The following is a 45,751-nucleotide window of genomic DNA, read 5'->3' as shown; positions in this document are numbered from 1 at the left end:
ACCCACGCGACGTCGGGGGCGAGCTCCAAGGCCCGGTCGAAGTCCGCGACAGCCTCGTCGAGAAGCCCGAGAGCCTGGCGGGTCTGGCCACGACTGCCCAGGGCCACGGGGTCGTCACGGTCGAGGTCGATCGAGCGGTCGAAGTCGGCAAGGGCCTCGTCGAGACGGCCCATCAGTTGGTACGTTTCGCCCCGGCAGGTGAGGGCCCAGGCGAACGTGTCGTCGAGGTCGACGGCGCGGTCGAAGTCGGCGAGCGCTTCCTCAAAGCAGCCACTCAGTGCGTGGTTCTCACCTCGGCCGACGATCCAGGCCGGGTTCGCGTTGGCTTCGATGGCGCGCGTGTAGTCGGCGATGGCCTCGTCGTAGCGGCCCACGGCCTGGTGAGTCTCGGCACGGCCGGCAACGGCCCAGGCAAGGGCGCCGTCCAACCCGAGGGCACGGTCGAAGTCGGCCAGGGCCCGATCATGGTCGCCCATGGCCTGGTAGGTCTGGGCACGGCTGGCAACGGCCCAGGCAAGGGCATCGTCCAACCCGAGGGCACGGTCGAAGTCGGCGAGTGCCTCGTCATGGCGAGCCATCAGACGGTGGGTTTCGCCGCGGGCCGAGATGGCGAAGGCGAAGGTGTCGTCGAGTTCGACAGCGCGGTTGAGATCGGCCAGAGCCTCCTCGTAGCGGCCGAGTACCTGGTAGGTCTGGCCGCGATTGGCCAGGGCCAGAGCAGAGTTGCCGTCGAGTTCAAGGGCGCGGTCGAAGTCCGCCAGAGCCTCCTCGTAGCGCCCCAGCAACCGGAGAACCTCCCCATGTCCGGCGACGACCCAGGCAGCGGTGCTGTCGAGCTCGATGGCGCGGTCGTAGTCGGCCAGGGCCTCGTCATAACGCCCCATGGCCACATAGGTCTCGCCGCGGCAGCTGAGCACCCAGGTATCGGCGTTGTTGGCGGCGAGGACCCGGCCGAAGTCGGCGAGGGCCTCGTCGTAGCGCATCATCACCTGGTACGCCTGGCCCCGGCTGGTCGTCACCCAGGGGAGGGTGGAGTTGCCTTCGACGGCGCGGTCGTAGTCGGCGAGAGCCTCGTTGTGACGGCCCAGGGTCAGGTGTGTCTTGCCGCGGCCGACGAGGGCCCAGGCGTCCTTGGGCTCGAGTTCGATGGCACGGTCGAAGTCGGCGAGCGCCTCATCGTGACGGCCCAGGGCCAGACAGGCCTCTCCACGGCTGGAGTGGGTCCAGGAGTCGGCCGGCTCGAGTTCAAGGGCGCGGTCGAGTTCCGTGAGGGCCTCGTCGTTACGGCCCATCTGACGGAGTGTTTCGCCACGGCCGTAGTGAGCGCGGGCCAGGTCGGGGTCGGCCGCCAGTGCCGAGGCGTACTCGGCCAGCGCCTGTTCGTATCGGAGGGCGTTGCGGTGCTCGCGGCCGCGCAGGGTGTGGGCGAGGGCACGATCGGACGGGGTGAGCTCCGGTGCCGTCAGCAGCCTCGTCAGCGTGTTGAAAACGACGGTGCTTTCGTCTGTCTGCGCCGACGAGAACTGCAGGCCGCGCACCCAGTCAATGAGGGGTGCCGCATCGGCGTCCTGGCTTGCCTGCACCAGCATCTGGACCCAGCGCCGCAACAGGGCGGGTCCTTCGTCGCAGGCCTGCATGACGTCGCGGAGGGCGTCGGCCAGGGCCTGGCGAGGATGCGCGCACAGGTGGTGGTAGGTCTCGTTGAGCCGGTGTTCTCGCCAGGCGGTGTCCTCCCAGAACCTGCCGGAGGGGAGGGTCTCCTCCAGCGTCTGGCGCCGTTCCTGGTAGGCGCGGGCCAGGTGCGCGTGCTGTTGCCGCCAGCGGGCGGGCGACTGGGTGCGTTGCAGACGGAGCATCGGAGAGCGGACGACGTCGTGGTACCGGCAGCGACCGGCCTGCCCGGTGACGAACGGCAGACTGCGAAGCCACGCGTACTGGCCGGCGACCGTGTCGGGGACGATGACACGGAAGATGTCCTCGTCCAACTGCAGGGGCAGGGCGCAGGCCCGGGCGGCCGCCTGCTGGTCGGGGTCGGTTATCCACTTGAGGAACCGCTCGACGGCGGTGTCGGAGGGATCGCCGACCTCGTCGGAGTCCTGGGGGCGGTTCTGCGCAAGAGTGGCGACGAGAACCGGAAGCCGGCCGGTGAGGCGGAAGATGACCTGGATGACGTCCTCGTTGGTGATGCCCCGCACAGCCAGCAGCTGGCGGGTCTCGTCCTCGGTGAACACGCCCAGCGGCACCTTCGTCACGAGATCCAGGTGATCTCCCCAGTACCGACGGTCGAGTTCCCCCTGGCCTGCCAGGACGGCCACGACATTGGTGGGCAGCTCCAGGTACTCGTCCCCGACCAGGACATCCCGCAGCCACTCGGTCAGCACGGGGCCGGTCCGCTCGAACACGTCGAAGAACAGCACCACGCGCGGTCGTTGTCCGGCCACCTCGGCGAAGTCTTCGAGGAAGACCGGGGTGAGCACCCGCACCGGCGACATCACCAGATGGACGTCGGAGTGATTGCGGAACTTGGCGGCCAGTGCGGCGCGCACGCGATCAGCGCCCTGCGCCAGTTGCTGCGGGTCCATGGCACCGGCGATCGGGCCCATGCCGGGCAGCAGTCCCAGACCGAAGAGGCTCCCCTGGGCCAGGAGCGTGCCAGTGGTCGACGGGCCGACGGCCGCCGTGTCCGCGGGCTGGCCGTCGCTCGCGGAGTTCTCCGCTTCGTGCCGACGCTGCCGGTAGGCCGCCAGCAGCTTCTCGAACCCCTTCAGGGTCACCCCCTGCCGGGCGAACTGGGCGCTGATCGCCGCCATGGCCTCGACGACGCTGTGCACGTCGTCGTCGATATAGGCGGTCACCGCCCCCGACTCGCGGGCTGCCGCCTCCCACTGGCGAACCAAAGACGTTTTGCCCACGCCGGCATGGCCATGTACATGGAACAGGTACTGGAAGGCGTCACTTTCCGGATCTCGCGCGAGGTTGTCCTGGAATCCGGTCAGCTCTCTGTGCCTGCCGACGAAGCCGCTGTGCCGGCGTCGCCGGTTCACCTCCTGGCGGGACAGCCCCTTCTCCGGCATCCGCACCACCCCCTGGCTCTAGGATGCCGTCAACCGGTACGAGATACACCAGGGCGACAACCGCAGGGGGAAAGCGACCGCGCCCCGGTCGGTGGAAGCCGGACCAGGGGCGCGGAACGGGAAAACCGGAAGCGCTCAGAGGAACGAGTTGATCTCGATCGTCTCGTCGCGGCCCGGGCCCACGCCGATCGCGGAGATCGGGGCGCCGGACATGTCCTCCAGCGCCTTGACGTAGTTCTGGGCGTTCTTCGGGAGGTCCGCGAAGGACTTGGCCTTGGTGATGTCCTCGGACCAGCCCGGCAGGGTCTCGTAGATCGGCTTCGCGTGGTGGAAGTCGGTCTGGGAGTACGGGAGTTCCTCGACGCGCTTGCCGTCGATCTCGTACGCGACACAGACCGGGATCTGCTCCCAGCCGGTGAGGACGTCGAGCTTGGTGAGGAAGAAGTCGGTGAGGCCGTTCACGCGGGTCGCGTAGCGGGCGATGACGGCGTCGAACCAGCCGCAGCGGCGGTCCCGGCCGGTGGTGACGCCCCGCTCGCCGCCGATCCTCCGCAGCGCCTCGCCGTCCGCGTCGAAGAGCTCGGTCGGGAACGGGCCGGCGCCGACGCGGGTCGTGTACGCCTTGAGGATGCCGATGACCCGGCTGATCTTCGTCGGGCCGACCCCGGAGCCGGTGCAGGCGCCGCCGGCCGTCGGGTTGGAGGAGGTGACGAAGGGGTACGTGCCGTGGTCGATGTCGAGCAGCGTGCCCTGGCCGCCCTCGAAGAGCACGACCTTGTCGTCCTCCAGGGCCTGGTTGAGGACCAGGACCGTGTCGGCGACGTACGGAGCGAGCTTCTCCGCGTAGGCCAGCAACTCCTCGACGACCTGCTCGACGGCGATGGCGCGCCGGTTGTAGAGCTTGGTCAGCATCTGGTTCTTGACGTCGAGGGCCGCCTCGACCTTCTGGGTCAGGATCGACTCGTCGTAGAGGTCCTGGACCCGGATGCCGACGCGGTTGATCTTGTCCGCGTAGGTGGGACCGATGCCGCGCCCGGTCGTGCCGATCTTCCGCTTCCCGAGGAAGCGTTCCGTCACCTTGTCGACGGTCACGTTGTACGGCGTGATGATGTGCGCGTTGCCGCTGATGAGGAGCTTGGACGTGTCGACGCCACGCTCGTTCAGACCGCTCAGCTCGGAGAGCAGGACCGACGGGTCGACGACGACTCCGTTGCCGATGACCGGGACACAAGTAGGCGAGAGGATTCCGGAAGGGAGCAGGTGCAGTGCGTACTTCTGGTCGCCGACGACGACCGTGTGACCGGCGTTGTTGCCGCCCTGGTAACGCACCACGTAGTCGACGGATCCGCCTAGCAGGTCCGTCGCCTTTCCCTTGCCTTCGTCACCCCACTGAGCACCGAGCAGCACAAGTGCGGGCACGCGCGTACACCCCTTCCGGGCGGGGCATGTCCAAGGTCAGGGGCGTACGCGTAAGGTTCGTCGCCGCGTACCACCGCGGCCGTCGTTGGCCGCACAACCGTCGGACCCGGATGCCCCGGAATAGACGAAGCCCCTGGCGCAATAGCGCAAGGGGCTCTTGCACAGTGATGCTACCCGAGGAAGCGAGGCACGACCGAGGTGGCGACATTCGCGACGTCCGATCAGCTGCTCGTGATCATCGATCCGGCGGCATGGGAAAGGGACGGTGAATCCGTCCGGATCGCGAAAGACGTGCTCAGCGCGGGTGCGGCCACGAAGGTGTGCATGCCGGACGGCCCCGAGGAATTCGCCCGCGTACTGGCCCGCAGGGGCTCGCGGCGCCCGGTGGTGGTGGGCGACGACGGCGCTCTGGTGCGTGCGGTGACCCTGTTGCACCGGCAGCGGGAGCTGGCCGGATGTGTGCTGTCCATGGTCCCGGTGGGCGGCACGCTGGGCGTCGCGCACGCGCTGGGCGTGCCCGACGGTGCGGTGGCGGCGGCCCGGGCGGTCCTGGACGGGGTGGAACGCCGGCGGGATCTCCTCGTCGACGACAGCGACGGGGTGGTGCTGGGCGCGCTGCGGATCCCGCCGCTGGCGGCCCTTGCCGAGGCTCCGGAACCGGTAGGGGCGCGCGGCTGGCTGCGGCCGTACCAGCACCTCGTACGGTCCCTGGGCGCCCGCCCGGCCCCGGCGGTGCCCCGCCCCGGCCCCGCGCGGCTGCGGATCGAGGTCGACGGCGAGACGGTGGTCGACCTGGACCAGCCGGTGGAGAGGGTGTCCGTGACCCCGGGCGGCCGCGGCGGCCTGGCCGAGGTGGAGGTGCGCCCGCTGTCGGTGGGCGCGGAGGCGACCCCGGTGCGGGCCGCCGGGCGGACGGTGACGGTGGCGGGGTCGGATTTCCGCTACCGGGCGGACGTGACGGTGGCGGGGCCGGTACGACGGCGGACGTGGCGGGTGGTCGAGGGCGCCTGGGGGCTCACGGTGCCGCCGTCCTGAGCGGCGGGACGCGGGCCGTGCCGACCGGCGAGACGCGGGCCGTACCGACCGGCAGGACACGGGCCGTGCCAACCGGCAGGACACGGGCCGTACCGACCGGCAGGACGCGAGCCGTACCGACCGGCAGGACGCGAGCCGTACCGACCGGCAGGACGCGAGCCGTACCGACCGGCAGGACACGGGCCGTACCGACCGGCAGGACACGGGCCGTGCCAACCGGCAGGACACGGGCCGTGCCAACCGGCAGGACACGGGCCGTGCCAACCGGCAGGACACGGGCCGTACCGACCGGCAGGACGCGGGCCGTGCCAACCGGCGGGACGCGGGCCGTGCCAACCGGCGGGACGCGGGCCGTACCGACCGGCAGGACGCGAGCCGTACCGACCGGCAGGACGCGAGCCGTACCGACCGGCAGGACGCGAGCCGTACCGACCGGCAGGACACGGGCCGTACCGGGCCCGCGCTCACCCCTCCAGCGGTGCCGGCCCGTCCGACTCGTCCTTGAGCGCCACCCCGGTCAGGCCCAGCTCCCGCGCCCTGCCCATGAGCGCGGCCAGTTTCGCCGCCGCGGCCTCGTACGGCAGGCCCAGCGGGGGGCGGATGTTGGAGAGGCAGTTGCGGTCGGCGTCCGTCGTCACTCCCGGGACGGGCCGGTAGGTCAGGTACGCGCCGAGGGAGTCCGCCGCGGACATCCCGGGGCGTTCGCCGACCAGGACGACGGCCATCGCGGCGTCCATGGCGTGGGCGATGTCGTCGCCGAGGGCCACGCGGGCCTGTTCGGCCAGGACGACCGGGGCGATCCGCCAGCCCGCCAGCCGGGCCGCCGTCGCCCGGAGCACCGCCGCCGCGTGGTCGTGCACCGCCCGGCTGGAGAGCCCGTCGGCGACGACGAAGACCACGTCCCAGGGGCCGACCGGGAGGTGGGCGCGGTCCGTGGGGTCGAGGCGGCGCCCCAGGTCGGGGCGCTGGAGGTACGTGAGCCGGTCACCCGCCGCGCTGCGGACCCGTACCGTCGGCACACCGGTCAGTTCGGCGGCGATCAGGTCGGGGTCGAACGGCGAGTGCACCGCGTCCCGGGCCGCCGCGTGGGCGGCCTGGAGGCCGAGGCGGTGGCGGGTGGGGAGGGCGGAGCCGGAGCGGCCGAGGCCGATCCTGGCCTGGGTGTGCCGGCGCAGCAGCGGCCACAGTTCGTCGGACGCGACGGTCGTCGGCTCGGTCATGCGACCAGTTCCCTTCCGATGGCCGTCAGCGGATGGCCGCTGACCTCGCGCAGGCCGCCGTTCTCGTCCAGCAGCCCGATCGACGCCAGCCACGCCTCGAACTCGGGCGCCGGGCGCAGGCCCAGCACCTCGCGCAGGTAGAGCGCGTCGTGGTAGGAGGCGGACTGGTAGTTGAGCATGATGTCGTCGCCGCCCGGGGTGCAGATCACGAAGGAGGCGCCGGCCACGCCCAGCATGGTGAGCATCGTCGCGATGTCGTCGTCGTCCGCGTCGGCGTGGTTGGTGTAGCAGATGTCCAGGCCCATGGGCAGGCCGAGGAGTTTGCCGCAGAAGTGGTCCTCCAGGGCGGCGCGCAGGATCTGGCGGCCGTCGTAGAGGTACTCCGGGCCGATGAAGCCGACGACGGTGTTGACGAGCAGCGGGTCGTAGCGGCGGGCCACCGCGTACGCCCGTGCCTCCACCGTCTGCTGGTCGACGCCGTGGTGCGCGTCGGCCGACAGGGCGCTGCCCTGGCCGGTCTCGAAGTACATGACGTTGTCGCCGACCGTGCCCCGGCCGAGCGCCCGTGCCGCCTCGTACGCCTCGTCGAGCAGGCCCAGCGTCACGCCGAAGGAGGCGTTCGCGGCCTGGGTGCCCGCGATGGACTGGAAGACCAGGTCCACCGGGGCGCCGCGTTCCATCAGGTCCACGCTCGTCGTGACATGGCACAGGACGCAGGACTGGGTGGGGATGGCGTAGCGGCTGATCACGCCGTCCAGGAGGTCCAGCAGGTCGCGGACCGCACGGGGGCTGTCGGTGGCCGGGTTGATGCCGATCACCGCGTCGCCGGAGCCGAGCAGGAGGCCGTCGAGGAGGGCGGCGGCGACGCCGGCCGGGTCGTCGGTGGGGTGGTTGGGCTGGAGGCGGGTGGCGATCCGGCCGGGGAGGCCGATGGTGGAGCGGAAGGCGGTGACGACCCGGACCTTGCGGGCGACGGCCACCAGGTCGGCGTTGCCCATCAGCTTGGACACCGCGGCGACCATCTCCGGGGTGAGCCCGGGGGCGACGGCGGCGAGGGCGGCCGCGTCCGCCGCGTCCGAGAGCAGCCACTCGCGGAACTCGCCGACCGTCAGCCCGGCGACCGGCGCGAACGCCACGGGGTCGTGGGTGTCCACGATCAGCCGGGTCACGTCGTCGTCCTCGTACGGGATCACCGGCTCGGCCAGGAACCGGGTGAGCGGCACCTCGGCCAGCGCCCAGCGGGCCGCGACCCGCTCCTGGGCGGAGGCGGCGGCGAGGCCGGCCAGCCGGTCGCCGGAGCGTTCCGGGCTCGCGGCGGCCAGCAGCCGGGCGAGCGAGCCGAACCGGTGGCGGTGGCCGCCGAGGGTGGCGGTGTACGTGCTCATGGCGGCGACCGTACGAGGGGCGTGTTGCCGCCAGATTTCTAAAGGTCTGGTTGACAAACATTTAACGCACCGAGACCCTTGGCCGACTCATTCGGACTACAGAGTTCCCGTCCAGTACCGCACCGGACCACCAGGAGAGGGGCCATCCCGATGGCAGTGGACGAGGGAGTCGCCCCAGCGGCGAACACCAGTGAGGACAAGGCCGTTCACCGGCTCAAGCCCAACGCCATCGGCCTGCTGGGCGTGGTGTTCATGGCCGTCGCGACGGCCGCGCCGATCACCGCGATGACAGGCAACGTGCCCTTCATGGTCTCGTCGGGCAATGGCATCGGCGCCCCGGCCAGCTATCTGGTCGCAATGGTCGTCCTGGCGATCTTTTCCGTCGGCTTCACGTCGATGGCCAAGCACATCACCTCCACCGGCGCCTTCTACGGCTTCATCTCCTACGGCCTCGGCCGCACCGTCGGCCTCGCCTCCGGCCTCCTCGCGACCTTCGCGTACGTCGTCTTCGAACCGGCCCTGATCGGCATCTTCTCGGTCTTCGCCAACACCACGCTCAAGGACCAGACCGGCCTCGACATCCCCTGGTGGGCCTTCGCGATCCTGATGCTCGCCATCAACGCGACCGGCACCTGGTTCGGGGTCTCGGTCGCCGAGAAGCTCCTCGTCGTGCTCCTCGGCACCGAGGTCACCGTCCTCGCGGCGATGGCGATCTCCGTCGCCCTGCACGGCGGCGGCCCGCACGGCTTCACCTTCGGGCCGGTCAACCCCGTCAACGCCTTCAAGGGCACGTCCGCCGGGCTCGGGCTCTTCTTCGCCTTCTGGTCGTGGGTCGGCTTCGAGTCGACGGCGATGTACGGCGAGGAGTCCCGCGACCCGAAGAAGATCATCCCCAAGGCGACGATGATCTCGGTCCTCGGCGTCGGCGTCTTCTACGTCTTCGTCTCCTGGATGGCCATCATCGGCAACGGCGAGACGGAGGCGGTGAAGGCGGCCTCCTCCGCGAACCCGCTCGCCCTCTTCTTCAACCCGACCGAGCACTACGTCGGCCACTGGGCGGTCGTCGTGATGCAGTGGCTGATGATCACCGGCTCGCTGGCCTGCGGCATGGCCTTCCACAACTGCGCCGCCCGCTACATGTACGCGCTGGGCCGCGAGGGCGTCCTCCCGAAGCTCCAGCGCACGATCGGCCGTACGCACGCCGAGCACGGCTCCCCGCACATCGCGGGCCTGGTGCAGACGGTCGTCTCCGCCGTGCTGATCGCCGCCTTCTGGGCCGCGGGCAAGGACCCGTACAACGCCCTCTACGTCCTGCTCGCCATCCTCGGCACCATGGCGATCCTGGTCGTGCAGGCGGTCTGCTCCTTCGCTGTCCTCGCCTACTTCCGCAAGAACCACCCCGAGAGCCGGCACTGGTTCAAGACCTTCACCGCCCCGCTGATCGGCGGGATCGCGATGCTTGCCGTGGTCGTCCTGCTGGTGTCCAACATGGGCGTCGCGGCCGGCGCGGAGTCCGGGTCGCTGCTGCTGAAGGCGACCCCGTGGCTGGTGGCCCTGGTCGCGGCGACCGGCATCGGCTACGCCCAGTACCTCAAGCACCGCGCACCCGAGCGGTACGCGCTGCTGGGACGGACGGTGCTGGAGGAGACCAGGGAGCGGTGACCGGGGAGCGGTAGTGCCGGGCGGGGCGGGCCGAGCCGGTCCGCCCTCCCCGAGGCGGGGTCAGTCCGTGCCGAAGAGGCGGTCGCGGTGCACCCGCCACCGTTCCATCATCTCGACGACCTCCCCGTCCACGAACTCGAAGAACGCGAGCGTCTCGGCCATCCGCCGCCCCGCCGGGGTCTCGGGGCCGAGACTCGCCACGCCCTCCCGCAGCGCGCCCTCCCACCGCTTGATCACGGCCTCCCGGTTGGTGAGCGCCTCGTACCACTGGTTGCTGTGCACCCGGTACCGCTCCCGCCGCGAGCCCGGTTCCCGCTCCCGCGCGACCATGTGCTGCTGGGCGAGGTAGCGCACCCCGCCGGACACCGCCGCCGGGCTGACCTGGAGCTGCTCCCCCAGTTCGGCCGAGGTCAGGGTGCCCGAGTCGGAGGACAGCAGGGCCGCGAAGATCCGGGCCGGCATGCGCTGCATCCCGGCCTCGACGAGCTGCGCCGCGAAGCTCTCCACGAACCTCGAGACCGCCTCCTGGTCGCGCCCCGCCGCATCCGTAGTCATGGTCACCAGCCTATCGGCGCTTCACTTTGTTTCTACGCTTCCTTAACTTCACAATCTTCTGAAGAAAGCGTACGTTCTGAAGCATGACGAAGGCAATCACGGTCGCCGGGCTCCACAAGTCCTTCGGCCGCACCCAGGCCCTGGACGGCCTCGACCTGGACGTCGAGGCCGGTGAGGTGCACGGCTTCCTCGGCCCCAACGGCGCCGGCAAGTCCACGACCATCCGGGTCCTGCTCGGCCTGCTGCGCGCCGACTCGGGCGCCGCGCAGGTCCTGGGCCGCGACCCCTGGACGGACGCAGTGGACGTGCACCGCCGGATCGCCTACGTCCCCGGGGACGTGACCCTGTGGCGCAACCTCTCCGGCGGCGAGGTCATCGACCTCTACGGCCGGTTGCGTCAAGGGGGCCGCGCGAAGCGCGTCAGGCAGGGTGGTGGTGGGCGACGGGCGGGCGGCCTGGACCCCGCCCGCCGCGCGGACCTGATCGACCGGTTCGAGCTGGACCCCACCAAGAAGGGCCGCACGTACAGCAAGGGCAACCGCCAGAAGGTCGCCCTGGTCGCCGCCTTCGCCTCCGACGTGGACCTGCTGATCCTCGACGAACCGACCTCCGGCCTCGACCCCCTCATGGAGGAGGTCTTCCGGCGCTGTGTGGAGGAGGAGCGCGACCGGGGCCGTACGGTCCTGCTCTCCTCGCACATCCTCAGCGAGGTCGAGGAGCTCTGCGACCGGGTCAGCATCATCCGCGCCGGCCGCACCGTCGAGTCCGGTTCGCTCGCCGACCTGCGCCACCTCACCCGCACCAGCGTGACCGCCGAACTCGCCGGTCCCCCCAACGGCCTGGCCCGCCTGCCCGGCGTCCACGACCTCGACGTCCAGGGCCACCGGATCCGCCTCCAGGTCGACACCGACCAGCTCACCGCCGTACTCCGCTCGCTGTCCGAGACCGGCGTGCGCTCCCTCACCTCCACGCCCCCGACCCTGGAGGAGCTCTTCCTGCGCCACTACCAGGACGACACCGAGCGGGTGGCGGCCCGATGACCACCCTCACGGGCACCGGCACCCTGCTGCGCTTCGCCCTGCGCCGGGACCGCGTGACCACCCCGGTGTGGATCGCGGTGAACACGCTGATGGTCCTCTCCATGCCGAACACCCTGAAGGGCCTGTACGGCACGGACGCCGAACGTGCCGACCTGGTACGGCAGGTGGACACCAACGCCTCCTTCCGCGCCCTGATCGGCCCGCTCTTCGACACCTCGCTCGGCGGTCTGACGGCCTGGCGGGTGGGCGTGTACGCCGGGCTGCTCGCGGCCGTCACCAGCCTGCTCGTCGTCGTACGGCACACCCGTGACGAGGAGGAGACCGGCCGCGCGGAACTGCTGGCCTCGGGTGCGGTGGGCCGCCGGGCGTCGCTGACGGCGGCCCTGCTGGCGGCGGCCGTGGCGAACGGGGTACTGGCCCTGCTGGTCGCCGCCGGACTGTCCGGGCAGGGCACGGCCGGGGCGCTGGCCCTGGGGCTCGGCCTCGGCGCCGTCGGCATGGTCTTCGCGACGACGGCGGCGATCGTGGCGCAGCTGACGGAGAGCGCGCGGCTGGCGCGGGGGCTGACGTCGGGGGTCCTGGGCGCGGCGTTCGTGCTGCGCGCGGCGGGCGACTCGGCGACGACTGGGGGCACCTCCCAGGCTTTCGGCACTGGGGGAGGCTCGTCGGTGTGGACCTGGCTCTCCCCCCTCGGCTGGCTGGAGAACCTCCGTCCCTTCGCCGCCGCACGCTGGTGGGTACTGCTCCTCTTCGCGGCGTCGGTGCTGGTACAGGCCGCAGTGGCCTACGTGTTGGCCGGTCGCCGTGACCTGGGCATGAGCTTCTTCCCTGCCCGCCCCGGCCCGGCCACCGGCCGCCTCGGCACCACGGCCGCACTCGCCTGGCGGCTCCAGCGGGGCGGGGTGCTCGGCTGGTCGCTCGGCTTCTTCCTGGCCGGGGTGATCTACGGCGGTCTGACCGAGGGGGCGGCCGACCTGGTCGGCGACAACCAGAACGCCCGCGAGATCTTCGAGCGGATGGGCGGCCAGAGCGGGTTGACCGACGCGTTCGTCGCCTCAATGGTCGGCATGCTGGGTCTGATCGCCGCGCTGTACGTCGTGGCATCCGTCCTCCGCCTGAACGGCGAGGAAACCTCGGGCCGTGCCGAACCCCTGCTGGCCTGCGCGGTGAGCCGACCGCGCTGGGCGGCCGGCCATCTGACGATCGCCTTCGGCGGCTCGGCCCTGATCATGCTGCTGGCCTCGGCGGGCTTCGCGGTCGGCTACGGCAAGGAGGTGGGCCCCATCGTCGGCGCCTGCCTGGTGCAGCTCCCGGCGGTGTGGGTGATCGGCGGCCTGGCGGTGCTCCTGTACGGCGCGGCTCCCCGCCTGGCCCCGGCCGCCTGGGGAGTGGCGGTGGCGGTCCTCCTCATCAGCTGGGTGGGCCCGGCCCTGAACGCCCCGCAACTCGTCCTCGACCTCTCCCCCTTCGGCCACCTCCCGAAGCTGCCGGGCGGGGAGATGGCGTGGACACCGGTGCTGGTCCTGCTGGCTCTGGCCGTGGGGTTGACGGCTGCGGGCCTGACGGGACTACGCCGCCGGGACCTGACGGCCTGACCGGCCGGGCGGGCGGTGGGCGGGCGGTGGGCGGGCGGGCTCCCGACCGGCTGGGCGGCTGGCGGCTCGCGGGTGGCGGGTGCCGGGTGGCGGCTGGCGGCTCGCGGGTGGCGGCAGGCGGCTGGCGGCTCGCGGGTGCCGGGTGCCGGGTGCCGGGTGCCGGGTGGCGGGTGGCGGGTGGCGGGTGGACGGGAACCTCCGGGCGGTCCGCGCACGTCCCTCCCTGGCATGGGACAACGCACACAGGCCGCGGCGGGCTGTCTGACGGCGGCGGTCGGAGCAGGGGCGGGACTCGCGGTGTGGGCGGTCGACGTCCGGTCGCGGCTGTGGCGCTTCGAACAGGCCCCGGACTTCAGCGTCCTCTACGCCGAACTCCCGCCGGCCGTCCTCGGTGGCACCGCCGCAGCGCTCGCCGTCTGGGCCCTGGTCCGGCGCCTCTGACTCCGGAGACAAGTCCATGTACGGCGCAACCGTCGGGCACTCCGCCGAGTCTTCCACCACGTTGCGGGACGGACAGGCCGCCTCCGTATACACGTGTACGACGTGGAGGGGGAGCCCACATGGCACGGCAGCGGGCGGAGCACGGCACTTCGGAGGACGGACGTCGGCGGCGGATGCGCCGGGCCGCCGTGTACGGTGCCGCCACGGCCGTCTGTCTCGCGGCCGCGACCGTCGCGGTCGACAGCGTCAAGGGGGTGTCCCAGGGCATCCCCTGGTGGCTCGTCGTGCCGTTCACCCTGGTGTGCGGCGCGTTCGCCGGGTGGGCGGGGGCGAAGACCGGCCGGGAGAACGCCCTCCGTGCGGAGACGCTCGAACCGGGCGAGCAACTGCTCAGCACCTACACCGTACGGCCGCCGTTCACCCCCGGGCGCGGCCCGACTCCGTACGAGAACCCGCCCTTCCAACTGCTGCTGACCTCCCGCCGCCTTCAGCTCTGGGAGCACTCCAACCTGCTGTGGTCCCATCCCTGGGCCGAACTGCGGCTGACCGTCGACGGGCCGCGCCTGAAGGTCTACCACAGGGGCGAGGAGGCGGGCTTCATGATCCTCGAACCCCCGGGCGCGGTCCGGGAGGTCCAGCTCGCGGCCCGCGGCCTGGGGGCGTCCTGAGGTCGGCTAGGCCACGTCCACCCGGAGCCCCTCCAGCCCCCTGATGACGAAGTTGGGCTTGCGCAGCGGCTCCCCGCCCAGGCTCAGCGTCGGCGCCTTCCCCAACAACGCGGTCATCGAGGCCGCGAGCTCGATACGGGCCAGCGGGGCGCCGATGCAGTAGTGGATACCGGCGGAGAAGGAGATGTGCGGGTTCTCCTTGCGGGTGAGGTCGAGTTCCTCGGGGGCGGCGAAGACCTCGGGGTCGTGGTTGGCGGAGCCGAAGAGCATGGCGACCTCGGAGCCCCTCGGGATCGTGGTCCCGTCGATCTCGATGTCGTCCAGCACCCACCTCTCGAAGAGCTGGAGCGGGGTGTCGTAGCGCATCAGCTCCTCGATCGCGGTGGGGATCAGGGAGTGGTCGGCGCGCAGGGCGGCGAGCTGGGCGGGGTTACGGAAGAGGGCGTACCAGCCGTTGACCGTGGCGTTGACGGTGGCCTCGTGGCCGGCGTTGAGGAGCAGGACGGCGGTGGAGATCATCTCCTGCTCGGTGAGCCGGTCGTCGTCCTCGTCGTGCGCGGCGATGAGCCCGGAGATCAGGTCGTCGCCGGGGTGCTTGCGCCGCTCGGCGATCAGCCCCAGCAGGTAGTCGGAGAACTCGGTGCTCGCGCGCACCGCCCTGGCCGCCGTGTCCTCGGACGGGTTCAGCTCGTACATCCCGCAGATGTCCGCCGACCAGGGCCGCAGCGGGGCCCGGTCCGCCTCCGGGATGCCCAGCATCTCGGCGATGACGGCGACCGGGAGCGGTTCGGCGACGTCGGTGAGCAGGTCGCCGCCGCCCTTCTCGACCAGCGCGTCGACGAGCTCTCCGGCGAGCCGGGCGACGTACGGCCTGAGCTGCTCGACCGTGCGCGGGGTGAAGGCCTTCGACACCAGGCGACGGATGCGGGTGTGGTCCGGCGGTTCGAGGTCGAGCATGCCGTGGTCGTTGAGCGTGTGGAACGGCTCGTGCTCCGGCGGGGGTGCGGTCCGCCCGAAGTCCTCGTGCGTGAACCGGTGCTGGTACGTCCGCCCGAGGCGCCGGTCCCGCAGCAGCGCCGAGACGTCGGCGTGGTGCGGAACCAGCCACTGGTGCGTGGGCTCGAAGTACTGCACCCGGCCCCGGGCGCGGAGCTCGGCGTAGGAGGGGTACGGGTCGGCGAGGAAGTCCGGGTCCCAGGGGTCGAAGGCTGCCATGGACGGACGTTAGACCGACGGTCCCGCTCCTGACCAGGGGTGTCTCAGCAGGGCGGGGCTCGACTACGTGATGGGAAAGTCGAAGTAGGTGTCCGGGTAGGGCTCGCTTCTCAGTGTGTAGTGCCACCATTCGTGGTCGTACCGGTCGAATCCGCAGTCCTCCATGACGGAGCAGAGATATCGACGGTTTCTCGCCTCGGTCGGGGTGATACCGGTCGCTCCGTGGTGGGAGATCGGATCCATCAGATCGTGGTCGCCGCCCATGGGGGCGAGTTCACCGGTGGCCAGGTGGTAGAGCGTCAGGTCGACGGTGCTGCCCCGGCTGTGGCCCGACCGAGCGGCCACATAGCCCATCTCGAACATCTCGGGTCGGTCGAGGTTCGGATAGTGCCGTGGCTTCGTCCGGCCGTCCTCCGGCTGTGCCGCCCAGCGGAGAAAGCAGTCGACGGCGCGTTGCGGGCGGTAACCGTCCCAGAGGAGCAGGCCGAAACCGAGGGAACCGGCCTCTTGCCGGGCTTTTTCCAGGGCCGCGCACAACGCCTTCGTGCCGACGATCCGGTTGGCCGTGTATCCGTCCACCGGTTTTCCGGTGAAGTTGTTCCAGGTGGCGTACTTGGCGTCCCAGCGTATTCCGGGGAGCATCTCGTCCACGAAGACGAAGCCGTCCTTCATCGGGTCTTCCCCGCCAGTGCCGCCGACACGACCCGGTCGATCACCTCGGCGAGCGGCAGTCCGGCGGCCGCCATCATTCTCGGGTAACGGCTGTAGGAGGTCAGGCCGGGCAGGGTGTTGACCTCGTTGAGGACCACGGTTCCGTCGTCCTTGAGGAACAGGTCCACGCGGGACAGCCCGCGGCACCCCAGCGCGCGGTACACGGCCTTCGCCGTCTCCTGGACCAGCGAGCGCGACTGTGCCGGGATGTCGGCGGGCACGACGGGGGTCGAGTTCTCGGAGCCGCTCTCGGGCTCGTGCTCCTGGTGGATCCTGAAGAAGCCGTGGGACAGGGAGATGCGGTCGACCTCTCCCGCGAGGAGATCGGGAGCGTTCCCGAGGACGGCACAGCCGACCTCGCTGCCGACGACGGACCCTTCGATCAGCACCTTGTCGTCGTACTGCCGGGCGGTTTCCACGGCGCTCACCAGCTCGTCCTTGCAGGACACCTTGGTGACGCCGAAGGAGGACCCGGAGCGGGCCGGCTTCACGAAGACGGGATAGGCGAGGTCTCCGGGGTCGGGGATCTCGCCCGCCGTGACGGCCCGGAAATCCGGCGTCGCGACGCCCGCGGCACCGGCGACGGTGTAGGTGAGGGACTTGTCCATGCAAAGGGCGGAGCTCTGGACGTCGCAGCCTGCGTAGGGGATGCCGGAGAGCTCCAGCAGGCCCTGCATCGCGCCGTCCTCGCCGAACCTGCCGTGCAGCACGGGCAGGACGAGGTCCAGGCCGATCTCCTCGTACCGCCCCCGCTCCAGGACGAGCAGTCCGCGGACGCCCCGGTCCGGTGACAGCACGGCCGGCCGGCCACCGCCGTTCTCCCAGTCCGCGCCGGGGCCGTCGCAGAGCCTCCAGGCGCCGGACCGCGTGATCCCGATCCAGAACGGTTCGTATTTCTCGGTGTCGAGGTTTTTCGCGACCTCTCGCGCGGACTTGACGGAGACGGGGTGTTCCTCGGAAGTTCCCCCGAATATGACCCCGATCCTCAGCCTATCCATGCTGCTCCCCGCTTTCGAATTCCAGGCAGTTGACGAGACTGTTCTCGACGGTGTCGCTCAGGGCGTGGTCCGTGTAATAGGCGGTGTGCGGACTGATGAGCACATTCGGCAGCCGGTGCAGTCGCAGCAGCGTCGCGTTCTCGACGGGTCTGTTCCGGCGGTCGGTGTAGAACACGCCTTCCTCCCCTTCGACGACGTCCAGCGCCGCGCCGCCCAGCCGGCCGCTTTCCAGTGCCGGTACGAGGGCCTCGGTGTCGAGGAGCGATCCGCGTCCGGTGTTCACGACGAACGCGCCGTTCTTCATCTGTGCGATGCGTCGGCGGTCCAGGAGATGGTGGGTGTCCGCGTTGAGCGTGGTGTGGAGGGTGACGATGTCGCTCAGCCGCAGGAGTTCGTCGAGCGGTACGTGACCGGCGGCGGCCTCGGGGCGGCTGCCGGAGGCGAGTACGCGGCAGCCGAAACCCCGTAGCCGTTCCATGACCGCCGTACCGATACGTCCTGTTCCGACCACACCGACGGTCAGATCGCGGAGTTCCCTCCCGCGTACGTCGCCCAGCCGGTAGTCGTGCGCGTCGGCACGGCGGATGACGGATCTCGCGTGGCGCACCGCCATCAGCATGAGCATCAGCGTGTAGTCGGCCACGCTGTCGGGTGAATAGGAGACGTTCCCGACGGTGAGGCCGACGCGCTCCGCGTAGGCCACGTCGATGTGGTTGCGCCCGATGCTCCGGGTGGAGATGTACTCCACACCGGCCCGGCCGAGTGCGAGCAGCGTGGGATTCGTGACGCGGGTCTTGTGACCGACGCTGATGCAGCGGTTCCCGACGGCCAGTTCGACGGTGGCCTCGGAGACCGCCGCCTCGGTGATGGTCGGCAGCACACCGAATCGGGGTGCCAGCTCCCGGAACAGGACGGCCTCGTCCCGGCCGCAGCCGTAGACGGTGATTCCCGTGGTGGTCGGGACCGTGGAAGGGGACGACGACGCCTGCGCATACGGGCTCATCGCGCGCGCCGCCGCATGTAGAGGTCGAAGGCCCGGTAGACCAGCGGGCGCAGCGGCAGGTCCCATTCGCCGACGTACCGCACGGCCCGGCCGCCGGTGCCGACCTTGAACTGGATCAGCCCGAGGTGCGGGTCGTCGGCGTCCAGGGTGGGGGTGATGCCGCGCAGGTCGTAGACGTCGCAGCCGGCCGCCAGTGAGTCGCGGATCATCGCCCACTGGCAGGCGTTGGAGCCGCGCACCTCGCGCTTCCCGGTGGCGGAGGCGCCGTAGGAGTAGCAGGCGTGGGTGCCGACGCGGACCAGGACGGCGGCGGCGACCAGGTCGCCCCGGTGGCGGGCCAGGTAGAGCCTGATGCGTTCGGGGTCCTCGGCGGCCAGTTCCGCGAACATGGTCTCGAAGTAGCGCAGCGGCCGGGGGGTGAAGCGGTCGCGCTCGGCGGTGTGGACGTAGAGGTCGTGGAAGGCCTTCAGGTCTTCGCCTGCCGTGGCCTCGCCGGTCGTGACCTCGACGCCCGCCCTGGCCGCCTTTCTGAGGTTGCGGCGCCAGAGCTGGTTCATGCCGCCGAGCAGTTCGCCCTCGGTCCGGCCGGTCAGCGGGAGCTCGTACTTGAACTGCGGATGCCCGACCCCGAAGCCGTCCTCGGGGCTCCGCGGCAGCCAGCCGGTGTCCCTGAGCCGGCCGGCGACGCGGGCGCCGACCGGGTCGGCCCACTGGCCGGTGAGGTCGGTGAGCCGGCCGATGCCCGGGTCGGCGATGCCCTCCTTGACCTGGGCGGCGCTCCAGGTGTGCGTGGGCACCGGCGGGCCGAGCCGGATCGCGAACGCGCCGTGGGCCTTGAGGTGCGCGGCGAGCGGGTCGAGCCAGGCGGTGAGGTCGCCGGTCCAGTCGATGACCGGGCCCTCGGGCAGATAGGCGAGCGTGTAGCGTTCGAGGCGCGGCACCGGGCGGTGCAGGACGAGCCCGGCGCCGACCAGCCGCCGGCCGTCGTACCAGCCGAGGGACTCGCTGCGCCATTCGGTCTTGACGCGGCCCCAGGCCGGGGTCTGGAGGAAGCTGACCGACCGCTGTGTCCGCACGAACGCCAGGTGCTCGGCCGGGCCGATCGGCGCCACGGTCGGTGCCGGCCGCCCGGCCGGTGTGAAGGCGGGTTCGCTGGAGGGCATGGCGCCAGCCAACGCGGCGGGGTGTTGCCGACGCGTATGCGGTTTTCGATATGCCGACGATACGGTCCGGCTCGTAGCCTGACCGTCATGCGCGTGCTGATTGTCGAGGACGAGCCCTACCTGGCAGAGGCCATCCGCACCGGCCTGCGTCTGGAGGCGATCGCCGCCGACATCGCGGGGGACGGCGACACCGCTCTGGAACTGCTGGGCGTCAACTCCTACGACATCGCCGTCCTCGACCGGGACATCCCCGGACCCTCGGGGGACGAGATCGCCGCCCGCATCGTCGCCTCCGGCAGCGGCATGCCGATCCTCATGCTCACCGCGGCCGACCGGATCGACGACAAGGCCTCGGGCTTCGAACTCGGCGCCGACGACTACCTCACGAAACCCTTCGAGCTGCGGGAGCTCGCGCTCAGGCTCCGGGCACTGGACCGCCGGCGGGCCCACAACAGGCCGCCCGTGCGGGAGATCGCGGGTCTGCGGCTGGACACGTTCCGCAGAGAGGTCTACCGGGACGGCCGCTATGTCGCGCTGACCAGGAAGCAGTTCGCGGTGCTGGAGGTCCTGGTCGCCGCCGAGGGCGGTGTCGTCAGCGCCGAGGAACTCCTGGAGCGCGCCTGGGACGAGAACGCCGACCCGTTCACCAACGCCGTCCGGATCACCGTCTCGGCGCTGCGCAAACGGCTCGGGGAACCGTGGCTGATCACCACGGTGCCGGGCGTCGGCTACCGCATCGACACGCCGCCCGAGCGGCCCAAGGGATCCGAGGGACCTGAGGTATCCGAGGGAGAGGACCGTGGATAGGGCCCCCGGGCTGAGCGTGCGGGTCAAACTCACCCTCAGCTACGCCGGATTCCTCATGCTGGCCGGTGTCCTGGTGCTCGCGGCCACCTGGGTGTTCCTGAACAGGGTGCCGCACCCCGGGCTCCTCTTCGAGCCCGACTACCGCTACGCCATCGTGCGCGCCTTCGCCCCGACCGCCGCCGTGGTGCTGGCGTTCCTGCTGGTGTTCGGTCTGGTGGGCGGGTGGATTCTCGCCGACCGCATGCTCGCCCCGCTGACCCGCATCACGGACGCCACCCGCCTGGCCACCGACGGATCGCTCGCGCACCGGATCCGGCTGCCGGGCCGCAGGGACGAGTTCCGCGAACTGGCCGACGCCTTCGACACGATGCTCGCCCGGCTGGAGGCGCACGTCGCCGAACAGCGGAGATTCGCGGCCAACGCCTCGCACGAGCTGCGCACCCCGCTGGCCGTCTCCAAGACCCTGCTCGACGTGGCCCGCTCCGACCCGGCGTGCGACACCGGCGAGGTCATCGACCGCCTGCACGCCGTCAACACCCGGGCGATCGGCCTCACCGAGGCGCTGCTCCTGCTGAGCCGCGCCGACCAGCGGTCCTTCACCCGGGAACACGTCGACCTGTCCCTCCTGGCGGAGGAGGCCACCGAGACGCTCCTGCCCCTCGCGGAGAAGCACGGTGTCACCGTCGAGACCGGCGGCGAGGTCGCGCCCACGACCGGATCACCGGCGCTGCTGCTGCAGCTGACCATGAACCTGGTGCACAACGCGATCGTCCACAACCTGCCCGGCGAGGGCACCGTGTGGGTGCGTACCGGCGTCGGCCCCGCCGGGACCGTGGTGCTCACCGTCGAGAACACCGGCGAGCGGCTCCGCCCGCAGCTGGTCTCGACCCTCACCGAACCGTTCCAGCGGGGCACCGAGCGCGTCCACACCGATCACGCGGGTGTCGGTCTCGGCCTGGCGATCGTGAAGACCATCACCGAGGCCCATGACGGAACACTGGCGCTCGTGCCGCGCCCCGCCGGCGGGATCCGCGTCACCGTGGAACTGCCCGCCGGGCGGGCGGAGCTCGGGACATGAAGCCGCGGCTCGGCGCGGGCTGCGGGTGGCTCTCGGTCTGCTGCCAGTCGCGCTGGCCGAGGACGACCCCGGGGTCGAACATCACGATCGCCGCCGCCAGGACCAGGGCCGCGACCGGGCCGGCCAGCATGACCAGCAGGAAGGCCAGCAGGCTCGTCGAGGACTGGCCGCCGGACTGCATCTGGAACGGGGACGACGACAACGCCCGCCGGGGAAGCGGGTGCGAGGGGACGGGGGTGGGACAACGGGGAGGACGAACAGGATGAAAGGGGAGTTAACGGGCGGCCGAAACAAGTCATTTGGCCGATTCCTTCACCATTCAAACACAACTTGAGCGCACCGTGTCCACACCTGTACCGCTCGCGACCGAACCGCACTATCGACTGTGCTGACGGCATGTGCCCTATCCGGGCGTCACCAGCCGTGCCTCGTACGCGAACACCGCCGCCTGGGTGCGGTCCCTGAGGCCGAGTTTCACCAGGATCCGGCTGACATGGGTCTTGATCGTCGACTCGGCCACCACCAGGCGCTCGGCCATCTCGGCGTTGGAGAGGCCCTGGGCGATCAGGATCAGGACCTCCGTCTCACGGTCGGTGAGGTCGCCGTAGGCCGCGTGCGCCGTGGGCATCAGCCGGGGCGTGCCGGAGAGTTTGGAGAACTCCGTGATCAGGCGCCGGGTGACCGAGGGGGCCAGGAGCGCCTCGCCCGCCGCCACCACCCGCACCCCGTCGGCGAGCTGGCGGGCCGAGGCGTCCTTGAGGAGGAAACCGGAGGCTCCCGCGCGCAGCGCCTGGTAGACGTACTCGTCGAGGTCGAAGGTGGTGAGCACCAGCACCTTCGCCGCGCTGTCGGCGGCCACGATCTCCCGGGTCGCCTCGATGCCGTTCACCTCGGGCATGCGGATGTCCATCAGGACCACATCGGGGGCCAGTTCACGCACCCGGTCCACCGCCTCACGGCCGTTGACCGCCTCGCCGACGACCTCGATGTCCGGCATCGCGTTCAGCAGGACCGAGAAGCCCTCGCGCACCATCATCTGGTCGTCCGCGATCAGTACCCGGATCGTCATGCGTCACCTTCGGTGCGGGCGGCGACGGGAAGGAACACCGTCACCTCGTAGCCTCCCTCGGACGTCGGGGCCGCCGTCATCTCGCCGTTCAGCATCGAGACCCGCTCGCGCATCCCCGTGATGCCGTGACCGGCGCCCGGCGACGGTTTGAGCAGGGCGGGCCTGGGCGGGGCGCCGTTGACTATCCGCAGGCCCAGACCGCCGAGAACATAGCCGATCTCCACCCGGGCCGACGCCCCCGGCGCGTGGCGCAGCGTGTTGCTCAGCGTCTCCTGGACGATCCGGTACGCCGACAGCTCCACGCCCTGCGGGAGTTCGCGGACCGCGCCGGTCACCACCTTCTCCACGGTCAGGCCCGCCTCCCGCACATTGGCGAGCAGGGCGTCCAGATCGGCGAGGGTGGGCTGCGGGGCGTCCGGGGCCTCGTAGTCCTCGGCGCGGACGACGCCCAGCACGCGGCGCAGCTCGGTGAGCGCGGCCACCGCGTTCTCCCGGATGGTGACGAACGCCTTCTCCAGCTCCGGCGGCGGGTTCTCGACGCGGTACGGGGCCGCCTCCGCCTGGATCGCCACCACCGACATGTGATGGGCCACCACATCGTGCAGCTCTCGGGCGATCGTCGTGCGCTCCTCCAGGAGGGTGCGCCTGGAACGCTCCTGCGCGGTCTCCGTCTGCTGGGCGGTCACCGTCTCCTCCGCCTCCCGGCGGATCTGCCGCACGGAGACGGTCAGCAGGACTATCGCGGAGACGACCGTCATCGGGCCGACGTTGTCGCTGTAGTGGCCCCCGCCGAAGGCCGAGACGGCCAGGAAGCCGTAGAGCGCGGTGATCGCCCACATCCAGGCCGCCGTGCGCGGGCGGGTGCGGACGGCGACGACCGTGAGCACCACCAGGTGGGAGATGAAGTTGCCCGACGACCAGGGCCATTCGCCCCAGCCACTGCCCAGCAGGTTGCCGACCCAGGCCGCGACGAGGGACAGCCAGAAGGCGGCGACCGGACGCGCCAGCGTCAGCAGGACGGGGGCCAGCGCGAACAGGCCGGACAGCAGGGCCGTGAACTCCCCCCGCGGGCTGTCCGTGGCGGCGGCCAGGAGCGCCACCCCGCCGGCCGCGGCCACCACGAGGTGCGGGGCCCAGACCGCGTACTCCCGCAGCCGGCCGGGGAACCGGCGGACGAACCGGCTGTCGGCGCTCAGCGGGGGCAACGGGCGGTAGGCGAAGGCGTCGTGGAACAGGTCCTGCCGCAGCCTGCCCAGGGCGTCCAGCGCCGCCCGGAACTCCGGGCTGCGCGGCTTGTACGGCTCGAACGCGTCGTCCGGCTGCTCCGGCGGCATCGGCTGCGTGTGGGTCGTCTCGGTCACGTACACGACCGTAGGCGGAGGCGGGGGTCGCCGTCGTCACCAGTGAGAAGGGTCCTCCGGCATCCTTCTCAGGTACTACGGGGCCGAGCCGGAGGGCCGGACCAGACCCGACTCGTACGCGAACACCGCCGCCTGGGTACGGTCCCGCAGGCCCAGCTTCACCAGGATCCGGCCCACATGCGTCTTCACGGTCTGCTCGGCGACGACCAGCCGCTCGGCGATCTCCGCGTTCGACAGGCCCTGGGCGATCAGCGCGAGGACCTCCGTCTCCCGCTCGGTCAGATCGGCGACGCGGGACTTCAGCGGGGCGCGCACCCCGCCGCCGTCCAGCTGCGAGAACTGGGCGATCAGCCGCCGGGTGACGCCGGGCGCGAGCAGCGCGTCACCGGCCGCCACCACCCGCACCGCCTCCGCCAGTTTGTCCGCCGACGCGTCCTTGAGCAGGAACCCGGACGCACCGGCCCGCAGCGCCTCGTACACGTACTCGTCGAGGTCGAAGGTGGTCAGCACCAGCACCTTGATGTGCGGGCGCTCCCCGACGATGCGGCGGGTGGCCTCGATACCGCCCAGCTCGGGCATGCGGATGTCCATGAGGACGACGTCCGGGGTGAGTTCGGCGACCTGGACCACCGCGTCCAGCCCGTCCACCGCCTGGCCGACCACCTCGATACCGGGCTGGGCGTTGAGCAGCACGGTGAAGCCCTGGCGGACCATCTGCTGGTCGTCGGCGATGACCACCCGGATGGGGCTGCTGCCACTGCTGCTGCTCGTCATGCGCGGTCGTCCTTCGGGTCGGGGCGAGGGGCCGGCTTCGGGTCGGGGCGAGGGGCCGGGGCAAGGGGCCGGCTGTGGGTGGTGCCGGCGCCGGGACCGGCGGCCGGGAGCTCCGCGAAGACCCGGAAGCCGCCGTCCGCCCCGGGTCCCGCCGTCAGTGAGCCACCGAGCATCGCGGTCCGCTCCCGCATGCCGAGCAGTCCGTGCCCGGCGCCCGGCGACGGCGGCGCGGGCCGGGTGGGCCGGGAGTTCGCGACGGACACCAGCAGCCCGTAGGGGATGTACTCGATCTCGACATGGGCGGTGGCGCCCGGCGCGTGCCGCAGGACGTTGCTCAGTGCCTCCTGCACGATCCGGTACGCCGACAGCTCCACGCCCGACTGCATCGGGCGCCGCTCGCCGTTGATCCGGACGGTGACCGTCAGACCGGCCGCCCTGGTGTTCTCGACCAGCGTGTCCAGCCGGTCCAGGGTGGGCTGCGGGCTGTGCGGGCCGGTGCCGGTGTCGTCGGGCGCGTCCTCGTCGGGGCCCTCCGAACGCAGCACGCCCAGCACCCTGCGCAGTTCGGTCAGCGCCTCCAGCGCGTTGTGCCGGATGCCGTCGAGGTTCTCCCGGAGCTCGTCCGAGGGGTTGTCCACAAGGTGTGGAGCGACCTGGGCCTGGATCGAGATGACCGACATGTGGTGGGCGACCACGTCGTGCAGCTCGCGGGCGATCCGGCTGCGCTCCTCCAGGAGGGTGCGCCGGGCCCGCTCCTCCTCGGTGAGCGAGGCCTGCCGGCCGAGTTCCGCGCGCGCCTCGCGGCGGCCGCGCAGCGCCGTGCCGAGCGCCACGACGAACGCCGACAGGACGACGGTCACCACCGAGGTGGACTGGTGCGGGGGCGCGCCCCAGACGCCGTCGAGGACCCAGGTGAGCAGCACGGTCAGGGCCAGTGCCTCGACGGCCGCCCGGGCGCGGACCCGCAGCGCGAGCAGCAGCAGGACCAGCAGGTGCGTGATGATCCCGGCCGTGGTCCAGGGCCAGGTGAAGAGGACCCCCGTCACCATGCCCAGCCGGCCGTGCAGCGCCAGGGCGCCCACCAGCGTGGCCGCCATCGACATCCACCACGCCGGGACGGGCCGCCACATCGCGAGGACCACGGCGCCGCCCTGCGCGAACCCGAGCAGAAAGGAGAGGCCGAGGCCCAGATGCCCGTTGTCCCGGAGCTGCGCGATACCGCCGAGCGTGGTGCCGAACGCCGCCAGGCACAGCACGCCGTGCGGCAGCCAGCGCAGCCATACGGAGGGGGGCAGCGGGTCGAGGCGGGTGGTGCACAGGTCGGCGCGGAGTATCCGCAGCCAGCGCAGCACCCGGCCGGTCCACTCCGCCCGGCGGCTCCCCGTCTCCGTCACAGCGATCAGCCTAGACATGACGGGCTCCCGTCGGTGTCGCCCGATCGGACGAGCCGGACGAGCTCGACGGGCCGGACGTGCGGGACGAGCGGTGGGTGCGGACGACGTGCGAGCGGATCCGGGGGCGGCGCCGGGTGCCGGGGCGCTCGTACGTGTGGAACGCCGCCCAGCAGACGGTGAGCGTCAGGGCGAACACCGGGAGCCAGAGCAGACGGGCCGCCACCCAGCCGAGGTGGTCGGGGGGTGTGTGGAGGCCGGGCAGGTGCCCGAGCAGGAGGCCGGTGGCCGTGGTCGCCATCAGGGCGGTCTGGTGCCAGAGGAAGATCGTCATCGCGGAGAGGTTCACGAAGGCCACCGCCGCCCAGAGCAGGGGGCGGCGCATCGCCCGGCGCAGCCGGGCCCGCAGGAGCAGGGCGAGGCCGCACTGGGCCAGGCCGAAGGTGACGGCGGCCAGGGTGGGCGGGTCGAGGTTGGAGACGGACGCGCCGGGGACGCCGACCATCGAGGCCGGGTAGCCCGCGAAGCCCACGAGCCCGGCCGTCGCCGCCGTACCGCCGACGAGCAGCACCCAGCCCGCGCGCGGGCGGTCCAGTTCGCCGCGGGTCCAGGCGGCGCCGAGGGTGTACGGCACCAGCCAGCCCGCCGCGAGGTTCACCCAGCCGAGGCCGGGCGGGGCGCCGAAGCCGAAACGGAGCAGGTCCACATGGAGGACGACGGCCAGCGGCCACAGCGGGTTGAGCCGGGCGACGAGCGGGGTCGCCGCCGTCAGCGCCGCGAACACCACGAGGAACCAGAGGGGGGACAGGGCGAGTTTGGCGAGGGTGCGCACGGTGGCGAAGTCGGTGCCGGAGAGGAGGAGGGCGGCGGTCGCGACCGTCCACAGGGTGAGGAGGGCGGCCACCGGCTTGAAGAGGCGGGACAGCCGGGTCGTCAGCCAGCGGTGGTACGGGGTGCCCTTCGCCTGGGCGGACGTGTAGCTGCGGGTGGCCACCTGGCCGCCGACCAGGAAGAACACGGCCAGGGTCTGGAACGCCCAGGAGATCGGGGCCAGCCGGGGCAGGTGCTGCAGGGGGCTGCTGGTGTGCAGGTCGCCGCCGTCCGCCACCAGCGCCGTGACCAGCCAGTGGCCGAGGACCACACCGAGGATGGCGAACGCGCGCAGGGCGTCGACGGCACGGTCGCGGTCGGGTGGGGTGGTGGCGTCGAGGTGGCGGGCGAGGTGCCGCGCTCGGTCGGGGAAGTGGCGTACGCGGTGCAGGAAGTGGCTGGTGCGGTGGGAGAAGCGGCTTATGGGCTGCGGGAAGTGGCTGGTGCGGTGAGGGAGGTGAAGGGGCGGTGGCTTACGCACGGGTGACCTCCGTTGTCTCGCCGAGGACGATCCGGGCGAGGTTGGCCAGGGAGGCCGAGCCCGGGGTGAAGTAGTCGCTGTGGCCGCCGGGGCCCGCCGCGAAGACGCGGGCGCCGAAGGAGGGGGAGACGGGGTCGGTGCCGAAGCCGACGGTGGTACCGAAGAGACCGACGCGCAGGTGCGGGACGTCGGCTATCCAGTCGCCGGCGCCCCGGGCCGCCCAGACGCGGGCCGAGGTGTGCAGCGCCGCGGCCGAGTGGGTACCGGTGCCGGGGCTGCCGACGAACGCGATGTCGGTGACGCCTGGACCGGAGAGGGCGGGCGCGGCGCGGGCGCAGACGACCGTGCCGTAGGAGTGGCAGAGGAGGGAGATCGCCGCCGGACCGGGGGCGGTGAGGGCGCGGAGTTCGCGGATGAACTCGCGGAGGTGCGGGGCCGCTTGGCCGGCCCGGCCCGGGGTGAGGACGGTGGTGCTGATGGTGGCGGGGGTCCGGTAGCCGAGCCAGGCGACGACCGCGGTGGGGGTGGTCCGGGGAGCCTCGTGGATGAGGCGCCGGTAGAGGGACTCCGCCGCGGTGTGGAAGCGGGCGTAGGTGTCGAGGGTGGTGTCCGAGCCGGGGACGAGGACGGCGACGCGGGTGGCGTGCGCCAGGTCGCCGAGGACCTCGGTGGCCTGGCCGGTGCCGCGGGCGTCGAAGTGGAGGAAGTGGCGGGTGGGGGACGCGAGGGCGCGGTCGGCGGCGGCGCGGGAGCGGTCGCCGTGGGCGGCGGCCATGCGGGCGGCTTCGGCGGCGTTCTCGCGGTTGGCCGTGTAGGCGGTGGTGAGGCTGGTCGGGGTGAGGGGGGTGGGGAGGACGGCGGGGGGTGGGGCGGGGATCTGGGGGCGGGTGGCCGCGGAGAGGGGGAGGACCACGGCGGCGGTGAGGAGGGCGGCGAGGGCGGTGCGGCGCCACCTTCGAGTGCGGCGAGTTGGGGGTGGGGGTGCCGGGTCAGCGAGGTCGGTGGCGCTGAGGGCCGGAATTTCGCTCGCCCGCGCTTGCGGGGTGCCTCCCCCACTCTCGGCTTCGCTCGAGCGGGGGGACCCCCATCGCCCATCCGTGCCGCCCCAGCGGCACGATTGCCCGCAGCTGCGGAACAGTTCCCCCGTCGTGAACCCCACGGCCGTCCCTCCCCGTTCAGTCCGCCCGGTCGTCGGGCTTGTCTGATCGGGAAGTTACGGAGCGGGGGGCGTCGTCCGCGTCACGCCAGGGAACTCATGTGGGACGTAGCTCTCAGGTACTACGGGTATCTGGGGGCTACCAGGCGAGCTGGGCGATCTCCTCCGCCACCACCGCGCAGGCATCGGCCGCCGGGTCGATGAGCGGGAAGTGGCCGACGTCCTCCAGCAGCGTCAGGCCGACCACCTCGCCCGCCTTCGCCGCCGCGTCCGCGTAGGACTCGGCGACCGCCTGCGGGACGATCAGGTCCGAGCGGCCCTGGACCAGGGTGGTGGCGATGCCGGTCGGGAGGAGGAGCGCGGGGTCGGCGTAGCGCTGGCGGTCGGTGAAGTGGTCGCTGCCGCCGAGGAGTTGGAGCGCCGCGTTGCCGCAGACGTCCAGCTTCTCGGCCATCGCGAAGTCCGCGATCGGGGCCAGGGCGACGACGCCTCGCAGCGGCGCCGGGCCGGAGGTGCGCCACGCGGCGTCCGCCGGGAGGACGTGCCGTGCCGCCGCCCAGAGCGCCAGGTGGCCGCCCGCCGAGTGGCCGGTGAGGACCGTGCGGCGCAGGTCGGCCTGGGGCAACGCCTCGCGGGCCAGGGCCGGCAGGGCGTCCAGGGCCGCGGCCACGTCGTCGAAGGTGTCCGGCCAGCGGCCCGCGACCGGCGCCGCACCGCCCTGCGCGGGCAGCTTCGCGCCGCGCCGGTACTCGACGTTGGCCACCGCGAAGCCGCGCCGGGCCAGGTAGTCGGCGAAGGGGGTGATGTGGGCGCGGTCGTACGGTGCGCGCCACGCGCCGCCGTGCAGGACCGCGACGAGCGGGACCGAGGGTTCGTCGGCGCGCGGCGCGTAGAAGTCGATCACCTGGTCGGGGTGGTCGCCGTACGCGGCCGTGGCGTCGGGCTCGACCTGCGGGTGCGAGAAGGCCGACTCCTCCTCTGCGGCGGCCCGGGCTGCTGCGGCGTCGTCGTCCGGCATGCTCCAACCTCTCAGCGACGATGGGGGCCCCTCCCAGGCTTTCGGCACTGGGGGAGTGTTGGCGGACCAGGTGGGGAATTCGGCCGTTGGCCGGGACGGTATCAGGCCGGTGACGTGCGGCGACACGTGGATGTCACGCACGGTGAGGATTGAACGGTTCTGTACCGTCCCGGCCCCCGCGCTGGGATCACCAAGTCGTCATGTCGCTAGTCGACGACCGCTCCCGCGACCGATCCCGCGGCCTCTCCCGCCACCTCCCCCAGCACCCGCGCCGCCCGCTCGACGTCGGCGAAACCGACGTAGAGCGGAGTGAAGCCGAAGCGGAGGACGTCGGGGTGGCGGAAGTCCCCGACCACGCCCCGCTCGATGAGCCGGCGCATCACGTCCCCGGCGTCGGCACAGCGCAGCGCGATCTGGCTGCCGCGCTCCTCGTGGGCCACCGGGGTCACGCACTCGACGCGGCCCGCGGGCAGGTACGCCTCGACGCACTCCAGGAAGAAGTCCGTCAGGGCCAGGGACTTGGCGCGCACGGCGGCCACCGGCACCCCGTCCCAGACCTCCAGCGCCGCCTCCAGGGCCAGCATGGAGAGGATGTCCGGGGTGCCGACGCGACCGCGCACCGCGCCCTCGGCCGGTTCGTACTCCGGCCGCATCCCGAAGGGCTCCGTGTGCGAGTTCCAGCCGGGGAGCGGGGAGTCGAACCGGTCCTGCAACCCCTGCCGCACATACAGGTACGCGGGTGAACCCGGGCCGCCGTTCAGGTACTTGTAGGTGCAGCCGACCGCCAGGTCGACCCCGTGCTCGTCGAGGCCGACGGGCAGCGCGCCCGCGCTGTGGCACAGGTCCCAGACGGATACGGCGCCGGCCGCGCGGATCGCGCCGGTGAGGGCGGGGAGATCGTGCAGCCGGCCCGTGCGGTAGTCGACGTGGTTGAGCAGGACGGCGGCGGTGCGGTCGCCCAGGGCGGCGGGCGCCTCCGCCGGGGTCACCGGTCGCAGCACGCACCCCGTCATCCGGGCCGCCGAGTCGGCGATGTAGCCGTCGGTGGGGAAGGTGGTCGCGTCGACGAGGATCTCGTCCCGGCCCTCCCCCGCGAGCCGTACCGCGCCCACCAGCGCCTTGAAGACGTTGACGCTGGTGGAGTCGCCGACCACGATCTGCCCGGCCGCCGCGCCGACCAGCGGGGCGATCCGGTCGCCGATCCGCTCCGGCGCGGTCCACCAGCCGCTCTCGTCCCAGGAGCGGATGCGCAGCTCGCCCCACTGCCGGCGGACGACGTCCTCGACCCGGCCGGGGACGTGCGCGGGCAGGGCGCCCAGCGAGTTGCCGTCCAGGTAGACGCCCGCGGCGTCAGCCGCATGATCGGACGCAGTGTCGAGGACGAAACGGGAGCGGAGGGAGGCGAGTTCGTCCGCGCCGTCCAGCTTCTCCGCCTTCAGGGTCAGCTCAGACATGGGACCTCGCCGTCCACAGCTCGGGGAACACGTTCTTGCGGGCGCGCTTCTCCAGCCAGGCGACGCCGGCCGAGCCGCCGGTGCCGGGCTTGGCGCCCATGGCGCGGCGGGTGGCGACCAGGTGGTCGTTGCGCCAGCGCCAGACGAGTTCGGCCACGTCGGTCAGCGCCTCGCCGAGGCGGGCGAGTTCGGTGTCGCCGTCGCCGGAGTAGACGGCGGTCCAGGCGGCCTCGACGGCGTCGGAAGGTGTATAGGGCAGTGAGATGTCACGTTCCACCGCCACCGCGTCCGGGATCGGATACCCCCGCCGCGCCAGCAGCCGCACCACCTCGTCGTACAGGCTCGGCTCCTGCATCGCCTTCTCCAGTTCCGCGTACACCCGCGGTGCCCCGCGGTGCGGGACGAGCATGGACGCGGACTTCTCGCCGAGCAGGAACTCCATCCGCCGGTACATCGCCGACTGGAAGCCGGAGCCCTCGCCGAGGGCGGACCGGTAGGAGTTGAACTGGGCGGGGGTGAGCTGGCCGAGCGGCTTCCAGGAGGCGTTCAGCGCCTCCAGCTCGCGGGTGGAACGCTTCAGCGCGGCGATCGCGGTGGGGATGTCGTCGGCGCGCAGCGCCGCCCCGGCGGTCTCCCACTCGTGGACGATGACGGTGAACCACAGCTCCATGACCTGGGTGGTGACCAGGAAGACCATCTCTCCGGGGTCGTCGGAGAGGGTGTGCTGGAGGTGGGTGAGCACGTCGGCCTTGACGTAGTCCTCGTACGGTGTCGTGCCGGCGAAGTCGAGATGCGGGGTCTCGGGCTCCGAAGCCGCGTAGGGCTGAGCCTGGTGGGACATCGCTGTCTCCTGTTGTACTCCGGGTAGCGGTCCGCCCCTGCCGATGCCGACACGGGGGCCCCGGTCCCCACCGGCATCTTCCGCAACGTAACCCGGATACGGCAAGGCCCGCCTGTTGCCAGACGGGCCACACCGCCGAACGGGCGGCCGGCCCAGGGTCTGCCGGCCCGGGGTCCGCTAGCCCAGGGTCTGGGCCGCGGTCGGCGAGGAGTCCTTCAGGAACTGCGAGCAGCGCTCGTACTCCTCCTGCTCGCCGATCGCCTGGGCGGCGCGGGCGAGGGCGTGCAGCGCGCGCAGGAAGCCGCGGTTGGGCTCGTGCTCCCAGGGGACGGGGCCGTGGCCCTTCCAGCCGTTGCGGCGCAGCGCGTCCAGTCCGCGGTGGTAGCCCGTACGGGCGTAGGCGTACGACTCGACGACCGAGCCGCGCTCGAACGCGTCGTCGGCGAGCTGGGCCCAGGCGAGCGAGGAGGTGGGGTACTTGGCGGCGACGTCCGCGGGGGCGGTGCCCTGCGCGAGGAGCTCGCGGGGGGCGGGTTCGTCGGGGAGGTGGGTCGGGGGCGGGCCGCCGAGGAGGTTCTCGTGAATGCTCATGGGTTCCAGTCTGGCGCACCCGGGCCCACGGCCACGGACCCAGGACCTCTGCGGCTCCGGCTACGGCCCTAGGTACGGCCCTCCGCCTCCAGCGGGGGTGTGGTGACGTTGCCGTGGCGGCGGCACTCCGGGCGTACGCAGCCCGGGGCCGGGCGGCGCACCAGGGCGAAGGCGAGGACGGCGCCCACGACCAGCACCCCGGCGCAGATCGGCATCGCCCGGTCGAACGCGGCGTCGAAGGCGTCGGCGGAGCGGTAGGCCTCCGGGCCCATCCCGGCGAGCAGCGGCAGTGCCGCGACCGCGAGGAGGCTCGCCGCGCGGGCCGCCGCGTTGTTGATGCCGCTGGCGATGCCGGCCCGGGCGGTGTCCACGGAGGCGAGGACGGAGGCGGTGAGGGGGGCCACCAGGACGACCATGCCGAGGCCCTGGACCAGGACCGCCGGGAGGATGTCCGTCAGGTAGTTCGCGTCCTTGCCCACCCGCAGCATCAGCAGCATCGCGGTGGCGCAGAGCAGCGGGCCGACCGTGAGGGGGATCCGGGGGCCGATGCGGTCGGCGAGGGCGCCCGAGCGGGCCGAGAAGAGCAGCATCAGGGCGGTGGTGGGGAGCAGGGCGGTGCCGGCGGCCAGCGCCGAGTAGCCCGCGACGACCTGGAGTTGCAGCGCGGTGAGGAAGAAGTAGCCGCCGAACGCTCCGTACACGCAGAGGGTGACCACGTTGAGCGCCGTGAACTGGCGGGACGCGAAGATGTCCAGTGGGAGCATCGGGTCCTGGCGGCGCTTCTCGACGTACACGAAGGCAACGCCTGCCGCGACGCCCGCCACGGCGAGCAGCCCCAGGGTCCCGGCCTCGATCAGCGCGTACGTCACCAGGCCGAGGGCGAGGGCGCCGAGGACCGCGCCGAGGACGTCGAAGCGGCCGTGGCTGCGTTCTCCCCCACTCTCCGAGCGGTAGGTACCCCCAGACGACTCCGGGACGTGGCGCAGGGCGACCGGGACGCAGAGCAGGGCCAGCGGGACGTTGAGGAGGAAGACCCAGCGCCAGCCGGGGCCGTCCACCAGCCAGCCGCCCAGGAACGGGCCGATCGCCGCGCCGATGCCGCCGAAGCCGGACCAGAGGCCGACCGCGCGGGCCCGGTCGTCGGGGTGGAAGGAGGCCTGGATGAGGGCGAGGGAGCCCGGGGTGAGGAGGGCGCCGCCGATGCCCTGGAGGGCGCGGGCGCCGATCAGTACGGCATCGGTCGGGGCGAGGCCGCACATCAGGGACGCGGCCGCGAACCAGACGACGCCGATCACGAAGACCTTCCGGCGGCCGTACTGGTCGCCGAGCGAGCCGCCGAGCAGGATCAGGCCGGCCAGGGTCAGCATGTACGCGTTGATCGTCCACTGGAGGGCGGACAGGCTCGCGTCCAGGTCGTCGCCGATGCGGGGCAGCGCCACGTTGACGACCGTGGAGTCCAGCAGCGCCATGCTGGAGCCGAGGACCGTGGTGAGGAGGATCCACTTGCCCTGGGCTGAGGCGATCCGGACGTCGGGCATGGTTCCAGGTATACAGCGGACCCGGCGCCGTAGACAGACGAACGCCGGGTCCTGACCGTAATGCGGCTTACTTGATCTTGTTGCCCGCCGAGCGCAGGTTCTGCGTGGCCTCGACGACGCGCGCGGCCATGCCCGCCTCGGCCAGCTTGCCCCAGGTGCGCGGGTCGTAGGTCTTCTTGGAGCCGACCTCGCCGTCGACCTTCAGGACGCCGTCGTAGTTCTTGAACATGTGGTCGGCGACCGGACGGGTGAAGGCGTACTGGGTGTCCGTGTCCAGGTTCATCTTCACGACGCCGTTCTCCAGCGCGGTGCGGATCTCCTGCTCGGTGGAGCCGGAGCCGCCGTGGAAGACGAAGTCGAACGGGGACTGCTTGCCGAACTTGGCGGCGACGCCGTCGCTCAGCTCCTTGAGCAGGTCGGGGCGGAGCACGACGTTGCCCGGCTTGTACACGCCGTGCACGTTGCCGAAGGAGGCGGCGAGCAGGTAGCGGCCCTTCTCGCCCAGGCCCAGGGCCTCGGCGGTGCGGATCGCGTCGTCGACCGTGGTGTAGAGGGAGTCGTTGATCTCGTGGGAGACGCCGTCCTCCTCGCCGCCGGTCGGGGTGATCTCGACCTCGAGGACGATGTTGGCGCGGCGGGCCTGCTCCAGGAGCTCCTGCGCGATGGCCAGGTTGTCGGCGAGGGTCTCGGCGGAGCCGTCCCACATGTGCGACTGGAAGAGCGGGTTGCGGCCGTTCTTCACGCGCTCCTCGGAGATCGCGAGCAGCGGACGTACGTACCCGTCGAGCTTGTCCTTCGGGCAGTGGTCCGTGTGCAGCGCGACGTTGACCGGGTACTTCTCGGCGACGATGTGCGCGAACTCGGCGAGCGCGACCGAGCCGGTCACCATCTCCTTCTTGTACTGGCCGCCCAGGAACTCGGCACCACCCGTGGAGATCTGGACGATGCCGTCGCTCTCCGCCTCCGCGAAGCCGCGCAGCGCAGCGTGCAGGGTCTGGGTCGAGGTCACGTTGATGGCCGGGTAGGCGAACTTGCCTGCCTTCGCCCGGTCGAGCATCTCGTTGTAGACCTCGGGGGTTGCGATGGGCATCTGTCCGCTCCTTGAGTGTGCGGGTCGGCGTACTGCTGTTTTCTTACGGCCCTGACCTAGACCTTGGGGGCGACGTCATCGTCGTCCCCATCTTTCCAGACATGAACCGATGCTCCACGCGCCGGTCAAATCCGGGTCAATCCCACTCGTCAACCCACGTGTCAGTCCAGACCCAGTTCATCCTTCGAGAAGGCGAAGAGGTACGGCACGCCGGCGCCCTCCTGGATCTTCTCGGCGGCGCCCGTCGCCCGGTCCACGATGGTGGCGACGGCGACGACCTCGGCACCGGCCGCGCGCACGGCCTCCACGGCGGTGAGCGGGGAGCCGCCGGTGGTGGAGGTGTCCTCGACGACGAGGACCCGCCGGCCCTTGATCTCCGGGCCCTCGACCTGGCGCTGCATGCCGTGCGCCTTCGCCGCCTTGCGTACGACGAAGGCGTCGAGACGCTTTCCGCGGGCGGCGGCCGCGTGCAGCATGGCGCCGGCGACCGGGTCGGCGCCCATCGTCAGCCCGCCGACGGCGTCGAACTCCAGGCCCTCCGTCAGGTCCAGCAGCACCTGGCCGACCAGCGGGGCGGCCTCGCCGTCGAGGGTGACGCGGCGGAGGTCCACGTAGTAGTCCGCCTCCAGCCCCGACGACAGGGTCACCTTGCCGTGCACCACGGCCTTGTCCTTGATCTGTTGCAGCAGCTCAGCGCGTACGTCCGTCATGCCGACCAGCTTAGAGGCGCCGCCAGGTCCAGGTGGTCGTGGCTTCCAGGGGCTCGATGGGCGTGACGAGCCGGGGCAGCGTGTTGAGCCCGTTGGGCGGTCCGGTCTGCGGCTCCACGCAGACGGCCTCCGCCTGCTCGTCGTAGACCACGACCCACTGCTCGCGGCTGGTGACCTTCAGCTCCAGCTGCCTGGGCCAGGTGAGGGTGACGTCGACGCCGTCGGGCATGCCGAAGCAGTCGTCCCAGGGGCCGGGCTTGGGGTCGATGCGGTTGCCGGTGGGCAGGTGGTCGTCGCCGCGCTCCTCCTGCCACGCGGGGTCGAAGGCGACCTGGACGTCCTGGCCGCCGAGATTGCGGTTGAACCACGGGTGCCAGCCGATCTGGGCCGGGAAGGAGTCGTCGTACGTCTCCACGCTCATCGTCAGCGTCAGGGAGTCCTCGGCGAGTTGCACGGCGTGGGTGACGCGCGCGGGGTGCGGCCAGGGGGCGCCGAGCTCGCGGGTGATCACCGCCTCGGTCGCCGAGACGCGCGCGGTGCGCCAGGCGCCGTCGCGGGCGGTGCCGTGGATGGCGTGCGGCGGGGAGTTGAGGGGCATCTGGACGACGTTGGCGCCGTCGAGGAAGCGGCCGTCCCGGATGCGGCCGCACCACGGCACCATCGGGAAGCAGCCGAAGCGGTCGCCCTGGCGGAGGAGTCCGAGGGATCCGACCTCGAGTCCGGCGATCCGGCCGCCGTTGCCGGGGTGCAGGTGGAGGGTGGCGTCGCCTGCTGTCAGCGTGATGTCTTCGTTACTCACGGGATGACAGTACTGGGGAGGCGCTTCGAGTCTCGGGTGCGGGTGGGTGGGGGCTGGTCGCGCCCACGCGGCGGAGCCGCACATCGATACAGCCCCGCGCCCCTGACGGGGCGCCTCACTCAACGGCGTCTGCGCAACGCCCTCGTCACCACGATCGCCGACGCCAGCGCCAGGGCCGCCGCCGGGGCTGCCCAGCGCAGGGCGGAGTTCGCGGCGACCGTCTGGGGGGCCGGGACGGGGGCGTAGCGGCCGCGTGGTGGGGCGTGGTCGACCTCCTCCGCGCTGCGGCCGATCATGGTGCGGCGGGCGTGGGCGGCTTCGGCGAAGATCTCGGGGAGGGGTTCCTCGATGGGGTCGGGGGCCAGGGACGGGGGCGGGACCTCGGTCTCGAAGACCGACGGGGGCGGTTCGTCGGGGGCGGAGTCGGGAGTCTCCTCCGCGAGCGCTTCCACGAAGCGGTTCAGCAGCCGGGTGGCGGCCGACTCCACCGCGTCGGCCGGCAGCTCGGCGACCCGGCCGTCGGCGGAGGCCGTGCCGGTGACCGTGACCGTGCTGCCGCCCTCGTCGGTGGCGGCGAGGCGGAGGGTGAGCGCCAGTTTCACCGTGCCGGTGCCGCGGGCCTCGTTGGCGTCGCCGTCGACCGCGTAGGAGCCGTCGGCGCGGGCGGTGACCCGCAGGAGGCCCCGGTAGGTGATCGAGTGGCTGCCGATCCGGACCTTGAGGCGGCCGGTGCCGGGCTCGGCGCCCGGGTCCTGCTGGAGGCCGGGGACCGCCCGGGCGACCCGCGCGGGGTCGGCCAGCGCCGCTCTGAGCCGCGAGGCCGGGGCCGGGACGTACACCTGGTGCTCCATGCCGACTGAGCCTACCCACGAGTCGGTCCGGCACACCCTCGTCAGTAACGCGGATGCACCAACGTGGACGGGGGTGGCCATGTCGTGGGTGGTTCCAGCGCGTCTCCGGCCAGCCCGCGCCGGGTCAGCGTGCGCAGTCGCGGGGCGTCGGCCGGGAGCGCGAGCGGGGGTGCGGTGCGGCCCGCCGACGCCAGCAGGAAGCCCCAGTCGTGCGGGGCCCGGGACCCGCCCGCCGAGCGGTCGGGGCCCGCGGTGAAGCCGGGGTCGTGGCCGAGGACCCGGTAGGGGGTGACGGCCAGGCCGGCGGCCCGCATCGTCGCCGCGACCGTCCAGAAGGCGCGGGGGCGGCTCTGGACCGGGCCGGCGTGGACGACCAGACGGCCGCGGGGGGCGAGGGCCCGGCGGGCCAGGCCGTAGAACTCCTGGGCGTACAGCTTGGTGCTGGCCGTGATGCCGGGATCGGGCAGGTCGGCGATGACGACGTCGTAGCCGGAGCGCGGTGCCCCGCGCAGCCAGCGGAAGGCGTCGGCGGTGTACTCGTGGACGTGCGGGTCGTCGTAGGCGTGGCCGTTGAGCGCGGAGAGGGCGGGGTCGTGGCGGGCCAGCCGGACCAGGCCGGCGTCCAGTTCCACGACGTCGACCTGGTCGACGCCGGACTCGCGGAGCACCTCGCGCGCGGCCATGCCGTCGCCGCCGCCGAGGATGAGCACGCGCGTGTGCGGGCCGCTCATCGCGGGGTGGACGAGGGCTTCGTGGTAGCGGCGTTCGTCGCGGCCACCGACCCGCAGCCGGCCGTCGAGGAAGAGGTCGAGGGGGCGGCCGTGGGTACCGCCGGTGAGGACGACCTCCTGAACGTCCGTCTGGAGGGCGACCCGGACGTCCGCGCCGTAGACGGCGTGCCGCGCGGCCCGTTCGAAGTCGTCGACGAGGACGGCGGCGGAGGCGAGCAGGCCGAGGACGGTCAGGTTGACGACGAGCAGGGTCCAGCGGGCCCGCCGGGACAGGTCGCGGCGGAACAGGCCGAGGACCAGGGCGCCGCCGGCCACCACGTTGACGGTGCCGGTGAGCAGGGTGCCGGTCAGCTGGCCCAGGAACGGCAGTAACAGGAAGGGGAAGGCCAGGCCGCCGACGAGCGCGCCGACGTAGTCCGCCGCGAACAGGTCGGCCACCGCGCCGCCCGCGTCCTGGCGGCGGATGCGCTGGATGAGCTCCATCAGCAGCGGCACCTCGGCGCCGATGAGCAGGCCGATGGCGAGGGAGAAGGCGACCAGCAGGCAGCGCGGGCCGGCCGACCACAGGCCGCCCCAGTCGCCGGTCCAGGCGAAGACCGCGTACAACGCCATCGCGCTGCAGCCGCCGACCAGCGCCAACGCGGCCTCCACCGCGCCGAATCCGGCCGCCGCGTGCCAGCGCAGCCGCTTCGCACCGAGCGAGCCGACCCCCATCGCGAAGACCATCACGGAAAGGACGACGGAGGCCTGGGTGACCGAATCACCGATCAAGTACGAGGCGAGGGCGACGAGTTCGAGCTCGTACACCAGCCCGCAGGCCGCGCAGACGAAGACGCACGCCAGGACCAGGAACCGGCCCGTCCCCGGCCGCACGGGCAGCGGCGCGGGGGCGCCCCACGGCGGCGGTGTGCCGGGAGGGGCGGGTGCGTGCGGATCGATCACTCTGCGACGTTACGTCACTCGCACGGCACGCTTCGTCACCCACACGTGTGGATCTGGAGCGCCTTGACGCCCTGTTGGTTTATGTCATCAACCGACGGTCTGGGCCGCCGGAACCCGCACCCCGACCCTCGTCCGGGTGGCCACCAACTGGCCGTCCTGCGGGTAGGCGTGCCAGGTCCGCCAGTGCACCTGGCCCTCGTGCCGCTGGGCCAGCATCGCGGTGAACGCGTGCGGGCTGCCCGGGAAGACACCGGCGAGACCGTGCGGGTGCTCGGAGACCAGGGCCAGCAACTCCTGGGCGCGGCCCGCGAAGGAGCCCGGTGACAGCACCTCGACGCGGGCCGCGAACTCGTACTCCCAGTCGCCGACGCGCTTGGCGACCCCGAGCGGCAGGGGGGTGCTGGACCCCGAGATGCACGCCACCGTCTCCGAGCAGCCGCCCCGCTCCTCCTCCAGGAGCACCTGGTGGGACGCGCCGAGCAGTCTCAACTGCAGCTTTGCACCCGTCAGTTCCAGGTCGAGGGTGGCCAGGGCGGGCAACGGCTCCCGCCCCAGGGCCCAGGCGAGGTCGGCCGCGCGCGTATCGGTGTAGGAGGTGTTCAGGGTCGTGAGCATGGATCGGCTCCGCTAACACGCAAAAGGGGAGGAGGGTGGTCCGGCGCACCTCGGTCGACACCGGGAGATCGGCCCGGCCGGCCCAGCCGGGGAGGGGTGTCGTCAGGACGTCCGAGGTGCTGCTTTGGTGATTTAGAGGGAATCATGAACTGTGACGCCGCCACAGCGTTTTTACCCAAGTTCGTGGGGTTTCCATCCCTCAGAGGGCTCCACAGCTCAACTGTTCAACCATGCCGTGCGCCGTACCCCGCCCCGCGCGCGCCGGGGCGCCCGCGGAGAGCTCCCCCACTCTCCCGCCGGACGCCCCGCTCCCCCGCTCCCCCGTTCCTCTCCCCGCTCCCCCCGTTCCCCCGGTCCCCCCGGGTTCAGTTGCCCCCGCCGCCGCAGCCGCCACCGCCGCACGACGAGCCACCGCCGCAGGACGAGCCGCCGCCGCACGACGAGTGCCCGCCACCGCAGGAGTGCCCCCCGTGGCCGCCGCCGTGTGAGCCGTGCGAGGACGAGGACCCCGAGTCCCCGGCCCACCAGCTGCCGGAGCTGTCGTAGCCGGAGGACCCGCCCCGGCCCGCGGCCCCCTTGACCCGTCCGCCCCTGCGGACCGCGGTCCCGATGATCACGAAGCAGACGATCGCGGCCACCACCACGATGAAGACGATGCCCATGGCGTCACCTTCTTTCGGTTCGCGCGGAGCGACCCCCCGTGGGCGCCCCGGCCGCCGCGAGAACGCGGCGTGCACGGGGGATGCCCGGCCGTCTCAGCAGCCAAAGCAGAGTTGAGGAACTCCAGAGCTTGGGCGCAGGATGACCGGCATGACCTCCAGCGAACGCCCTTTCCTCAATCGCCGGCTCGCCGAGTTCGGGACCACGATCTTCGCCGAGATGTCCGCGCTGGCCCTCAGCACCGGGTCGATCAACCTCGGGCAGGGCTTCCCGGACACCGACGGACCCGAGGAGATCAGGGAGGCGGCCGTGCGGGCGCTGCGCGAGGGGCGCGGCAACCAGTACCCGCCGGGCCCGGGCGTCCCCGAGCTGCGCGCGGCGATCGCCGCGCACCAGGAGCGCCGGTACGGGCTGTCGTCCGACCCGGACGCGGAGGTGCTGGTCACGGCGGGCGCCACGGAGGCGATCGCGGCCGCCCTGCTGGCCCTGGTGGAGCCCGGTGACGAGGTCGTCGCGCTGGAGCCGTACTACGACTCGTACGCGGCCTGCATCGCGATGGCCGGCGGCACCCGGGTCCCGGTCACCCTGCGCCCGGACGGCGGCGCGTTCCGCCTCGACCTGGACGAGCTGCGCGCCGCGGTCACCCCGCGCACCCGGCTCCTGCTGATCAACACCCCGCACAACCCGACCGGCACCGTCCTCACCCGCGCCGAGCTGACCGCGATCGCGGAGCTGGCGGTGGAGCGGGACCTGCTGGTCGTGACGGACGAGGTGTACGAGCACCTGGTCTACGACACCGCCGAGCACATCCCGCTGGCCACCCTCCCCGGGATGCGCGGGCGCACGGTCACCATCGGCTCGGCCGGGAAGACCTTCTCCTTCACCGGCTGGAAGGTCGGCTGGGTGACGTCGACGCCGGAGCTGGTCACGGCCGTGCGCTCGGCGAAGCAGTTCCTGACGTACGTCTCCTCGGGCCCCTTCCAGTACGCGGTCGCCGAGGCCCTCGCCCTCCCGGACTCGTACTTCGAGGCGTTCCGGCAGGACATGCAGACCAAGCGAGACATCCTCGCGGAGGGTCTGAAGGAGGCGGGTTTCACGGTCTACGACACCGCCGGCACGTACTTCATCACCACCGACATCCGCCCGCTCGGCGAGACCGACGGCTTCGCGTTCTGCCGGTCGCTGCCGGAGCGGGCGGGGGTCGTGGCCATCCCGAACGCGGTCTTCTACGACCACCGGAAGGCGGGGGCCCCGTTCGTGCGGTTCGCGTTCTGCAAGCGCGCGGAGGTGCTGAAGGAGGCGGCGGAGCGGCTGCGGCAGCTGTCGTAGCCGGCGGGCCGGCTCAGCGGCCGAGCGGGACCGCCCCGGGTACCGCCCAGTGCTCCGGGGCCCGCCAGTCCCGCCAGTCCTCCCACCAGCCGGCGCCCCGCTCGATCAGCTCCACGACGGAGGCGGCGGCCCCGCGCACCGCCGCCGCCTCCGCGTCCGTGAAGCCGCCGGAGCGGTGCCGCTCGGCGAAGTGGTCCTCGTCCTTCCAGGAGTACGGCGATCCGTCGGCCGGGATCAGCAGGTCCAGTTCGTGGTCGAGGGTGTCGAAGCCGCGCTCGGTGCGGCGCATCGGCTCCTGGAAGTTGACGTACCAGTCGCTGAGGGCGCCGCCGCAGTAGCGGGCCCAGACGGAGTAGCCGTCGCCGGGGCGCTGGAGCTGGAGGACGCCCTCCGAGCGCCAGTACGGCTCGAAGGCGGTCCAGGGGTGCGGGCCCCAGCGGAACGGGCCGGTGCCGAAGGTGAGCGGGGTGCCCTGGGCCAGATGGACGGCGAGCAGGTCACCGGTGTCCTCGACCACCCGCACCGGGTAGACCATCCACTCCCGCCCGTCCAGGATCTCCCGGCGGACGATCACTTCCTGCGCGGCGAACAGACGGCTTCCCATGATCGGGACGGTAACACCCCCCATCGGGCGCACATTTCTCGCACATCGGCCCGCTCCCCTGCACTGTGCGAATGTGAGCCACGCCAGCACCACCGCCGCCGCGCCCTCGCCCGTCCTCGCCCCGCCCGTCGCCGGGCGGCCCGGCACCCGGCTGTCCCTCGTCACGGCGGGCGGGGTGGCCGTGGGGCTGTTCGCGGCGGCCCGGCTCACCGGCACGGCGGTGGTCGCGCTGACCGCGTGGGCGGTCGGCCGGCACCCGCTGACGCTGCTCGGCCGGTCCTGGGACGCGGCCTGGTACCTGGGCATCGCGGCGCACGGCTACGGCCGCACCCGGTACTTCGCCGCCGGCATCGTCCACAGCGACCTGGCGTTCTTCCCGCTCTACCCGGCCCTGATCCGCGTCCTCACCGCCGCCACCCCGCTGAGCGGCGCGGGCGCCGGACTGCTGGTGTCCTGGACGGCCGCCGCGGTCGCCGCCGCCGGCATCTACGCGGTGGGCGCCCGGCTGCACGGCCGCGCGGTGGGCACCGTCCTGGTCCTGCTGTGGGGCCTGCTCCCGCACTCCGTCGTGCTGTCCATGGCGTACACGGAACCGGTCCTGACCGCGTTCGCCGCCTGGTCGCTGTACGCGGTGCTGGCCGGGAACTGGCTGTGGGCGGGCTCCCTGGCCGCCCTCGCGGGCCTGTCCCGCCCGAACGGCTTCGCGGTCGCGGCGGCCGTGCTGCTCGCCGCCGCCTGCGCGCTGCGCCGAGCCCGCGGCCGGGTCACCCACAGGCTGTGGACGGGCGCGGCGCTCGCCCCGCTCGGCTGGACAGCGTACGTGCTGTGGGTGGGCCGGCGCAGCGGGGACCCGCTGGGCGGCTACTTCGGCGTGCAGCGCCTGTGGGGCTCGCGCTTCGACTTCGGCCGGGGCTCGCTGGCGTTCGTCCGCACCCTGCTGCTGCGCGGCGACCGGTTCGTCTTCCCGATGGCCCTGCTGATCGTGGCGGCGGCCGCGGTGCTCTACGCGCTGCTGCTCCTGGACCGGGCCCCGCTCCCGCTCCTCGCCTACACCGGCGTCCTGCTGCTGATCGCGCTCGGCGGCTCGGGCTTCTTCGAGTCCAAGCCCCGCTTCCTGCTCCCGGCCTTCCCGCTGCTGCTGCCGCTCGCGCGGGCGCTGGTCCGGACGGCGAGAGCCCGGCCCTGGCACGCGACGGTGGTGGTCGCGGCCCTGGCCGGGCTCTCGTTCGGCTACGGCGCGTATCTCGTCGTGTACGCGCGCACCCCGCTGTAGGGGCGGACTACTCTTCGTCGTCCTCGGGCTTGTCGGCCTCGTTGACAGCCTCCTCCAGGCCGAGCTGCTCGACCAGCCACTTGTCGAACTCGATCGCGGCCCGCACCCAGCTGACCGTGGACGACACGAAGTGGTTGATGTCGACGCCCGTGCCGATCAGCATCTGGGCCTCACCGATGAGACGGACGGTGCCGTCGTCGTGGGTGTGGGTGTAGACCTTGGGCCACAGGGTCCGCCTGTTCCAGTCGTCGATCGACTCGAGCAGCTGCGGCTTCTCGTCGATCTTGTGGGGGCGGTCGTAGAACGTCCGTACCGAGAAGACCGCCTGCTCGTCCTCTCCGCGGAACATGAAGTACGTGCGGAACTGCTCCCACGGCGCCGCGAGGTCGCCCTCGTCGTCGACGACGTACTTGAGCTCCATCTGGTCGAGGAGCTGCTTCACAAGATCCTGATCCGGGACGACGGGGCCCGCCGGTCCTTGGGGCTGCGGCTCGGGCTGGCCCCCGAAGTTCGGGATCGAGGACGGGTCGATGGACACCTTGATTTCCCTTCGTCTGGACCCCGCCATCCTCCCTCATACGGGGAGGGGGGTGGCAACCCCGGCCCGCCCTTCAGCCGTGAGCTGACAGGAGCGCGCCGACCGCCCGCCGGTCGATCTTGCGGTTGGCGTTCAGGGGGAACGCGTCCAGGTGCGTGAAACCGCGCGGGAGCATGTAGACGGGCAGGCGGTCGGCGAGGTGCGCGCGCAGGGCCAGGGGGTCCTGCGGGGTGCCGGTGTAGGCCGCCTCCAGGGACGCCTCCGGGGACGGTCCGGACGCCGGTACGACGGCCACGACCGCCTCGTCGACCCCCGCCGCCGTGCGCAGGGCGGCCTCGATGTCGCCGAGCTCGACGCGGTGGCCGCGGATCTTCACCTGCTGGTCGAGCCGGCCGAGGTGCAGCAGCGCGCCGTCCGCGTCGCGCCGTACCCGGTCGCCGGTGCGGTAGTACAGCTCGGCGCCGGGCGGCTCCCGGTCGTCGTACACCGTGGCCCGCTCCCCGTCGAAGGACACGAACCGGCCGGGGTTCTCGGCGGGATCGAGGTAGCCGGGGAAGCGCTGCGGGCCGCGCAGGCACAGCTCGCCCTCGTCCGCCGCCCGGCCGTCGTCGTCCAGGACGAGGGCGTCCAGGTGCGGGTAGGGCGTGCCGATGGGGACCGTGCCGTTGGCGGTGACCGGCCAGTCGGCGGGGTCGGCGGGCAGCCGGTACTGGGTGCAGGAGACGGTGACCTCGGTGGGGCCGTAGAGGTTCTCCAGCACACTGCCCGGCGCGGCCCGGTGCCAGGCGGCGGCCTGTTCCAGGGTGAGCGGCTCGCCGCCGAACAGCGTCCAGCGCAGCTCGGGCAGGGAGTCGGGGGCGAGGTCGCGCAGCCGCTGGGCGTAGGTGATGACCGAGGGGACCGAGAACCAGTGGGTGATCCGGTGCTCGCGGATGAAGCGGGCGGGCCGCACCAGGTCGGAGCGGGCCGGTACGACCAGGGTCGCGCCGGTGCTCCAGGCGGTGAACATGTCCCACGCGGTCGGGTCGAAGGTGAGGTCGAAGGTCTGCGAGACCCGGCTGCCGGGGCCGATGCCGTAGCGGTCCGTCGCATGGTCGAGCACGGCCGCCGCGTTGCGCTGGAGCACCGGGACGCCCTTGGGGGTGCCGGTGGAGCCGGAGGTGAAGACGATGTACGCGACGGCGTCGGGGCGCGGCTCGTAGGGCGGGAGGTCCGCGGGCGGCTCCCCGGTCTCGGTGAACGGCAGGACCGGGCAGGGGAAGCCGGTGGGGTCCGCCGCCTCGGGTCCGGCGAGGACCACGTCCAGTCCGGCCGCCCCGGCGATCGCGGTCAGCCGGGCGGGCGCGACCTCCGGGCCGAGCGGTACGGCCGCCGCGCCCAGCCGCTGGGCGGCCAGGTAGGAGGCGTACGCGGCGACGCTCCGGTTGGCCAGCACGCCGACCCGCTCCGGGCGCCGCCCGCCGAGGGCGCCGAGCACCCGGGCGGCGGTGTGCTCGGCGAGGCGGCGCAGTTCCGCGTAGGAGAGGGCCCGGCCGGCGGTCTCCAGCGCGGTCCGCCGGGGGTGGGCGGCGGCGGACGCGGCGAACCGCTCGTGGAGGGTGGGACGGTCAGCCACGGCCGGTGCCCTCCGCCGCATCCGATACAGCCGATACGGCCGGCACATCCGGCACGGGCGTCACGTACGCGTCGTAGTACACCGGGGTGCCGAGGAACGACGAGGTGAACACCCCGCCCACCCGGGGGCCGCGCGCCGCCAGGTAGACGTAGGCGAAGACCGGCACCAGGGGCACATGGCGGGTCGTCAGGGTCTCGTCCAGGGCCGCCCATTCGGCCGCCGCGCGGTCGGCGGGGAGCGCGGAGATCCGGGCGATCTCGGCGTTGACGTCCGGCTCGTCGAGGTAGGTGTAGTCGGCGTTCCCGGTGGCCCGCAGGGTGCGGCCGTCGAAGCCGGTGAGCAGGGTGGAGGCGCCGGGCCAGTCGGCGGCCTGGCACATCA

The 45,751-nt window shown here is 72.3% G+C and carries 43 protein-coding genes (1 of these 43 only partly in view); 10 read left to right on the top strand and 33 right to left on the bottom strand.

Translation table 11 applies throughout. The features are described from left to right. Positions 1-3,074 (bottom strand): tetratricopeptide repeat protein (locus ACFZDK_RS13155; protein WP_390972093.1); only part of this gene is annotated, 3,074 nt, incomplete at its 3' end. Positions 3,075-3,209: 135 nt separating this feature from the next. Then, a complete protein-coding gene (locus ACFZDK_RS13150; protein WP_390972092.1) occupies positions 3,210-4,493 on the bottom strand; it encodes an adenylosuccinate synthase in 1,284 nt (427 codons plus the stop codon). Positions 4,494-4,691: 198 nt separating this feature from the next. Here ACFZDK_RS13150 and ACFZDK_RS13145 point away from each other — a divergent pair, with 198 nt between their 5' ends. Continuing rightward, positions 4,692-5,528 carry a diacylglycerol kinase gene (locus tag ACFZDK_RS13145; RefSeq protein WP_390972091.1) on the top strand — a complete coding sequence of 279 codons (837 nt, stop codon included), beginning with the start codon at positions 4,692-4,694 and terminating at the stop codon, positions 5,526-5,528. 464 nt (positions 5,529-5,992) lie between these two features. On the opposite strand, the gene eutC is transcribed toward ACFZDK_RS13145, so the two are convergent. Both eutC and ACFZDK_RS13135 read right to left on the bottom strand, forming a co-directional pair. Further along, positions 5,993-6,748: an ethanolamine ammonia-lyase subunit EutC gene (gene eutC / locus ACFZDK_RS13140; RefSeq protein WP_390972090.1), complete on the bottom strand. Its 756-nt coding sequence runs from the start codon at positions 6,746-6,748 to the stop codon at positions 5,993-5,995. Beyond that, positions 6,745-8,133, bottom strand: a complete 1,389-nt coding sequence (locus ACFZDK_RS13135; protein WP_390972089.1) for an ethanolamine ammonia-lyase subunit EutB — start codon at positions 8,131-8,133, stop codon at positions 6,745-6,747. The genes eutC and ACFZDK_RS13135 overlap by 4 nt, the downstream gene beginning before the upstream one ends. A gap of 150 nt (positions 8,134-8,283) precedes the next feature. Between ACFZDK_RS13135 and ACFZDK_RS13130 the strand changes: the two genes are divergently transcribed. Continuing rightward, a complete protein-coding gene (locus ACFZDK_RS13130; RefSeq protein WP_390972088.1) occupies positions 8,284-9,795 on the top strand; it encodes an amino acid permease in 1,512 nt (503 codons plus the stop codon). 60 nt (positions 9,796-9,855) lie between these two features. On the opposite strand, the gene ACFZDK_RS13125 is transcribed toward ACFZDK_RS13130, so the two are convergent. After that, positions 9,856-10,350, bottom strand: coding sequence for a MarR family transcriptional regulator (locus tag ACFZDK_RS13125; protein WP_390972087.1), 495 nt, complete (start codon positions 10,348-10,350; stop codon positions 9,856-9,858). 83 nt (positions 10,351-10,433) lie between these two features. On the opposite strand from ACFZDK_RS13125, the gene ACFZDK_RS13120 reads away from it, so the two are divergent. From ACFZDK_RS13120 to ACFZDK_RS13105, 4 genes are all read left to right on the top strand, one after another. Further along, the gene (locus ACFZDK_RS13120; RefSeq protein ID WP_390972086.1) at positions 10,434-11,390 is read left to right on the top strand and encodes an ATP-binding cassette domain-containing protein; all 957 of its coding nucleotides are present in this window, start codon (positions 10,434-10,436) and stop codon (positions 11,388-11,390) included. Beyond that, a complete protein-coding gene (locus ACFZDK_RS13115; protein WP_390972085.1) occupies positions 11,387-12,985 on the top strand; it encodes an ABC transporter permease in 1,599 nt (532 codons plus the stop codon). Before ACFZDK_RS13120 ends, ACFZDK_RS13115 begins: the two co-directional genes overlap by 4 nt. Before the next feature lie 228 nt (positions 12,986-13,213). Next, positions 13,214-13,426, top strand: a complete 213-nt coding sequence (locus ACFZDK_RS13110) for a hypothetical protein (protein WP_390972084.1) — start codon at positions 13,214-13,216, stop codon at positions 13,424-13,426. Positions 13,427-13,545: 119 nt separating this feature from the next. Continuing rightward, a complete protein-coding gene (locus tag ACFZDK_RS13105) occupies positions 13,546-14,094 on the top strand; it encodes a hypothetical protein (protein ID WP_390972083.1) in 549 nt (182 codons plus the stop codon). A 6-nt stretch (positions 14,095-14,100) separates the two neighbouring features. Here ACFZDK_RS13105 and ACFZDK_RS13100 read toward each other — a convergent pair whose 3' ends face one another. From ACFZDK_RS13100 to ACFZDK_RS13080, 5 genes are all read right to left on the bottom strand, one after another. Beyond that, positions 14,101-15,309 carry a cytochrome P450 gene (locus ACFZDK_RS13100; protein ID WP_390972082.1) on the bottom strand — a complete coding sequence of 403 codons (1,209 nt, stop codon included), beginning with the start codon at positions 15,307-15,309 and terminating at the stop codon, positions 14,101-14,103. Positions 15,310-15,372: 63 nt separating this feature from the next. Continuing rightward, the gene (gene vanX / locus ACFZDK_RS13095; RefSeq protein WP_390972081.1) at positions 15,373-15,981 is read right to left on the bottom strand and encodes a D-Ala-D-Ala dipeptidase VanX; all 609 of its coding nucleotides are present in this window, start codon (positions 15,979-15,981) and stop codon (positions 15,373-15,375) included. Continuing rightward, positions 15,978-17,018, bottom strand: a complete 1,041-nt coding sequence (vanA, locus tag ACFZDK_RS13090) for a D-alanine--(R)-lactate ligase (RefSeq protein ID WP_390972080.1) — start codon at positions 17,016-17,018, stop codon at positions 15,978-15,980. The genes vanX and vanA overlap by 4 nt, the downstream gene beginning before the upstream one ends. Continuing rightward, complete coding sequence (locus ACFZDK_RS13085; RefSeq protein WP_390972079.1) at positions 17,011-18,021, bottom strand: NAD(P)-dependent oxidoreductase; 1,011 nt, start codon at positions 18,019-18,021, stop codon at positions 17,011-17,013. Before ACFZDK_RS13085 ends, vanA begins: the two co-directional genes overlap by 8 nt. Beyond that, complete coding sequence (locus tag ACFZDK_RS13080; protein WP_390972078.1) at positions 18,018-19,184, bottom strand: peptidoglycan bridge formation glycyltransferase FemA/FemB family protein; 1,167 nt, start codon at positions 19,182-19,184, stop codon at positions 18,018-18,020. Before ACFZDK_RS13080 ends, ACFZDK_RS13085 begins: the two co-directional genes overlap by 4 nt. 87 nt (positions 19,185-19,271) lie before the next feature. On the opposite strand from ACFZDK_RS13080, the gene ACFZDK_RS13075 reads away from it, so the two are divergent. Both ACFZDK_RS13075 and ACFZDK_RS13070 read left to right on the top strand, forming a co-directional pair. Further along, positions 19,272-19,991 (top strand): response regulator, encoded by a 720-nt coding sequence (locus ACFZDK_RS13075; RefSeq protein WP_390972077.1) that lies wholly within the window; start codon positions 19,272-19,274, stop codon positions 19,989-19,991. Then, positions 19,984-21,069, top strand: a complete 1,086-nt coding sequence (locus ACFZDK_RS13070; protein WP_390972076.1) for an ATP-binding protein — start codon at positions 19,984-19,986, stop codon at positions 21,067-21,069. The genes ACFZDK_RS13075 and ACFZDK_RS13070 overlap by 8 nt, the downstream gene beginning before the upstream one ends. On the opposite strand, the gene ACFZDK_RS13065 is transcribed toward ACFZDK_RS13070, so the two are convergent. The 19 genes from ACFZDK_RS13065 to ACFZDK_RS12975 all read right to left on the bottom strand — a co-directional run bounded on the left by ACFZDK_RS13065 (position 21,026) and on the right by ACFZDK_RS12975 (position 40,013). Then, on the bottom strand, positions 21,026-21,271 hold the full coding sequence (locus ACFZDK_RS13065) for a hypothetical protein (protein WP_390972075.1): 246 nt from the start codon (positions 21,269-21,271) through the stop codon (positions 21,026-21,028). The two genes, ACFZDK_RS13070 and ACFZDK_RS13065, sit on opposite strands and share 44 nt — an antisense overlap. 201 nt (positions 21,272-21,472) lie before the next feature. After that, positions 21,473-22,138: a response regulator transcription factor gene (locus tag ACFZDK_RS13060; protein WP_355712749.1), complete on the bottom strand. Its 666-nt coding sequence runs from the start codon at positions 22,136-22,138 to the stop codon at positions 21,473-21,475. Then, the gene (locus tag ACFZDK_RS13055; protein WP_390972074.1) at positions 22,135-23,499 is read right to left on the bottom strand and encodes a histidine kinase; all 1,365 of its coding nucleotides are present in this window, start codon (positions 23,497-23,499) and stop codon (positions 22,135-22,137) included. The genes ACFZDK_RS13060 and ACFZDK_RS13055 overlap by 4 nt, the downstream gene beginning before the upstream one ends. Before the next feature lie 75 nt (positions 23,500-23,574). Further along, on the bottom strand, positions 23,575-24,273 hold the full coding sequence (locus tag ACFZDK_RS13050; RefSeq protein ID WP_355712753.1) for a response regulator transcription factor: 699 nt from the start codon (positions 24,271-24,273) through the stop codon (positions 23,575-23,577). Then, the gene (locus ACFZDK_RS13045; protein WP_390972073.1) at positions 24,270-25,685 is read right to left on the bottom strand and encodes a histidine kinase; all 1,416 of its coding nucleotides are present in this window, start codon (positions 25,683-25,685) and stop codon (positions 24,270-24,272) included. Before ACFZDK_RS13045 ends, ACFZDK_RS13050 begins: the two co-directional genes overlap by 4 nt. Beyond that, a complete protein-coding gene (locus tag ACFZDK_RS13040) occupies positions 25,678-26,925 on the bottom strand; it encodes an acyltransferase family protein (RefSeq protein WP_390972518.1) in 1,248 nt (415 codons plus the stop codon). Before ACFZDK_RS13040 ends, ACFZDK_RS13045 begins: the two co-directional genes overlap by 8 nt. A gap of 82 nt (positions 26,926-27,007) precedes the next feature. After that, complete coding sequence (locus tag ACFZDK_RS13035) at positions 27,008-28,036, bottom strand: alpha/beta hydrolase (RefSeq protein ID WP_390972516.1); 1,029 nt, start codon at positions 28,034-28,036, stop codon at positions 27,008-27,010. Positions 28,037-28,310: 274 nt separating this feature from the next. Further along, positions 28,311-29,189, bottom strand: coding sequence for an alpha/beta fold hydrolase (locus tag ACFZDK_RS13030; RefSeq protein ID WP_390972072.1), 879 nt, complete (start codon positions 29,187-29,189; stop codon positions 28,311-28,313). A 206-nt stretch (positions 29,190-29,395) separates the two neighbouring features. Further along, positions 29,396-30,643 carry a kynureninase gene (gene kynU / locus ACFZDK_RS13025; protein WP_390972071.1) on the bottom strand — a complete coding sequence of 416 codons (1,248 nt, stop codon included), beginning with the start codon at positions 30,641-30,643 and terminating at the stop codon, positions 29,396-29,398. Then, a complete protein-coding gene (locus tag ACFZDK_RS13020) occupies positions 30,636-31,484 on the bottom strand; it encodes a tryptophan 2,3-dioxygenase family protein (protein ID WP_390972070.1) in 849 nt (282 codons plus the stop codon). The genes kynU and ACFZDK_RS13020 overlap by 8 nt, the downstream gene beginning before the upstream one ends. 177 nt (positions 31,485-31,661) lie before the next feature. Next, positions 31,662-32,075, bottom strand: a complete 414-nt coding sequence (locus ACFZDK_RS13015) for a DUF3151 family protein (RefSeq protein WP_390972069.1) — start codon at positions 32,073-32,075, stop codon at positions 31,662-31,664. 68 nt (positions 32,076-32,143) lie between these two features. Beyond that, positions 32,144-33,613 (bottom strand): DHA2 family efflux MFS transporter permease subunit, encoded by a 1,470-nt coding sequence (locus ACFZDK_RS13010; protein WP_390972068.1) that lies wholly within the window; start codon positions 33,611-33,613, stop codon positions 32,144-32,146. A gap of 67 nt (positions 33,614-33,680) precedes the next feature. Next, a complete protein-coding gene (gene fbaA / locus ACFZDK_RS13005; protein WP_390972067.1) occupies positions 33,681-34,703 on the bottom strand; it encodes a class II fructose-bisphosphate aldolase in 1,023 nt (340 codons plus the stop codon). 161 nt (positions 34,704-34,864) lie between these two features. After that, entirely contained in the window at positions 34,865-35,413 is a 549-nt protein-coding gene (gene pyrE / locus ACFZDK_RS13000) for an orotate phosphoribosyltransferase (RefSeq protein WP_390972066.1), read from the bottom strand. Positions 35,414-35,423: 10 nt separating this feature from the next. Next, positions 35,424-36,212: an aldose 1-epimerase gene (locus ACFZDK_RS12995; protein ID WP_390972065.1), complete on the bottom strand. Its 789-nt coding sequence runs from the start codon at positions 36,210-36,212 to the stop codon at positions 35,424-35,426. A gap of 119 nt (positions 36,213-36,331) precedes the next feature. Further along, positions 36,332-37,063 (bottom strand): SRPBCC family protein, encoded by a 732-nt coding sequence (locus tag ACFZDK_RS12990; RefSeq protein WP_390972064.1) that lies wholly within the window; start codon positions 37,061-37,063, stop codon positions 36,332-36,334. Between the two features lie 41 nt (positions 37,064-37,104). Continuing rightward, positions 37,105-38,736, bottom strand: a complete 1,632-nt coding sequence (locus ACFZDK_RS12985; protein ID WP_390972063.1) for a polyamine aminopropyltransferase — start codon at positions 38,734-38,736, stop codon at positions 37,105-37,107. A gap of 87 nt (positions 38,737-38,823) precedes the next feature. After that, positions 38,824-39,351, bottom strand: a complete 528-nt coding sequence (locus ACFZDK_RS12980) for a DUF2617 family protein (RefSeq protein WP_390972062.1) — start codon at positions 39,349-39,351, stop codon at positions 38,824-38,826. Between the two features lie 365 nt (positions 39,352-39,716). Further along, positions 39,717-40,013, bottom strand: a complete 297-nt coding sequence (locus tag ACFZDK_RS12975) for a hypothetical protein (RefSeq protein ID WP_390972061.1) — start codon at positions 40,011-40,013, stop codon at positions 39,717-39,719. A gap of 139 nt (positions 40,014-40,152) precedes the next feature. Here ACFZDK_RS12975 and ACFZDK_RS12970 point away from each other — a divergent pair, with 139 nt between their 5' ends. After that, positions 40,153-41,340, top strand: a complete 1,188-nt coding sequence (locus tag ACFZDK_RS12970) for a pyridoxal phosphate-dependent aminotransferase (RefSeq protein WP_390972060.1) — start codon at positions 40,153-40,155, stop codon at positions 41,338-41,340. Positions 41,341-41,353: 13 nt separating this feature from the next. On the opposite strand, the gene ACFZDK_RS12965 is transcribed toward ACFZDK_RS12970, so the two are convergent. Beyond that, the gene (locus tag ACFZDK_RS12965) at positions 41,354-41,944 is read right to left on the bottom strand and encodes a DUF402 domain-containing protein (protein ID WP_390972059.1); all 591 of its coding nucleotides are present in this window, start codon (positions 41,942-41,944) and stop codon (positions 41,354-41,356) included. A gap of 73 nt (positions 41,945-42,017) precedes the next feature. On the opposite strand from ACFZDK_RS12965, the gene ACFZDK_RS12960 reads away from it, so the two are divergent. Then, positions 42,018-43,217 (top strand): hypothetical protein, encoded by a 1,200-nt coding sequence (locus ACFZDK_RS12960; RefSeq protein WP_390972058.1) that lies wholly within the window; start codon positions 42,018-42,020, stop codon positions 43,215-43,217. Positions 43,218-43,224: 7 nt separating this feature from the next. Here ACFZDK_RS12960 and ACFZDK_RS12955 read toward each other — a convergent pair whose 3' ends face one another. The 3 genes from ACFZDK_RS12955 to ACFZDK_RS12945 form a co-directional block, all read right to left on the bottom strand. After that, positions 43,225-43,755 carry a YbjN domain-containing protein gene (locus ACFZDK_RS12955; protein ID WP_390972057.1) on the bottom strand — a complete coding sequence of 177 codons (531 nt, stop codon included), beginning with the start codon at positions 43,753-43,755 and terminating at the stop codon, positions 43,225-43,227. A gap of 73 nt (positions 43,756-43,828) precedes the next feature. Beyond that, complete coding sequence (locus tag ACFZDK_RS12950) at positions 43,829-45,370, bottom strand: amino acid adenylation domain-containing protein (RefSeq protein ID WP_390972056.1); 1,542 nt, start codon at positions 45,368-45,370, stop codon at positions 43,829-43,831. Beyond that, positions 45,363-45,751 carry the 3' end of an ABC transporter substrate-binding protein gene (locus tag ACFZDK_RS12945; protein WP_390972055.1) on the bottom strand. 1,279 nt of this gene lie beyond the right edge of the window, so 389 of the gene's 1,668 nt are visible here — the last part of the coding sequence; the start codon falls outside the window, past its right edge; the stop codon is at positions 45,363-45,365. The genes ACFZDK_RS12950 and ACFZDK_RS12945 overlap by 8 nt, the downstream gene beginning before the upstream one ends.

This window comes from Streptomyces sp. NPDC007901, from assembly GCF_042959465.1.
Lineage (GTDB): Bacteria > Actinomycetota > Actinomycetes > Streptomycetales > Streptomycetaceae > Streptomyces.
This window is presented reverse-complemented; position numbering and strand designations above follow the sequence as displayed.

Coding starts and splice junctions, on each gene's coding strand:
- ACFZDK_RS13075 (WP_390972077.1), top strand. CDS start 19,272: ATGCGCGTGCTGATTGTCGAGGACGAGCCCTACCTGGCAGAGGCCATC.
- ACFZDK_RS13080 (WP_390972078.1), bottom strand. CDS start 19,184: ATGCCCTCCAGCGAACCCGCCTTCACACCGGCCGGGCGGCCGGCACCG.
- ACFZDK_RS13125 (WP_390972087.1), bottom strand. CDS start 10,350: ATGACTACGGATGCGGCGGGGCGCGACCAGGAGGCGGTCTCGAGGTTC.
- ACFZDK_RS12990 (WP_390972064.1), bottom strand. CDS start 37,063: ATGGAGCACCAGGTGTACGTCCCGGCCCCGGCCTCGCGGCTCAGAGCG.
- ACFZDK_RS13110 (WP_390972084.1), top strand. CDS start 13,214: ATGGGACAACGCACACAGGCCGCGGCGGGCTGTCTGACGGCGGCGGTC.
- ACFZDK_RS12970 (WP_390972060.1), top strand. CDS start 40,153: ATGACCGGCATGACCTCCAGCGAACGCCCTTTCCTCAATCGCCGGCTC.
- ACFZDK_RS13120 (WP_390972086.1), top strand. CDS start 10,434: ATGACGAAGGCAATCACGGTCGCCGGGCTCCACAAGTCCTTCGGCCGC.
- ACFZDK_RS13135 (WP_390972089.1), bottom strand. CDS start 8,133: ATGAGCACGTACACCGCCACCCTCGGCGGCCACCGCCACCGGTTCGGC.
- ACFZDK_RS13045 (WP_390972073.1), bottom strand. CDS start 25,685: ATGTCTAGGCTGATCGCTGTGACGGAGACGGGGAGCCGCCGGGCGGAG.
- vanA (WP_390972080.1), bottom strand. CDS start 17,018: ATGGATAGGCTGAGGATCGGGGTCATATTCGGGGGAACTTCCGAGGAA.
- ACFZDK_RS12975 (WP_390972061.1), bottom strand. CDS start 40,013: ATGGGCATCGTCTTCATCGTGGTGGTGGCCGCGATCGTCTGCTTCGTG.
- ACFZDK_RS13100 (WP_390972082.1), bottom strand. CDS start 15,309: ATGGCAGCCTTCGACCCCTGGGACCCGGACTTCCTCGCCGACCCGTAC.
- kynU (WP_390972071.1), bottom strand. CDS start 30,643: ATGTCTGAGCTGACCCTGAAGGCGGAGAAGCTGGACGGCGCGGACGAA.
- ACFZDK_RS13010 (WP_390972068.1), bottom strand. CDS start 33,613: ATGCCCGACGTCCGGATCGCCTCAGCCCAGGGCAAGTGGATCCTCCTC.
- ACFZDK_RS12980 (WP_390972062.1), bottom strand. CDS start 39,351: ATGCTCACGACCCTGAACACCTCCTACACCGATACGCGCGCGGCCGAC.
- fbaA (WP_390972067.1), bottom strand. CDS start 34,703: ATGCCCATCGCAACCCCCGAGGTCTACAACGAGATGCTCGACCGGGCG.
- ACFZDK_RS13060 (WP_355712749.1), bottom strand. CDS start 22,138: ATGACGATCCGGGTACTGATCGCGGACGACCAGATGATGGTGCGCGAG.
- ACFZDK_RS13030 (WP_390972072.1), bottom strand. CDS start 29,189: ATGCCGGACGACGACGCCGCAGCAGCCCGGGCCGCCGCAGAGGAGGAG.
- ACFZDK_RS12965 (WP_390972059.1), bottom strand. CDS start 41,944: ATGGGAAGCCGTCTGTTCGCCGCGCAGGAAGTGATCGTCCGCCGGGAG.
- ACFZDK_RS13130 (WP_390972088.1), top strand. CDS start 8,284: ATGGCAGTGGACGAGGGAGTCGCCCCAGCGGCGAACACCAGTGAGGAC.
- ACFZDK_RS13020 (WP_390972070.1), bottom strand. CDS start 31,484: ATGTCCCACCAGGCTCAGCCCTACGCGGCTTCGGAGCCCGAGACCCCG.
- ACFZDK_RS13115 (WP_390972085.1), top strand. CDS start 11,387: ATGACCACCCTCACGGGCACCGGCACCCTGCTGCGCTTCGCCCTGCGC.
- pyrE (WP_390972066.1), bottom strand. CDS start 35,413: ATGACGGACGTACGCGCTGAGCTGCTGCAACAGATCAAGGACAAGGCC.
- vanX (WP_390972081.1), bottom strand. CDS start 15,981: ATGAAGGACGGCTTCGTCTTCGTGGACGAGATGCTCCCCGGAATACGC.
- ACFZDK_RS13050 (WP_355712753.1), bottom strand. CDS start 24,273: ATGACGAGCAGCAGCAGTGGCAGCAGCCCCATCCGGGTGGTCATCGCC.
- ACFZDK_RS13085 (WP_390972079.1), bottom strand. CDS start 18,021: ATGAGCCCGTATGCGCAGGCGTCGTCGTCCCCTTCCACGGTCCCGACC.
- ACFZDK_RS13015 (WP_390972069.1), bottom strand. CDS start 32,075: ATGAGCATTCACGAGAACCTCCTCGGCGGCCCGCCCCCGACCCACCTC.
- ACFZDK_RS13105 (WP_390972083.1), top strand. CDS start 13,546: ATGGCACGGCAGCGGGCGGAGCACGGCACTTCGGAGGACGGACGTCGG.
- eutC (WP_390972090.1), bottom strand. CDS start 6,748: ATGACCGAGCCGACGACCGTCGCGTCCGACGAACTGTGGCCGCTGCTG.